Source organism: Ensifer canadensis, from assembly GCF_017488845.2.
Taxonomy (GTDB): Bacteria; Pseudomonadota; Alphaproteobacteria; order Rhizobiales; family Rhizobiaceae; genus Ensifer; species Ensifer canadensis.
This window is the reverse complement of record NZ_CP083371.1, coordinates 1,542,445-1,600,115: the sequence shown is the minus strand read 5'-3', so window position 1 is coordinate 1,600,115 and position 57,671 is coordinate 1,542,445. Positions and strand designations below refer to the sequence as shown.

Annotated in this window: 47 protein-coding genes (2 of these 47 only partly in view); 13 read left to right on the top strand and 34 right to left on the bottom strand. The window is 62.5% G+C overall.

Annotated features, from left to right (window positions below; genetic code table 11):
• Nucleotides 1–784 carry the 5' end (the start) of a peptidoglycan D,D-transpeptidase FtsI family protein gene (locus J3R84_RS27115; protein WP_203528802.1) on the bottom strand. It extends 956 nt beyond the left edge of the window, so the window shows 784 of its 1,740 coding nt (coding positions 1–784); the start codon lies at nt 782–784; its stop codon lies off the left edge, out of view.
• A gap of 1 nt (nt 785) precedes the next feature.
• Nucleotides 786–3,239 (bottom strand): penicillin-binding protein 1A, encoded by a 2,454-nt coding sequence (locus tag J3R84_RS27110; protein ID WP_203528804.1) that lies wholly within the window; start codon nt 3,237–3,239, stop codon nt 786–788.
• A gap of 448 nt (nt 3,240–3,687) precedes the next feature.
• Between J3R84_RS27110 and J3R84_RS27105 the strand changes: the two genes are divergently transcribed.
• Nucleotides 3,688–4,605 carry a LysR family transcriptional regulator gene (locus J3R84_RS27105; protein WP_057224036.1) on the top strand — a complete coding sequence of 306 codons (918 nt, stop codon included), beginning with the start codon at nt 3,688–3,690 and terminating at the stop codon, nt 4,603–4,605.
• A 208-nt stretch (nt 4,606–4,813) separates the two neighbouring features.
• Here J3R84_RS27105 and J3R84_RS27100 read toward each other — a convergent pair whose 3' ends face one another.
• The gene (locus J3R84_RS27100) at nt 4,814–5,656 is read right to left on the bottom strand and encodes a polysaccharide deacetylase family protein (RefSeq protein ID WP_203528806.1); all 843 of its coding nucleotides are present in this window, start codon (nt 5,654–5,656) and stop codon (nt 4,814–4,816) included.
• A 329-nt stretch (nt 5,657–5,985) separates the two neighbouring features.
• Here J3R84_RS27100 and bla point away from each other — a divergent pair, with 329 nt between their 5' ends.
• A complete protein-coding gene (gene bla, locus J3R84_RS27095) occupies nt 5,986–6,846 on the top strand; it encodes a subclass B3 metallo-beta-lactamase (RefSeq protein WP_225906407.1) in 861 nt (286 codons plus the stop codon).
• A gap of 53 nt (nt 6,847–6,899) precedes the next feature.
• Here bla and J3R84_RS27090 read toward each other — a convergent pair whose 3' ends face one another.
• Nucleotides 6,900–7,106 carry a hypothetical protein gene (locus tag J3R84_RS27090; protein ID WP_057207551.1) on the bottom strand — a complete coding sequence of 69 codons (207 nt, stop codon included), beginning with the start codon at nt 7,104–7,106 and terminating at the stop codon, nt 6,900–6,902.
• A 250-nt stretch (nt 7,107–7,356) separates the two neighbouring features.
• On the opposite strand from J3R84_RS27090, the gene J3R84_RS27085 reads away from it, so the two are divergent.
• The 3 genes from J3R84_RS27085 (at nt 7,357) to J3R84_RS27075 (ending at nt 12,562) form a co-directional block, all read left to right on the top strand.
• On the top strand, nt 7,357–8,241 hold the full coding sequence (locus tag J3R84_RS27085) for a helix-turn-helix domain-containing protein (RefSeq protein ID WP_057224044.1): 885 nt from the start codon (nt 7,357–7,359) through the stop codon (nt 8,239–8,241).
• A gap of 179 nt (nt 8,242–8,420) precedes the next feature.
• Nucleotides 8,421–10,631 (top strand): TonB-dependent siderophore receptor, encoded by a 2,211-nt coding sequence (locus J3R84_RS27080; protein ID WP_057213075.1) that lies wholly within the window; start codon nt 8,421–8,423, stop codon nt 10,629–10,631.
• A gap of 146 nt (nt 10,632–10,777) precedes the next feature.
• A complete protein-coding gene (locus tag J3R84_RS27075; RefSeq protein ID WP_025428378.1) occupies nt 10,778–12,562 on the top strand; it encodes a diguanylate cyclase in 1,785 nt (594 codons plus the stop codon).
• Nucleotides 12,563–12,657: 95 nt separating this feature from the next.
• Here J3R84_RS27075 and J3R84_RS27070 read toward each other — a convergent pair whose 3' ends face one another.
• The 7 genes from J3R84_RS27070 to J3R84_RS27040 all read right to left on the bottom strand — a co-directional run bounded on the left by J3R84_RS27070 (nt 12,658) and on the right by J3R84_RS27040 (nt 22,527).
• Nucleotides 12,658–13,317 (bottom strand): histidine phosphatase family protein, encoded by a 660-nt coding sequence (locus J3R84_RS27070; RefSeq protein WP_025428379.1) that lies wholly within the window; start codon nt 13,315–13,317, stop codon nt 12,658–12,660.
• 91 nt (nt 13,318–13,408) lie between these two features.
• A complete protein-coding gene (locus tag J3R84_RS27065; RefSeq protein WP_203528808.1) occupies nt 13,409–14,509 on the bottom strand; it encodes an ABC transporter ATP-binding protein in 1,101 nt (366 codons plus the stop codon).
• A gap of 18 nt (nt 14,510–14,527) precedes the next feature.
• Nucleotides 14,528–16,237, bottom strand: a complete 1,710-nt coding sequence (locus J3R84_RS27060) for an ABC transporter permease (protein WP_107027630.1) — start codon at nt 16,235–16,237, stop codon at nt 14,528–14,530.
• 217 nt (nt 16,238–16,454) lie between these two features.
• The gene (locus tag J3R84_RS27055) at nt 16,455–17,774 is read right to left on the bottom strand and encodes an ABC transporter substrate-binding protein (protein WP_057224052.1); all 1,320 of its coding nucleotides are present in this window, start codon (nt 17,772–17,774) and stop codon (nt 16,455–16,457) included.
• Between the two features lie 162 nt (nt 17,775–17,936).
• The gene (locus J3R84_RS27050; protein WP_025428383.1) at nt 17,937–19,277 is read right to left on the bottom strand and encodes a sigma-54-dependent transcriptional regulator; all 1,341 of its coding nucleotides are present in this window, start codon (nt 19,275–19,277) and stop codon (nt 17,937–17,939) included.
• Nucleotides 19,274–21,178: an ATP-binding protein gene (locus J3R84_RS27045; RefSeq protein WP_225906408.1), complete on the bottom strand. Its 1,905-nt coding sequence runs from the start codon at nt 21,176–21,178 to the stop codon at nt 19,274–19,276. The genes J3R84_RS27050 and J3R84_RS27045 overlap by 4 nt, the downstream gene beginning before the upstream one ends.
• A complete protein-coding gene (locus J3R84_RS27040; protein WP_128090502.1) occupies nt 21,178–22,527 on the bottom strand; it encodes an ABC transporter substrate-binding protein in 1,350 nt (449 codons plus the stop codon). The genes J3R84_RS27045 and J3R84_RS27040 overlap by 1 nt, the downstream gene beginning before the upstream one ends.
• A gap of 506 nt (nt 22,528–23,033) precedes the next feature.
• Here J3R84_RS27040 and J3R84_RS27035 point away from each other — a divergent pair.
• On the top strand, nt 23,034–24,848 hold the full coding sequence (locus tag J3R84_RS27035) for an ABC transporter ATP-binding protein (RefSeq protein WP_203528810.1): 1,815 nt from the start codon (nt 23,034–23,036) through the stop codon (nt 24,846–24,848).
• Nucleotides 24,849–24,979: 131 nt separating this feature from the next.
• On the opposite strand, the gene J3R84_RS27030 is transcribed toward J3R84_RS27035, so the two are convergent.
• The 4 genes from J3R84_RS27030 to J3R84_RS27015 all read right to left on the bottom strand — a co-directional run bounded on the left by J3R84_RS27030 (nt 24,980) and on the right by J3R84_RS27015 (nt 29,594).
• A complete protein-coding gene (locus tag J3R84_RS27030; protein ID WP_203528812.1) occupies nt 24,980–26,188 on the bottom strand; it encodes a TIGR03862 family flavoprotein in 1,209 nt (402 codons plus the stop codon).
• 82 nt (nt 26,189–26,270) lie between these two features.
• Nucleotides 26,271–27,344 (bottom strand): amino acid ABC transporter permease, encoded by a 1,074-nt coding sequence (locus tag J3R84_RS27025; protein ID WP_203528814.1) that lies wholly within the window; start codon nt 27,342–27,344, stop codon nt 26,271–26,273.
• Entirely contained in the window at nt 27,341–28,531 is a 1,191-nt protein-coding gene (locus tag J3R84_RS27020) for an amino acid ABC transporter permease (protein WP_203528815.1), read from the bottom strand. Before J3R84_RS27020 ends, J3R84_RS27025 begins: the two co-directional genes overlap by 4 nt.
• Nucleotides 28,532–28,550: 19 nt before the next feature.
• Complete coding sequence (locus J3R84_RS27015) at nt 28,551–29,594, bottom strand: amino acid ABC transporter substrate-binding protein (protein WP_038577778.1); 1,044 nt, start codon at nt 29,592–29,594, stop codon at nt 28,551–28,553.
• Nucleotides 29,595–30,007: 413 nt separating this feature from the next.
• On the opposite strand from J3R84_RS27015, the gene J3R84_RS27010 reads away from it, so the two are divergent.
• The 3 genes from J3R84_RS27010 (at nt 30,008) to J3R84_RS27000 (ending at nt 33,181) form a co-directional block, all read left to right on the top strand.
• Entirely contained in the window at nt 30,008–31,054 is a 1,047-nt protein-coding gene (locus J3R84_RS27010) for a DUF930 domain-containing protein (RefSeq protein ID WP_025428391.1), read from the top strand.
• Between the two features lie 179 nt (nt 31,055–31,233).
• A complete protein-coding gene (locus J3R84_RS27005) occupies nt 31,234–32,289 on the top strand; it encodes a DmpA family aminopeptidase (protein ID WP_203528817.1) in 1,056 nt (351 codons plus the stop codon).
• Between the two features lie 25 nt (nt 32,290–32,314).
• On the top strand, nt 32,315–33,181 hold the full coding sequence (locus J3R84_RS27000; RefSeq protein WP_025428393.1) for a D-amino-acid transaminase: 867 nt from the start codon (nt 32,315–32,317) through the stop codon (nt 33,179–33,181).
• Between the two features lie 77 nt (nt 33,182–33,258).
• Here the strand turns inward: J3R84_RS27000 and J3R84_RS26995 are convergent, their stop codons facing one another.
• The 7 genes from J3R84_RS26995 to J3R84_RS26965 form a co-directional block, all read right to left on the bottom strand.
• The gene (locus J3R84_RS26995) at nt 33,259–34,161 is read right to left on the bottom strand and encodes a LysR family transcriptional regulator (protein WP_025428394.1); all 903 of its coding nucleotides are present in this window, start codon (nt 34,159–34,161) and stop codon (nt 33,259–33,261) included.
• A gap of 87 nt (nt 34,162–34,248) precedes the next feature.
• Entirely contained in the window at nt 34,249–35,763 is a 1,515-nt protein-coding gene (locus tag J3R84_RS26990; RefSeq protein ID WP_203528819.1) for a serine hydrolase domain-containing protein, read from the bottom strand.
• A gap of 39 nt (nt 35,764–35,802) precedes the next feature.
• Complete coding sequence (locus J3R84_RS26985; RefSeq protein ID WP_025428396.1) at nt 35,803–36,543, bottom strand: ABC transporter ATP-binding protein; 741 nt, start codon at nt 36,541–36,543, stop codon at nt 35,803–35,805.
• A complete protein-coding gene (locus J3R84_RS26980) occupies nt 36,540–37,370 on the bottom strand; it encodes an ABC transporter ATP-binding protein (RefSeq protein WP_203528821.1) in 831 nt (276 codons plus the stop codon). The genes J3R84_RS26985 and J3R84_RS26980 overlap by 4 nt, the downstream gene beginning before the upstream one ends.
• 4 nt (nt 37,371–37,374) lie before the next feature.
• Nucleotides 37,375–38,277: a nickel transporter permease gene (nikC, locus tag J3R84_RS26975; protein WP_203528823.1), complete on the bottom strand. Its 903-nt coding sequence runs from the start codon at nt 38,275–38,277 to the stop codon at nt 37,375–37,377.
• Nucleotides 38,274–39,287, bottom strand: a complete 1,014-nt coding sequence (locus tag J3R84_RS26970; protein ID WP_025428399.1) for an ABC transporter permease — start codon at nt 39,285–39,287, stop codon at nt 38,274–38,276. The genes nikC and J3R84_RS26970 overlap by 4 nt, the downstream gene beginning before the upstream one ends.
• Complete coding sequence (locus J3R84_RS26965; RefSeq protein WP_025428400.1) at nt 39,284–40,882, bottom strand: ABC transporter substrate-binding protein; 1,599 nt, start codon at nt 40,880–40,882, stop codon at nt 39,284–39,286. Before J3R84_RS26965 ends, J3R84_RS26970 begins: the two co-directional genes overlap by 4 nt.
• Nucleotides 40,883–41,169: 287 nt before the next feature.
• Here J3R84_RS26965 and J3R84_RS26960 point away from each other — a divergent pair, with 287 nt between their 5' ends.
• Nucleotides 41,170–42,210 (top strand): dipeptidase, encoded by a 1,041-nt coding sequence (locus tag J3R84_RS26960; RefSeq protein WP_025428401.1) that lies wholly within the window; start codon nt 41,170–41,172, stop codon nt 42,208–42,210.
• 23 nt (nt 42,211–42,233) lie between these two features.
• On the opposite strand, the gene J3R84_RS26955 is transcribed toward J3R84_RS26960, so the two are convergent.
• The 9 genes from J3R84_RS26955 to J3R84_RS26915 all read right to left on the bottom strand — a co-directional run bounded on the left by J3R84_RS26955 (nt 42,234) and on the right by J3R84_RS26915 (nt 50,285).
• Nucleotides 42,234–43,295 (bottom strand): ABC transporter ATP-binding protein, encoded by a 1,062-nt coding sequence (locus tag J3R84_RS26955; RefSeq protein WP_025428402.1) that lies wholly within the window; start codon nt 43,293–43,295, stop codon nt 42,234–42,236.
• Nucleotides 43,296–43,315: 20 nt separating this feature from the next.
• Nucleotides 43,316–44,137, bottom strand: a complete 822-nt coding sequence (locus J3R84_RS26950; RefSeq protein ID WP_025428403.1) for a carbohydrate ABC transporter permease — start codon at nt 44,135–44,137, stop codon at nt 43,316–43,318.
• Nucleotides 44,134–45,021, bottom strand: coding sequence for a carbohydrate ABC transporter permease (locus tag J3R84_RS26945; protein WP_025428404.1), 888 nt, complete (start codon nt 45,019–45,021; stop codon nt 44,134–44,136). Before J3R84_RS26945 ends, J3R84_RS26950 begins: the two co-directional genes overlap by 4 nt.
• Before the next feature lie 137 nt (nt 45,022–45,158).
• Nucleotides 45,159–46,487 (bottom strand): extracellular solute-binding protein, encoded by a 1,329-nt coding sequence (locus J3R84_RS26940; protein ID WP_038577782.1) that lies wholly within the window; start codon nt 46,485–46,487, stop codon nt 45,159–45,161.
• A 13-nt stretch (nt 46,488–46,500) separates the two neighbouring features.
• Nucleotides 46,501–47,367 (bottom strand): ROK family protein, encoded by an 867-nt coding sequence (locus J3R84_RS26935; protein WP_225906409.1) that lies wholly within the window; start codon nt 47,365–47,367, stop codon nt 46,501–46,503.
• Entirely contained in the window at nt 47,364–48,050 is a 687-nt protein-coding gene (locus tag J3R84_RS26930; protein WP_038577785.1) for an N-acetylmannosamine-6-phosphate 2-epimerase, read from the bottom strand. Before J3R84_RS26930 ends, J3R84_RS26935 begins: the two co-directional genes overlap by 4 nt.
• A gap of 173 nt (nt 48,051–48,223) precedes the next feature.
• Nucleotides 48,224–48,970 carry a GntR family transcriptional regulator gene (locus J3R84_RS26925; protein WP_025428406.1) on the bottom strand — a complete coding sequence of 249 codons (747 nt, stop codon included), beginning with the start codon at nt 48,968–48,970 and terminating at the stop codon, nt 48,224–48,226.
• Nucleotides 48,971–49,099: 129 nt separating this feature from the next.
• The gene (locus J3R84_RS26920; protein ID WP_198956878.1) at nt 49,100–49,348 is read right to left on the bottom strand and encodes a DUF2798 domain-containing protein; all 249 of its coding nucleotides are present in this window, start codon (nt 49,346–49,348) and stop codon (nt 49,100–49,102) included.
• 25 nt (nt 49,349–49,373) lie between these two features.
• Nucleotides 49,374–50,285 carry an NmrA/HSCARG family protein gene (locus tag J3R84_RS26915; protein WP_025428407.1) on the bottom strand — a complete coding sequence of 304 codons (912 nt, stop codon included), beginning with the start codon at nt 50,283–50,285 and terminating at the stop codon, nt 49,374–49,376.
• Nucleotides 50,286–50,400: 115 nt separating this feature from the next.
• On the opposite strand from J3R84_RS26915, the gene J3R84_RS26910 reads away from it, so the two are divergent.
• Complete coding sequence (locus J3R84_RS26910) at nt 50,401–51,294, top strand: LysR family transcriptional regulator (protein WP_025428408.1); 894 nt, start codon at nt 50,401–50,403, stop codon at nt 51,292–51,294.
• Between the two features lie 23 nt (nt 51,295–51,317).
• On the opposite strand, the gene J3R84_RS26905 is transcribed toward J3R84_RS26910, so the two are convergent.
• On the bottom strand, nt 51,318–52,181 hold the full coding sequence (locus tag J3R84_RS26905) for a DMT family transporter (protein ID WP_025428409.1): 864 nt from the start codon (nt 52,179–52,181) through the stop codon (nt 51,318–51,320).
• Nucleotides 52,182–52,450: 269 nt separating this feature from the next.
• A complete protein-coding gene (locus J3R84_RS26900) occupies nt 52,451–53,518 on the bottom strand; it encodes an IS110 family RNA-guided transposase (protein ID WP_025428410.1) in 1,068 nt (355 codons plus the stop codon).
• 229 nt (nt 53,519–53,747) lie between these two features.
• On the opposite strand from J3R84_RS26900, the gene J3R84_RS26895 reads away from it, so the two are divergent.
• Together J3R84_RS26895 and J3R84_RS26890 are read left to right on the top strand one after the other, a co-directional pair.
• Nucleotides 53,748–55,145 (top strand): aminotransferase-like domain-containing protein, encoded by a 1,398-nt coding sequence (locus J3R84_RS26895; protein ID WP_057208892.1) that lies wholly within the window; start codon nt 53,748–53,750, stop codon nt 55,143–55,145.
• 383 nt (nt 55,146–55,528) lie between these two features.
• Entirely contained in the window at nt 55,529–56,572 is a 1,044-nt protein-coding gene (locus tag J3R84_RS26890; protein WP_203529277.1) for a glutamine synthetase beta-grasp domain-containing protein, read from the top strand.
• A gap of 200 nt (nt 56,573–56,772) precedes the next feature.
• Here the strand turns inward: J3R84_RS26890 and J3R84_RS26885 are convergent, their stop codons facing one another.
• A protein-coding gene (locus J3R84_RS26885; RefSeq protein ID WP_025428413.1) for an ABC transporter ATP-binding protein crosses the window boundary here: on the bottom strand, nt 56,773–57,671 show its 3' portion. 10 nt of this gene lie beyond the right edge of the window; 899 of the gene's 909 nt are visible here — the last part of the coding sequence; its start codon lies beyond the right edge, outside the window; the stop codon is at nt 56,773–56,775.

The window sequence follows — 57,671 nt, the reverse complement described above, 5'->3', positions numbered from 1 at the left end:
GGTTGATACGATCAGGCTTCAGCGCATCGGCGGGGGTGTTGGGGTCGAAATCCGGCGCGGAGGCAAGCGCCAGCAGTTCACCATTGGTGATATCGAGCACCAATCCGGCACCGGCCTTTGCCCCGAATTTCTCGATCGCCTTGGCAAGCTCGATCTGCAGCGCGTGCTGGATTCGGATGTCGAGCGTCAGCGTGACGGGCTGCAGGTTCTGATGGGAGAGGTCCATGCCGGTCTGGCGCAACACGTCCAGGCCCTGGCTCTCGATCCATTTTTCGATGCCGGCAATGCCGATATTGTCGATATCGACAGTGCCGAGCACGTGGGCGGCAAGCGAACCATTGGGGTAGACACGCCGCTTTTCCCGCTGGAAGCCGACGGCCGGAATGCCCGCGTCCCAGAGCGCCTGCTCCTCAGCCGGTGTCACCTGACGCTTGATCCACGCGAAGGGCGCCTTGCTTTTCAGCCGCTGGTGCAGTTCGCGAGCATCGAGATCGGGGAAGATGGCCGTCAGCTTTTCCACCGCCTCGTCGACGTCGACGATGAAGCGGGGCTCGGCATAGACACCGGAGCTTGGCACATCGATCGCCAGCAGATTGCCGTTGCGATCCAGGATCGAAGGGCGACCGACCGAGGGGCGCTTCGGCACATAGCCGGTGGTCTCGATTTCGGCCGTGCCGAGCTGGATCAGTCGCCCGAACATCGTTAGGAACACGACGATAAACACGGCTATCAGAAAGAGGATGCGCTTGCGGCGATCCGCGCGCGATTGAAGCCGTTGCACCATATCAGTAGAGCCCGCCGGTATTGCTGAGCAGCTTCTGCCGCAATTCAGGTGTTAGGCCCTGGTCGGCGCCGTTGGCCGGCAACTCGGCCATCTCCTTGTCGTCGATGACGGCGCAACCGCCGTCGCAGGGGCCGGTTCCCGGCTTGAAGGCTTCGAGGATGGCGCCTTGCGCGCCGTCCTGCGCGGGCCGCCCCGTCTTTCTGTCGACTGTCTGGAAGGACATGCCGGGCGGCGGATGAAAATCGGCCGCCGGTTTTCCCTGAAGTGCCACCTTCATGAAGTCGATGAAGATCGGTGCGGCGAGACCGCCACCGGTTTCGCCGTAACCCATCGGCTTCGGCGTGTCGTAGCCGAGGAAGACGCCGGTGACGATATTGGGGGTGAAACCCACGAACCAGACGTCCTTCTCGTCGTTGGTCGTTCCGGTCTTGCCGGCGATCGGGACACCCAGCGTGGCGACATTTCTGGCGGTGCCTCTTTCCACTACGCCACGCATCATCGAAGTGATCTGATAGGCCGTCATCGGGTCGAGCACATAGTCCCTGATGTCGACGAGATCAGGCTCTTCCTGGTTTTCCCAGGCAAGCGCATTGCAGTCCGCGCACTGGCGGCTGTCTTGCCGGTAGATCGTCCGGCCATATCGATCCTGAATACGGTCGATCATCGACGGGGTTATGGCCTTGCCGCCATTGGCGATGACGGCATAGGCGGAAACGAGCCGCAGCAACGTCGTTTCGCCGGCGCCCAGCGCCATCGGTAGGTAGGTGCGAAGCTCGTCGTAAATGCCGAAGCGCTTGCCGTAGTCGGCGACAAGGTCCATGCCCAGATGGCGAGCAAGGCGCACGGTCATCAGGTTGCGGCTGTTTTCCAGCCCCGTTCGCAGGGTCGAAGGACCGCTGAAGCGCCCATCATAGTTTTTCGGCCGCCATGTCTTGCCGGTGCCATCAGGGATGGCGATCGGCGCGTCCATGACGAGCGTGGTCGGCGCATAGCCGGTATCGAGTGCCGCGGCGTAGACGAACGGCTTGAACGACGAGCCGGGCTGGCGGTAGGCCTGGGTCGCGCGATTGAATTCGGATTGCGCGTAGGAAAAGCCGCCGGCGACCGCGAGCACCCGACCAGTGTTCGGGTCCATCGAGACCAGCGCTCCCTGCACCTGCGGCGGCTGGCGCAGGACATAGCCAGTCTCCTGCTTTTCGACATAGACGACGTCGCCCGGCTGCAACACGCCGTTGAGGGATGAGGCACAACGACGCTTGCCTTCGGCGAGCCGGCACAGAGCCCAGGCTGTGTCATCGCGGTCGATCATGGCCGTGTCTGCGGCCGCCGTCGCCGTTTCTGGTCCTGACGGTCTGAGGCCGAGTTCGACCTTGTCGTTGCTTGCGGAGAGGACGACGGCGAGCTGCCATTCCGGAACGTCCGAGAGCGGCTGACGTTTGGCGAGCGCCTGCTGCCACCCTTCAAGCGAAGGCAGGCGGGTGATCGGCCCCCGGTACCCCTTTGCCTGGTCGTAGCCAACCAGTCCCTTTCGCAACGCCCGCATGGCCGCTTGCTGCAGCCGCGGATCGAGTGTCGTGCGAACCGAGAGCCCGGCAGTGTAAAGCGCTGCCTCGCCATAGCGGGTGCCCAACTGGCGGCGCACCTCCTCGGTGAAGTAGTCCGCCTTGTCGGCGGATGTCTCCAGTCGTTTCGGCTTGATGCTGAGGGGCGAGGCGGTGGCTGCGGCTGCAACCTCTCTGTCGATGACGCCGTTGCGGCGCATCTGCTCTATGACCCAGTCGCGCCGGGTGACGGCTCGGTCAGGATGGCGATACGGGTCATAATTGTTCGGCGCTTTTGGTAGGGCGGCGAGATAGGCCGCTTCGGCCACCGTCAGTTGATCGACCGGCTTGTCGAAATAGGTAAGCGCTGCCTGCGCGATGCCATAGGCGCCGAGACCGAGATAGATGTCGTTGAGATAAAGTTCCAGGATCCGGTCCTTGGAATAGGTTTGGTCGATGCGGATCGAAAGGATCGCTTCGCGCAGCTTGCGCTCGACCGTTCGATCGGAGGACAGGAGAAAATTCTTGGCGATCTGCTGCGTGATCGTCGATCCGCCAATCATGCGCCGACCCGAGCCGTAGTTGGCGACATTCGACCAGAGCGCGGTGGCAAGACTCGTCAGGTCGATGCCCGGATGAAGGTAGAAGTTCTTGTCTTCGGCCGAAAGGAAAGCCTGCTTGACCCGGGCGGGAATGGCGCCGATCGGCAGGAACAGACGGCGTTCCCGGGCATATTGCGCAATCATGGCGCCGTCGCCGGCGTAAAGCCGGGTCGTGACCGCCGGCTCCCAGTTCGCCAGCGCCCGATGATCCGGCAGGTCTCGCGTCAGGGCCGCGGCGCAGAATGCCAGCCCGACGCCGAGAAGCGTTGCCAGATTGATCAAGGTTGCGAGCAGGTTTGCAATGAACTTCATGGCGGATGTCGGGGCTTTCGAATTTCGAAGGACATGGCTTCGCCATCCGATCCAAGGGAGCGGCTGACGCGCATCAGTTTGTGGCGTGAAGGCGGTGCGGGGCGGCGGATCGGGCCTAGAAGCCCGATGTTTCGCCTATCCCGTCGCGGCCGGTTCGTCGCCTCAGTTTCACCACCAAGGGCTGTGACATGCCGCCTTGGTCCGCTGCTGCGGCCGGAGCGGATGTGACGGTGCGAAACGTGTTGGGCGCGTGCCTATGGGGCGTTCAGTTGAGACGACACATGGTTGGGTCCTCCACGGGGAAGTATGTCTGAGGGCCGGATCCTCGATATGTTGGCGGTCTCGTCCTGGCGAAACAGGGTGCCGACGTGAGTTCACCGTAAAGAGGTTGCACCGCAGCGGCAAACCACGTTTATTTGCAGGACCCATTAGCTGAATTAGGGCATCCATGGTCAGGCCATATCTCCCACTCAATGCGCTGCGGGCCTTTGAGGCCTCCGCGCGACATCTGAGTTTTACCCGCGCGGCGATCGAACTGTGCGTGACGCAGGCGGCGGTCAGCCACCAGGTGAAGCTACTGGAAAGCCGTCTCAACGTGACGCTGTTCAAGCGGCTGCCGCGCGGTCTGATGATCACCGCCGAGGGCGAGGCGTTGCTGCCGGTACTCCAGGATTCCTTCGATCGCATGGCCGATATGCTCGAACGGTTCGAGGGCGGCCATCTGCGGGAGGTGCTGATGATCGGCGCCGTCGGCACCTTTGCCGTCGGCTGGCTGCTGCCACGCCTTGCGGATTTTCAGGAAAAATATCCCTTCATCGATGTCCGGTTGTCGACGAACAACAATCGTGTCGACATGGCCGCCGAGGGGCTCGACTACGCCATTCGTTTCGGCAGCGGTTCCTGGCACAACATCGAGGCGACGCGGCTGTTCGAGGCGCCGCTTTCAGTGCTGTGCGTTCCTGAGATTGCCGATACGCTGCGCCGTCCCGCCGATCTTCTGGGCCAGACGCTGCTCAGGTCCTATCGGGCGGACGAATGGGTGAACTGGTTTGCCGCTGCCGGCATCACCTATCCGGCGCCGCTGCTCAAGGGCGTCGTCTTCGATTCGTCGCTCGCCATGATGGAGGCAGCCGCCCAGGGCATCGGTGTTGCGCTTGCGCCGCCTTTGATGTTTTCCCGACTGCTGTCGAACGGCACAGTGCGGCAGCCCTTCGACGTCTATACCTCGATGGGGAGCTACTGGCTGACGCGGCTGCGGTCGCGCGCGCCGACACTGGCGATGTCCGCCTTCCACGATTGGCTGATGGCGGCGAAGGAGGATAGCGCCGCCCGATTGCATGAGCCGGAGGCGAGCAACTCGGCATAGGCTGCAATGCGTTGGCGGGGGAGTGCCGTCAGCGAAAGGGGATCTGCTGGGAGCAACTCGATACTGAAGGTCAACCTGCGACCGGTGTGCCGAGCTATTCGCCGTAGCTGACGATCCATTCCGGCGGCTCTCGTTCCAGGCTGCCGTCAACGCGCACGTTCCTGTCCTTCGCCCAGCGGTAACCCCACATCGGACCGAATTTCGTCGCCTAGGACAGCGGTCGCCGATAGGCGGCGTCGGCCTGCGCCTTTTCGAGCGTTGTGAAACTGTAGCCGCTCTCTTCGAACAGCGACAGGATCCCCTTCATCGCGTCGGCATTCAGCCGGTTGACATGCAAGAGCATGATTGCCGGCGGCTCGTAGCCAAGGACCTGCTCGTTGAGACCGGCGTAATAGGCGATCTGCTGTTGGGTGTGCATCAGATAGGCCGTCCTGATGCGGTGGGCGGCTTCCGTGTCGTTTTCGGCAAGCGCGCGCTCATAGGCGCGGTCGAAGACGTAATCGGAGGTATCGATGGTCGAGGCGGCGATCGTGTAGTCAAGCTTCGCCGCAAGCGCCGCGATCGCCTTCTGCTTTTCCGTTGTGTCGCCGGTGTGATTGTAGGGAAACCGTAGGAAACGCAGCTGCTTGCCCGCCGCCTTTAGCGTTCGCCTCGTCGTCTTCTCGCCATCGACGATCTCGCGCTCGATGCCGGCGATGTCGAGCGTGTTGGTGTCCGCGTGCGAGAAGGTATGGTTGCCGAGCGTCAGCCGCGGGCCGGTCCAATCCTTCAGGATATCTTTCGCAAACGGACCGATCGCGCGAACCTTGCTTTCCACGACAAAGCCGATAGCCGGCGCCTTGTGATCCCTGAGGGCGGCAAGAATGCGGGCATTCGCATCCTGGATGCTTTGAGGCGAAGGTTGATCTGTTCCGTCGGTGCCGGCATTGGCGTGGGGAAGATCATCGAATGTGATGGCGACGGATTTCTCCCGGGCGGTGCCGCTGGTTTCGGCATGGGCGTCGACCAGGAAGAAAACAAGCGCGAGCCAAGGCGTGAAGGCAAGCAGCATGAGGCGCCCGATCGCGCGGGCCCTTCGAACGCCTAGCCCTAACACTGCGTGCCGCAGGCGCCATGAAGCCTGGTTTCCATCATCATCGTCCCTCTTCTGCTAATCGAAATGAGATCGACCCTCGTACGCAAGGGTTGCATGAGCATTGCGTGGTCGGGATTTTCGGGCCAAGTGCCTGTGGCTGCTGGCCCCGACTGTCCAGGTTCATCGAAATGCAAATTATTCTAATGGCTGCCGCAAATTATCGTCGTTTGCCGACCCCGCCACGGCTCCTTAGGCAGGACGCGTCCGAGGTTCATGGAAACCAAATTCGAGATGCGGAGGCTTGTATGAGAAAGATGATGCGACGCGCGCTGGCGACGGTGGTCGCCACGGTATGCCTGGCGAGTGCGGCAATGGCTGATAACGCCGAATGGTCGCAGCCGACAAAGCCATTCCGCGTCGTCGGCAACATCTATTACGTCGGGACCAAGGGGCTGGCGGCCTACCTCATCACCTCAGGCAAGCAGGCCATTCTGCTCGACGGCACGTTGAAGGGCACCGCATCCCTTGTCGAGGACAATATCGCAGCACTCGGTTTCAAACGCTCCGACATCAAGATCATCGTCACGAGCCATGCGCATTACGATCATGTCGCTGGCGTTGCACAAATCAAGCGTGACAGCGGCGCCAAGCTCTATGCGATCGCGGCGGATCGCTGGGCACTGGAAAACGGCCTGCATGATGGTGAGACCACCTATAAGCGTGGAACCTTTCCGGCGGTGAAGGTCGATCATGTGCTTGACGACGGCGAAGTCGTGACGCTCGGAGACGTCAGCATGAAGGCGACGCTGACGCCCGGCCACACGCCGGGCTGCACCACCTGGTCAACGTCGGTGAGCGAGGCCGGGCGTGCGCTCAAGGTGGTCTTTCCCTGCAGCGTCACCGTCGCCGGCAACAAGCTCTTCGGCAACAAGCGCTATCCCGGGATCGTTGCCGACTTCGAGACCAGCTTCGACCGGCTGGGAGGCATGACGGCGGATGTGGTCCTGCCCGCTCATCCCGATATCGCCGACATTATCGGCCGCGCCGCGCGGCGGGATGCGGGCGAGGAAGATGCCTTCGTCGATCCGGCCTTGCTGGGCCAAATCGTCGAAAAGTCCCGTGCCGCCTTCAAGAAAGAGCTTGCACGGCAGAAGGCGAAAAAATGAGAGAAGGGCCGCGCTTGCCGTGGCCCTTTGCACATTGCGAACGAATCGGTCTCTTACTCGGCCATGAGACCGTCGAACACTTCGATCATGGCGTCGCTGATGGCCTTACCGAGTGCTGCTGCAGCAGCGGTCAGCGCCGTATCGTCCATGTCGCGTGCCGCCATGGCGAAAGACGCGCCTTCAGTCACGACGATTTCCTGTGCGCGCTGGATTGCCCAGAGGGCAAATTCGCTGCGGTCTGCGATTTCGACGGTGTCCATCGTAAGCTCCTGATCTGTTTGAGTGCAGCCTTATAGCCCTATCGGCCCTGCTGGGGATTGTCCGTGTGATCCTTTGGTGTGGAATCTCGAAAAAAATCATGCCACGCCGCAGTCTTTCACCCTCAGATCCGCTTGGTGCTGTTCTCTCCAAAAGCAATCGCCGGGGACTTCCGTTGCGGCTTAAAGATGAGTATTGGAGGAAGGAATAAAGTAGCCAAGACAGACCTTCCCGAAGACGGGCAACGCGATAATGACGTTTCAGCCGCGGATGCAGAACAAGATTGCCGGTTTCAAGATCCAGGGCGAGTTGCATCGCCGGGAATGGAACGGGATCATTGCCGACGTGTGGGATGTGGAATGCGACCCCCATGCCGGCGGCTACTACGTCTCGGATGATCCGCGGATGTTCATCGTTCTCGATGCGCGGGGTGGGAGCAGCTGCAACGTCAAGCTTTCCTCGCAGGCAAACGGCGCCGTCCAGAACTATCGGCAACAGGCGATCTCCTACATCCCCGCCGGCATGGAGATCTGGGCGGATGTGGTTGATGTCAAATACATCCGCCATCTCGATCTGCACTTCAACATCGACATCCTTAGCCGACGGCTGATGGAGGATCTCGACGCCGGCCAATGCGCCGTGCCACGGCTGATGTTCCACGACGAGCGGTTTCTCCAACTCGCCCGACTGATCGCTGCCGAATGCCTCAATCCGCAGCCACTACACGATCTCTACGGCGACGGGCTGACGCTGGCGCTGTTCATCGACCTGATGAAGCTCAATCGCAGCAGCGCACGCAAGCGCAGCCAGCTCGCGTCATGGCAGTTGCGTCGGGCGGTGGAATACATCGAGGAAAACAGCCTTCGCAACATCCGGCTCGAGGAACTGGCTGGTCTCGCCGGGCTTTCGCAGTCCCATTTCAGCCACGCCTTCAAGGCATCGACGGGCGTGGCGCCGCACCAGTGGCAGACTAACGCGCGCATCGAGCGGGCCAAGCATCTGCTTTTAAAGAATGAAGCGTCGCTGACCGCGATCGCTGCCGAAACCGGTTTTTCGGATCAGGCACATTTCACCCGCGTCTTCCGCAAGGCAGTCGGAACGACGCCGGCTCTTTGGAAAAGAAGCCGTCTCGCCTGAGCAAATGCCTTCAGCCTTGAACAGTTGCCCGCACACATTTGCCCAAGAGCGTTCAACTTTCAGGGTTCGAAACAAGCCCCGTCCTAATAGTTGAGATAAACGGTCATCTTATCAGCAGTCAGAAAGTCGGGCCGCACGTCGTGGGGATGGCGGGTCCGGCATCAAAGGGCGACGATACGATGCAGCGTGATGGTGAAAGTGTGCGTTTGAGAAAATTCCTTGCGAGTGGCGTTGCCGGTATCGCCTTGCTCGTGTCGACGGCGGCGGTCGCCCAGGACGGTATCGCCACGAAACTCGAAAAGATCGAGGTGCAGGCACAGGGCTTACGCGACGAGGCCACCGGCCCCGTTGACGGTTACGTCGCCAAGGCGACGACGACGGGCTCGAAGTCGGCCACGCCGATCAGCGAAATTCCCCAATCCGTCTCCGTCATCGGTCGCGATGAGCTCGACGACCGCGGCGTGGTCAACAAGGTCGATGAGGCCCTGCGCTACACGCCGGGTGTGACGACGGAGCCTTTCGGCACCGATGCGGATACGGATTGGTACTACATCCGCGGTTTCGACGCGACGCAGACCGGCGTGTTCCTCGATGGTCTGACGCTTTTCAGCTTTGGTTTCGGCGGTTTTCAAATCGACCCCTTCATGCTCGAGCGGGTCGAAGTGCTGAAGGGGCCCGCCTCGGCGCTCTACGGCGGCGCCAACGCAGGCGGTATCGTCAGCCTGATCAGCAAGCGGCCATTCGATGAACCGCTCTATTATACCGAGATCGGCATCAACAACTTTGGCAATGCCTTCACCGGCTTCGATGTCAACGACAAGCTGACGGACGATGGCACCATCCGGTATCGCGTCACCGGCAAGATGTCGGGCGGCGATACCTACACCGATTTCTCCAACGATCTGCGCGGCTTCGTCCTGCCGCAGATCACCTACGCGCCTGATGATGCGACAAGCCTGACGGTCTACGGTGTTCTACAGGGCCTCGACCAGGTGCACGTCGGCAACGGCTTCCTGCCTTATGTCGGCACGGTCGTCGATGCACCCTTCGGTAAGATCGACCGCGATGCATTTTATGGTGAGCCGGATCTGGATACGGGCACCTATGTCCAGCAGATGATCGGCTATGAATTCACGCACGAGTTTGAAGGCGGTTGGCAGTTTAGCCAGAACCTGCGGTACGGCCATCTCTACAAGCATGAGAACGGCCCATATACCTTCGGTTACTACGATCCGAGCCTGCCCTTCCCGTCGTCGACAGTGCCGGCCACCCCCGACAATCTCCTTTATCGTCTGGGGTTTGAGGCGACATCGAAGGTCGATACCTTCGCCGTCGACAACCGTGTCGAAGGAGAATTCGAAACCGGGGCACTGGATCATACGCTGCTCGTTGGCCTGGACTACAAGTACTACCGGCTGGACCATGTGCAGGCTTCGTCGGCCGCTACACCCATCAGCGCAACGGATCCGATCTATGGTGCGCCGCAGCCCGCAAACGCCACCTATATCAATCAGGTGGTTACGCAGCAGCAGCTGGGCGTTTATGCGCAGGATCAGATCAGGTTCGGTCAGGGCTGGCTCGTCACGCTCAATGGTCGCTACGATTACGTGGACACCAACACCAAAAACGGCCCGACCTTCTGGGCTCCGACGCAAAATAACGCCTTCAGCTACAACGAAGGCGCTTTCAGCGGCCGCGCTGGCCTTGCCTATGAGTTCGACAATGGCCTGACCCCATATGTCAGCGTCGCGACCTTCTTCAACCCGATCGTCGCGGTGACAGCAACAGGCAATACCAAGCCGCAGGAAGGTGAACAGTTCGAAGTCGGGGTCAAATACGAGCCGACGTTATTCGACGGCGTGTTGACGGCATCACTCTATCAGTTGACCAAGCGCAATGCTCTCGTGACCGACCCGTTGACGAGCATTTCCACCCAGACGGGTGAGGTGCGTTCCCGCGGCATCGAGTTTGAGGGCAAGGCCAATATCAACGAAGATTGGAAGCTGATCGCCGGTCTTGATTTCATGGATCTCGAGGTGACCGAAGACGCGAACACGGCGTTGGTGGGAAAGACGCCGTACCTTGTTCCCAACGCTCAGGCGTCGCTGTGGCTCGACTATACCGTGCCTTCAGGAGCGCTCGAGGGGGTCAGCCTTGGCGCCGGCGTCAGATACCAGGGGGAATCCTGGGCGGATGCGGAGAACACGCGCAAAGTGCCCTCGGCCGCATTGGTCGATGCGGCAATTCGCTACGAGAAGGACGATTGGGCGGCATCGCTCAACGTCTCCAATCTCTTCGACAAGGAATATGTGAAGGGGTGCCAGGGGCTTTCGGTGTGCGGCTACGGCGAAAGCCGCACGCTGACCCTGAAGCTCAGCAAGAAATGGTAACGACGGCATCACCGCTTTAGTTTGTATGTAAACGACGTCGGGACCGGCGGCAGCCGGTCCCGACGTCGTTTACATTCTGGCAAATGCGTCGCTCGCTGCGCTTTCCAATGTCGGCTATTCCGTCGCCATCGGCTATAGATCATCCCATGAGAATCAATGCGATTACAAACTGGGCCTACGGGGTCACGGTCCTTTTGACCGGACTTTCCGGTGTAGCGTTCATCCTGTCGACGAACAGCGCGATCGAGGAGCGGCAGGCGGCCGAGCAGCATCTTGTGCTCGACACGCTTGGCGAAGATCTTGCGCTCGGCGCTGAGGAACGGAGCGATGCTGCCCGTCTGTACGTGATGCGCGGCGACCTGCGCCATCTCGAACGCTTCCATGGCAGGGAAGAGGAAGAGCGCGCTCACGAGGCGGCGATCAAGAACGTGCGGGAGGTTGGGGCGTCACCGGCCGAGTTGGCGGCACTTCAGGAGGTCGAGCGCGAGGTAGAGGCCCTCGACAAGATCGAGGTTTCGGCGATCGCCGCCTACCAGGAGGGCGACCAGGCAAAAGCGCAACAAATGCTCTTCGGTCCGGAGCACGACCGTCTGCAGACGGCGTTGCTTGAAACGGTGGTCCGCTTCCGCGAACTGACCAAGGCCAGAACCGGCGCGGCACTGGAGCAGGCAAAGGAGCGAAGCGACTGGTTCGCCATCGCCGCCAAGACGATGCTCGCCATGACTGCGGCGCTCTTCCTCGGTGTCCTTTATTTCGTGCTCAAGCGGCGCGTGGCCATGCCGCTGGTGCGCATGACGGGCATCGTGACGCGGCTTGCCAAGCAGGATTACGACGTGGAAGTTCCGCTCGACCGCCGCCGCGACGAGATCGGCGAGATGAACGAGGCGATCCATATCTTTCGCACCAACGGGCTGGAGCGGGACCGGCTCGATGCAGAGCGCCGACTGGATCAGCAGACCAAGGACCTCATCCTGCAAATGATGCATCGGCTGCAGGCGTGCCAGATCCAGGAAGAACTGGCCGAGGTCGTAGCCCGGTTCGCACCGCAGATCTTCCCCAACCTTGCCGGTCATCTCTATGTGCTGAACGATAACCGCACGTCGCTGACGCGTGTCGGCACCTGGCTCGACCCGCAACATTCGGCCGATACTTTCCCTTCCAGTGCCTGCTGGGGGCTTCGCCGCGGCCGGCCGCATGTCAGCAATGGCGGGCAGGGCGATATTGCCTGCCAGCATCTGGACGAGAGCGATGTCGCTGGACTGTGCGTGCCGCTGACCGCTCAGGGCGATACGATCGGTCTGCTCTATTTCGAGGAACGCTCGCCCGAGCAGCCGGCCGTCGAGACGTCGCGGCTTTATCTCGAGCTGATCGCGGAAAATATCGGCCTGGCTGTGGCCAACCTACAGCTGCGCGAAAAACTGACCAACCTGGCGGTCCGCGACGCATTGACGGGGCTGCTCAACCGGCGCTGCCTCGACGAAGCGCTGAACAAGCAATTGCGGGAGCGGGCCGGCCGGCCGCTCGTTTGCCTCATGATCGACATTGATCACTTCAAACGCTTCAACGACGAGTTCGGCCACGACGCCGGCGATGTGGTGATGCAGTATGTTGCCCAGATCATGCTCGACGCGGCCGGCGAGCTGGGCGCGACCTATCGTTTCGGTGGCGAGGAGTTCACGATGCTGCTGCCCGAAATGAGCGAGGCGGCGGGCTTTGAATTCGCCGAGCGCCTGCGCGACAAGATCGGCACGACGCCGCTTTCTCACCGCGGACGCATCCTCGGCTCCGTGTCCGTGTCGATCGGTATTGCCTCGTCGCCACGCGAAGGCACGGTCGCGACGCTTCTGACGCGGGCCGATGCCGCCTTGCTCGACGCCAAGGCGCGGGGGCGGAACATGACGGTTTGCTCGTCAGGGCTGGTCGTCATCTAGCACTCTTCTGGAATAGCGCGTTTCCGGTTTGGACGGCTGCGGCATGATAGCGCGCGCAGCCGGGCCCGCTCGAGCCAACGTCGGACCGTCGCCGTTCAGATCCAGACGGTTCGGCCCTCGCCTTCGCAGCCGAGTGCGCGCAGAATGCTGAGCGGAATGCCGATCATGGTTTCATGGCCGGTCGAAAGCAGGAACGAGGCCGTTTGCGGTTCGCGGTAGGCGAGGATCTCTTCGCGGGACGCCTTGGTATAGATGCCGCGCAGGGCGCGCACGCAGCCGCTATGGGTCACCACCACGTGTGTATTCTCGTGGTCGAGGGTGGCGAGCCAGGCGAGCAGGCGGCCGTCGAGCGTGGTGCGGCTTTCGCCGCCGGGCATGGCGTAATCCCACGGTTCGGCGCTATGCGCCTCATATTCGTGCGCGAGATCCCTCTCGATCTCATCGTGCGCGCGCCCTTCCCAGGAGCCGTAGGCCCTTTCCACCAGTGCCTCGTCATGGGTGAATTGCTCGAAGGGAACAGACCATGTGTCGGCAAGGATCGACGCCGTCTGGCGCGCGCGCCCAAGCGGGCTAACCCAGAATTTGAGTTTCGTCTCGCCGGCAATTCTTTCCGCCAGCCGCAGCCCGACGGCGAGCGCCTGCCGGACACCGTTTGCCGTCAACGGCGTGTCCTTTCGGCCTTGCAGCCGACCGGCGACATTCCATTGGGTTTCGCCGTGGCGGATGAGGATGATGTTTGGCAAATGGGAGGTCATGACATGCTCGAAGTTCGACGGCGCGGCGCACCGACATGAAAAAAAGAAAGAAGGACACCCGCCGACCGACGGCCGGCGGGTGCCTGGTTGCTTACTCGGCAAGCCAAAGCGCCGAGGACGGCTTGAGGCCGAGTGTCGTCGTGGCTCCGGTCTCTAGCAGAGAGCCGCCGGAATGGAACGGTGCGTCGATCAGCACCGTGGCCGTTCCGACCTGCACGCCGTAGCGGACGGTGGCGCCCAGGAATTCGCGATGCGCGATCGTGCCGGTCAAGGCGACGGCACCCGGCTCCAGCGTGGCGAGCGTCGCATATTGCGGCCGGAAGACGAGCTTGGCGCCCGCCGGTACCGACGCCCCTGCCGGGATCGGGATCGTGCCGGCGCCTGCAACCTCGAACGTGCGCTGCGTGCCGGAACCCGAGACGGTGCCGTCAAGGATGTTGGCGGTGCCGAGGAAGTTGGCGACGAACAGGTTGGCGGGCTTCTCATAGAGGCCCATCGGCGTTCCCACCTGCTGGATGCGCCCTTCATTGAAGACGGCGATACGGTCGCAGACGGTGTTGGCCTCCTCCTGATCGTGGGTGACGAAGATCGTCGTCAACTTCAGCCGCTGCTGCAGGTCGCGCAGCTCCCGCCGGACTTCGACGCGCATCTTGGCGTCGAGGTTGGAGAGCGGCTCGTCGAGCAGAAGCACCTTCGGTTCGATTGCGATGGTGCGGGCAAGTGCGACGCGCTGCTGCTGTCCGCCGGAGAGCTGCGACGGGCGGCGATCGGCGAGATGTTTCAGCCCGACGAGTTCGAGTGCCGCCTGGACCCGGCGTTCGACCTCCGCGCGCGGCAGGCGACGCTCTTCCAGGCCGAAGGCAACATTGGCGGCCACCGTCATATGCGGCCAGAGCGCGTAGGACTGGAAGACCATGCCGATGTCCCGCTTCCACGGCGGCATGTCGAGCACGTCCTGGCCGCCGATGACGACCTTGCCCTGCCGGGCATTGTTGAAGCCGGCGATCAGCCTGAGAAGCGTGGTCTTGCCGCAGCCGGACGGGCCGAGAAAGGCGAAGAACTCGCCCGGTTGGATCTCCAGGTTGATATCCTTCAGCACGTGGAGCGCGCCGTAGTAGAGATTGACGTCGCTGATGCTGATCGCCTTGGCGGGGCTAACCGCGAGCGCTGCGCTGTTGATGTTGACAGTCATAGTGTTCCTCCCGAGTTTCTATTTCGTCATGCCGAGCGCCTTCTGGCGCCGCTCGATGACGTAGTGCGAGAGCAGGGTGCAGAGTGCGACCATGATGACGGCGATGACGCCGAGGGCTGCACCCGGGCCACGACCCGCCGGCGATTGCATGAAGACGTAGAGCCCGTAGGCGATCGGTGCGTCCGAGTTGCTCTGGATCAGCATCAGGGTTGCCGACAGTTCGACGGCGGCCGTCGAAAAGCTGGTGACGAAGCCGGCGAGCAGACCACCCGTCATCAAAGGCAGGACAATGCGCCGGATCGTTCGCTGCTTGGTGGCGCCGAGGTTTTCGGCGGCCTCCTCCAGCGATTCCGACACCTGCTGCAATGCGGCGTAGCAGGCTCTGAGCGCGTAGGGCAGACGACGGATGGCGAGTGCCAGCACCACCATGACCCAGAGCGTCGCAAGCGGCGTACCATCCGGCAGCGTGATGCCGTAGAAGGTGCGGAGGTAGCCGATGCCGAGCACGACGCCGGGGATGGCGAGTGCGGCGGTTGCCGCCCAGTCGAGCCAGCGACGGCCGACGACCTTGGTTCGCAGCACGAGATAGGCGATGGCGCCACCGATGACCACGTCGATCAGGCCGGCGAGGCTGGCGTAGATCAGCGTGTTCTTGATGTAGAGCGAGCTTTCGCCGAAGACGCGGCCGTAGTGCGCGACCGTATAGGCGTCCGGCAACGGGCTGAACGACCACACGGTTGCAAGCGACAGCAGAAGCAAGCCGATATGCGGCGACAGCACGAGCAGCAGGATCAGGCCGACGACGCCATAGGCTATGACGCTCTCACCGCGGCTCAGCTTGCGACGGGAAAGACCACCGCCGCCGCGCTGCGTCGTCGAATAGTCCTTGCCGCGCATAGCGATCGCTGACAGCCACATGGCGAAGATCGAGACGGTGATGAGGATGACCGAGATGACATAGCCCATCGGATCGGTGAGGCCGACCGAAGTGACGCGGAGGTAAGCCTGGGGCGCCAGCATGTCCTTGACGTTGAGAAGCAGCGGCGTTGCCAGGTCGTCGAAGACCTTGACGAAGACCAGCGAAGCGCCGGCGAGATAGCCGGGCATTGCCAGCGGGAAGACGACGCGGCGGAACAGCCGGAAGCCGGACGAGCCGAGGTTCTGGGCTGCTTCTTCCATCGAGCGGTCGATGTTGCGCAGGCTGGTCGACAGATTGATGAGGATGAAGGGGAAATAGTGCAGCGACTGCACGAAGATGACGCCGTTCAGGCCTTCCATGAAGGGAATGCGGATGCCGAACCAGTCATTCAGGATGAGGTTGACGGTGCCGTTGCGGCCGAACAGCAGCTGCATGGCGACCGCACCGACGAATGGCGGCATGATCAGCGGCACGAAGCCGAGCGTCTGGATGATCAGCGAGCCGCGGAAGTCGAAGCGCGTGGTCAAAACCGCGAGCGGCAGCGCGATGGCGCTTGCCCAGACCACCGACATGCCGGAGACGTAGACGGAGTTGAAGAACGACCGCCGGAACAGATCGGTGTTGAAGAAGTCGACAAAGTTGACGATCGTCAACGCGCCGGTGCCCTTTTCGGTGAAGGCGGTGTAGATCACCGTACCGGCCGGGATGACCAGGAAGATGGCGAGGAAAAGCGCGATCAGCGAGATCGCAAAGATCTGTCCGGGCTTGGCCGAAACGCGTCTTATGGGAATGGATTGAACGAGCGCCATGAGGCAGACTCCGGATTTTGGTCGACAAGCCTGACGCGCTTGCGGCGCCCCTGCGCCTCTGGATCGCTGGGGTCGCAGCAACGCTGTCGGCTGCTGCGCGGTTGCTTCATGATCGGTTCGGATCACTGAGAGCCGACCGGCAGGCGCGTCAGGCTTGGCGAAGGCATGGTTTTCGGGGATGGCCGCCCGCCGGGGCAGGCGGCTTTTTAAGCCGGCGTCAGTCGACGAGAGCCAGCGCTTCCTCGGCCTTGGCCTTGGCGGCGGCGTACTTCTCGGTCGCAAAGGCGGCCCATTTCTGCTCGAGTTCCGCCTGGCGGGCGGTCTTTTCCTCGCCGCCGGTGAAGGCGTCGCGGATCTGCTGGCTGGCAGCTTCGTCGGCAGTGATCGGCATGGCCGCGATCAGCGCGTGGGCTTCCGTCAGCAAAGCGCGTGCGGGAGCCTGTTCGTTGGCGGCAACTGCCTTTTCGGCTTCGTGGATCGCCTTGGTGGCGCCCTTGATGTTGTCGAGCTGGAACGAGATCAGCTGATCGTAGAGCGTGTCGACGACGTCGGTGCGCTTCTTCGAAACGTCGGAATCGAACGTGATCATCGACTGGAAGCGCGGATCCTTGTAGGGATTCGGGAAGCCTTCCGGTGCCTTTTCGTAGAGGGCCGGGTTGATCGGCAGACGACGGATCGCCGGTTCGAGCAGAACGGCCTGGCCCTTTTCCGAAAGCAGGTAGTTGACGAAGGCTTCAGCACCGGCCTGGTTCGGCGCATTGGCAACGATGCCGATATTGGCCGGAACGACCGTCGTGACCGACGGGTAGGCGAAGCTGACAGGGAAGCCGCTTGCCTGTGCCGAGAAGGCGAAGAAGTCGATGACGATGCCGATGCCGGTCTGGCCGGAGTTGACCGCGTCAGGAACGCCGAACGAACGCTCGGTGACCTGCTGCAGGTTGCCGCCGATACCCTTCAGCGTCGCCCAGCCCTTGTCCCAGCCTTCGCCCTGCAGGATCGTCTCGATCGTCAGGTGGGTCGTGCCCGAACGCGAGGGCGCAGCAATCGCGATGTGATCGTGGTATTCGGGCTTGGTCAGGTCGCTCCACTCGACCGGCTTCGGCAGATCGTTGGCTTCGAGATAGCGATCGTTCGACATAATGCCGTAACCGGAGGCGGCAAAGCCGAAGTAATAGCCGTCCTTGTCGTTGACGGGGTAGGAGCCGACCTTTTCAGGAAGGCCGGTGACCGAAGGCGTGAACTTGGCGAGCAGCTCGCGGCTCTTGAGGCTGTCGAATGCGTCCGGGGCCGATGCCCAGAACAGGTCGACCTGGTTGTTCACCTTGGTTTCATCGATGTATTTGACGCCCGAGCTCGTGCTCTTGTTCTGGACGTCGAGGGTGAAGCCGGGGTTGGCCGCTTCGAAGCCCGCCTTGAACGGATCGGTCACATCCTTGGAAAACGACGTGACGATCGTGACTTTCCCGCCGTCCTGGGCGTAAACCGTCACGACGAAGGCAGCCGACATCAGCATCGCCGCAGCAATGGTCTTCAACATATAGGTATCTCCTCCCAATAGGGACACCGCTTGTTTGGTGTCCGATCTATTGAGAGCAAGCACCGTGCCAGATTGAAAACCGCCGGAAATCAGCAGTTCTTTGTCGGCTGATGGGTAAAAAAGGTAACAACCTCGCAAAAGGACGGGGTCAAACCGGTAACATCAGCCGGCTTCGCCATCGCCCTGGGCGGCAATATCGAATTTGCGCATCTTGAGGTAGAGCGTCTTGCGGGAGATGCCGAGCGCATCGGCCGTCGCGCCGACGCGGCCGTCGTGCCTGGCGAGGCTGTCGAGAAGGATGGCGCGCTCGAGGCGGTCCATCTGCACCTCCAACGTCTCGCCGCCTGCCGCTGCCCGGTCGATATCGGAGCGGTCTTCAAGCCCGAGCACGAAGCGCTCCGCGACGTTGCGCAGTTCGCGAACGTTGCCCGGCCATGACCTGCCATTGAGTTCGGCCAGAAGTTCGGCGCTCACCCGCGGCGGGGTGCGGCCCTGTCGTTTGGCGGCGAGGCCGAGGAAATGCTGGAACAAGAGGCCGACGTCGCCCTTGCGTTGCGCCAGTGACGGCAGCTCCACACGGGCGATGTCGAGGCGGTAGGCAAGGTCTTCACGGAAATCGCCCTTTTTGGCCGCCGCATGCAGATCCGCCTTGGTCGCCGCCACGACGCGCATGTCAACCGGCAGCTCGACGTTGGAGCCGAGCCGTTCGATGACGCGCTCCTGCAGTACGCGCAGCAGCCGCACCTGGGCGGCAAGCGGCATCGATTCGATCTCGTCGAGAAACAGCGTACCACCGTCGGCATACTCGATCTTGCCGATGCGCTTCTCGCGCGCACCGGTAAAGGCCCCGGCCTCATGGCCGAAGAGTTCGGATTCCAGCATGGTTTCGGGAATGGCGCCGCAATTGACGGCGACGAAACGCCCCTTGCGCCCGCTGAAATCGTGCAGCGCGCGCGCCGTCACTTCCTTGCCTGTGCCGGTATCGCCGATGATGAGCGCGTCGGTTGTCGCGGCCGCGATGCGCTTGAGTTTCTCCCGCAGCGCAACCATCGGTCCGGAATGTCCGATCAGGCGCGTTTCCCAACCGTCGTCGTCCACCGACAGCCGCAGCCGCCGGTTTTCGAGAAGCAGGCGGCGATGGTCGCGGGCGCGGCGTACGGTTTCGATGAGATGCATCGGATCGGCGGGCTTCTCCAGAAAATCCCAGGCGCCGTCGCGCATGGCGCGAAGCGCCATCGGGATATCGCCGTGCCCGGACATCAGGATGATCGGGATCTCCTGGTCGATCTTGCGCACGGCGGCGACCAGATCGAAGCCATCGTGATCCGGCATGCGCACGTCGGAAACGATAACGGCGCGGCTGTCGGCGCGAAGGCCGGCGAGCGCCGATGTCACCGAGCCGTGCGGCGATACGCTGAGGTCTTCCAGTTCGAGCACCTGACAGCAGGCTTCAAGCACGCTGGCATCGTCGTCGATCAGGATGATATCCGGGTCCAACGTCATTCCGGGCCTTTCAAGGATACGAGGAATTGCGTGCCGTCCGCACTGGTTTCAAGGATCGATATCTCGCCACCGAAATCCTTGACGATGTTGTAGGAAATGGAGAGGCCAAGTCCGAGGCCGGAACCGACCGGCTTGGTGGTGAAGAAGGGATCGAAAACCGCGCCGACATCGGCAGCAGCAATACCGGTTCCGCTATCGCCGACGACAAGGCGGGCATCGGTACCGACCCTTTCGATCATTGCGTTTACCTGGCGAACGGGCCTGTCTTTAACGGCATCCAAGGCGTTGCCGATGAGATTGACCGCCACCTGTTCGAGCCGCACCGGTTCGGCCATGACAAGGACTGCGGCGCCTTCCGGCAGGCGCAGTTGTATTTCGACAGCCTCTTCCTCGAACCGATGTTCGAGCAGGCTGAGCGCGTCGCGGACCGCCGCGGTGAGATCGACGGGCCGCAGCTGCGCGTCGGGCCGGCGGGCAAAGCGACGGATATGGCTGATCTGGTCGGCCATGCGCCCCGTCAGTCCCTTCATCTTGTCGAGATTGAGCAATGCTTGATCGCCCTTGTCTCGCCCGATCAGAGTGGTGGCGCTATGGATATGCGCCCGAAGGGCTGCCAGCGGCTGGTTGAGCTCGTGGCCGATGCCGGCCGCCATCTGCCCGAGAGCCGCGAGCTTTGCCGACTGGATCAACTCGTCGCGCGTCTGGCGGAAAAGTACCAGCGCATGGGCGAGATCGCCGAGCTCGTCGGCCTCGGGTGCGGGGATCGCGGTTGCCGGACGCCCGCTGCTGATCGCGCCGGCGGCTGCCGAAAGAAGCCGGATGCGTGCGAGCAGATTGCGGTAGACGTAGAAGAAGCCGATCGCAGACGCGAGCAGCACCGAAAGAATGGCGATGGCGACGAGCAGGCTGCGCCCCGTTTCGATAGCCGCAGCGGCCCGTTGGGCGGCGGCGGCGGCGCTGGCCTCGATCGTCACGACTTCCGTTTCGATCCGGCGCCCCAGGTCCTCGACGAGGCGGCCGTTTTCGCCGGCAAGTTCGGAGAGCTTTGCCGCCTCGATCATTTCCGAGCGCTTGCGGTTGGGAATGCCCGTCAGAACGTCGGACTGGTCGAGAATGCGGCGTGCCAGTTGGCGAACGGTGATGCTATCAGGCCAGTTATCGAGGCTGGCGATGCGGCTGGCGAGTTCGTCGGCGCTGTCACCGAGGAAGGCATTGGTTTCCTGAATTTCCTCTTGCGTGGTGGCGTTGACGAGCCGGCCGATCAGCCCGGTTGCCAGGTTCGCTTGCGACACGGCCGTCAGCAGCGCCTCGCTCTTTTGCTGCTCAGCAAGTGCGGCCGCCCCGTTTCCGTTGCGCGTTTCGGCTTCGATGTTGAAGCGAATGTCGTCGACGAGCGGATCGGCCTCCTCGAGGAGATCGGCCTGGACCCACCGCAGTTCGTCGGTATCGGAGCGCATCGCTTCGCGAAGTGTAAAGCGCTTGCCGGCGGCAAGGTCGATCTTGTCGAGGTTTTCGCCGATCGCTTCCGCCAGCGGCAGCAGATCGGTCGCATCCGACTTTGTGCCGCTTTCCCCAAGCAGCGAGCGCAGTGTGGTCAGGCGCGCCGCGTAGCTGCTGCGGATCTCGTTGTACTCGGCACGTGTCTCAGCGCCTGCGAGAACCGTCGTCACCGAACCGATGTCGGCACCCGCCTTCGACAGTCTCGAGGCGAAGGCGAGTTGCGGCATCTGGTCTTCCGCGATCCGCGACAGTTCACCGGACAGACGCTCGTAGGAGAGCCAGCCGACAAGGCAGGCGCCGACGGCGAGGCCGACGATCGCGACGAAGGCAAGGACCAGGCGCGCGCCGATGCCGAAGCGCCAGCGGCGCATCCCGGCAGCAGGGTCTAACGATTGGCCCATCACTGCCGCCATGGCTGCAGATCTGTCGCCGGTCGCCCGACGGAGGAGAGCAGCATTTCGGCCGTCGCCAGGTTCCGCTCGATGGTGGCGCGCAGCCGCTGCGTCAGTGCGGTATGCGCCGGCGAGCGGGCAATGCTGCGCGGCCACTCGGCCTTCAGGGCTTCGTCGGTGTTTTCCACATCGCTGGCCGAAAGCGGCGGCGTGCCCAGCAGACGCCGGGCTCTCGCAAGCGTGCTGCGCTGCTGCGCGTCCTCGATTTCGATCGCTTCCAGATCCGTCACCCTTTTCCAGAGCCGGGCAAGCGTCGCCCGGCGGCGCACGATATAGTCGTCGAAGATCAGGTTGACGAGACCGTACCTTCGAGCAGACAACGCCGCGTCGAAACCGCCGTATTTCAACAGGCCGTCATCACTCTCTTGGGGCAGTAGTCCCTTGTTGAGCGCCGGGTTGAGAGGAATGCGGGCGACGGCGGGCAGCAACAGCACCTTCTGGCCGTCTTCAGACAGAACGAAATCGATGAAGCGCTCGGCGGCGGAAACATTGCGCGCCCGGGAGAGGATCGCGATGCTGGCCGGCACGAACACGGTATCGGGCGGCAGGATGAACACATTGCCGGCGTCGGCGAATTCTGGCGCATTGGCGAGGAAATCGATGGTGATGCCGATGCTGAAGCGCCTTTGGGCGACACCGGACGCAACGCCGAAACTGCGCGCGGTAACCGTCGATAGATTGCCGCCGAGCTGGGACAGCATCGCCCAGCCCTTTTCCCATCCATAGGTCTGCAGCAAGGCCTCGACGATCAGATGCGTCGTGCCCGACCGTGACGGCGTGGTGATGCCGATCTGGCCGGAATAGATGGGGTTCAGCAGGTCCTGCCAGTCCCGCGGCACCGGCAGCTTGTTCTGGGCGAGGTAGGACTGATTGTAGACGAAGCCGTAACCGGAGAGCGCAAAGCCGAGATAGTAACCCTCGGGATCGTTGACCGGGTAACCGAAGACTTTTTCAGCCGCGCCCGTGTGGCGCGGCGCAATCGGGCGCAGTTCGCCGCTGCGCTTCAAGAGTTCGAAAGCATCGGTCGCCGAGGCCCAGAATATGTCGGCCGGCACATCGGCTTTCTCCATGACGAAGCGCGTCGCGCTTGCCGTGTTGCGCTGAACGATCGACGTGCGGATATCGGGATTGGCCTTCTCGAACGCCCGGCGAAACGGCTCAAAAAAGGATGGCGGGTAGGAGGTGACAACCACCAGGTCCCGTTTTTCGGCTGCCTGCGCAGCGATCACGGGCATGCTGAGGCCGGCAAAAGCCAGCAGTTGCAATGCCGCAAGAATGACGAAACGGAACTTCAACACTGCATGCCACCACGACCAGCGCCTGCTTCTTCTTAAAAAAAAGCTGCCGCGGTCCCTCCCTCATTATCGCCATCCCGGCGGGTTGATCCCGCCATCGGCCGACGGTTTACTCTGCTACGAAGACCGTGTCGCCGTAAACCCCGGGGCGTCTTGTACACTGTTGCAAGCAAGCCGCACCGGTTGCACTTTGGCGGCATGGCTAGATTTCCTCGCTTGGCGGTTGCGGGCGATTCGCCTATAAGTCGATTTCCGGCAACAGATCAGGGAGGTTTCAGATGCCAGCTTATTCTTTCTCCCTACGGGGCGGCGTACAGTTCTGAACGAGACGCTGGGGGGCTTCGGGCTCTTTAGCAGTTGCAAGTCAGGACCTTTCTCGCTGACTTTGGTCTTCCCTCGATGCGGAAGCTACCAATCCATTGATGCCGATCGGAAAACAGTTTCCCTTTCTCGGCATGTTTCATTGACCTGAATTTTGAGGCCAATGCTCCAGGCATTGGGCAATCGTTATGGCTTTTACTCGTTTCGCCTTGCGCGGCGGTGCGTTCTGCAGCGTTCTCGGTTTCACCTGGGTTCATTGGAAGCGCCAGCCGCTTCGCCTTGCCTTCATCCTCGGTGCCGTCCTGTTTTCGACGCTCGCGGATGTCCTGACGCCACTTTACTCCGGTCGGCTGGTCGACGCGGTCGTGACCGGTGCTGCCTCCGACCAGGTGGCCTGGGACGCGGCCCTTGCGGCATTCTGGACGATGATGGCGCTGTCGCTCGGTGCCATCATTTTCCGGCATGTCACCTTCATGGGTGTCGTCGACCTGACGCTCAAGATGATGTCCGACATTGCCTCGGCGGCCTTCTTCCGCATCCAGCGCTTCTCGTCCGACTGGCATGCCAACAGCTTTGCCGGCTCGACGGTGCGCAAGGTGACGCGCGGCATGTGGGCGCTGGACCTGTTGAACGACACGCTGCTGATCGCGTTGTTTCCGTCGATCATCATGCTGGTCGGCTCGACCGCTTTGATGGCGTGGTACTGGCCGATGATGGGTGTCATCATCGGCGTGGGCTCGCTTGTCTTCATCGCTGCGACGGTCACGTTGTCGCTCGGCTACGTCGCGCCGATGGCACGCCTGGCCAACAGCTGGGATACCAAGCTCGGCGGTTCGCTTGCCGATGCCGTCAGCTGCAACAACGTTGTCAAAGGCTTCGGGGCCGAAAAGCGCGAGGATGCGCGGCTGGTCAAGGTGCTGGCCAAATGGCGGGACCGCACGGGCCGGACCTGGGTCCGCGGAACGGTGAACGGTACGACGCAGGGTGCCCTGCTGCTCGTTCTTAGGGCGGCGGTCATCGGCTTTGCACTGTTTCTCTGGTCGCGCGGGCAGGCAACAGCCGGTGATATCACCTTCGTGTTGACCTCCTTCTTCATCCTGCAGGGCTACCTGCGTGAAGTGGGCATGCACATCCGCAACCTGCAGCGGTCCGTCAACGATATGGAAGAGCTGGTCGACATCCACGCCCAGCCGCTCGGTATCGAAGATAAGGCCGAAGCAAAGCCGATCCGCATCACCGACGGTCGCATCGAATTCAACGATGTGACCTTCCACTACGGCGCCCATCGCAAGCCGCTCTATGATCGGTTCTCGGTGACGATCCCGGCGGGCCAGCGTGTCGGCCTTGTTGGACATTCCGGCTCGGGCAAGACGACCTTCGTCAAGCTGATCCAGCGCCTGCATGACCTGAAGTCCGGCCAGATCCGGATCGACGGTCAGGATATCGCCGGCGTTGCCCAGGCTTCGTTGCGCCAGCAGATCGCGATCGTCCAGCAGGAACCGATCCTGTTCCACCGCTCGCTTGCGGAGAACATCGCCTATGCCCGGCCGACGGCCACGCAAGCGGAGATCGAAAAAGCCGCAAGGCTTGCGAGCGCTCACGACTTCATCACGGGCCTGCCGAAAGGCTACGGCACGCTGGTGGGCGAACGCGGGGTCAAGCTGTCGGGCGGCGAACGCCAGCGCATCGCCATCGCCCGGGCCTTCCTGGCGGATGCACCGATCCTCATTCTGGACGAGGCGACGTCGAGCCTCGATTCGGAATCGGAAGTGCTGATCCAGCAGGCGATGGAGCGATTGATGCTGGGTCGCACCACCCTGGTGATCGCGCACCGGCTGTCGACCGTACGCGCGCTCGATCGGTTGCTGGTGTTCAGCCACGGCCGCATCGCCGAGGAGGGCACGCACGAGGCACTCATCCGCCTCGACGGCGGCATCTACCGCGGCTTGTTCGAGCGGCAGGCGCTGGAACTGACCAAGGGCCTGGTCCTCAACGACAGCTAAGGCCGGGCGCAAGCCGCAAATGCCGAAATGCAAGGACGCCGGTACCTGAGTGTGCCGGCGTCTTGCGTTTCTTTATCTGTTATCCCGCGTCGTCAGTGATACCGCTTTGCGGGGGGGGGGGCGACGCTTGCCTACCGTCGCAGCCATGCGTCGATGCCGCGTGCCGCAGCACGACCCGTGGCGAAACAGGCGGTCAGCAGATACCCGCCGGTCGGCGCTTCCCAATCGATCATCTCGCCGGCAACGAAAATCCCCGGCAGCGCGGTGAGCATGTAGGCGTCATCCATGGCGCTCCAACGCACGCCGCCCGCCGATGAAATCGCCTCGGCAATGGGACGGGGACGAAGGACGGCAATCGGCAGCGACTTGATGCGTTCGGCAAGCGCGTTCAGATCGGTGCGTGTGGCCTCGGGAACAATTTCGCGCAGCAAGGCCGATTTGACGCCCTCCAGGCCCGCACCTTTGCGCAGGCGATTGGAGACGCTCATCTTGCCGTCTTGGCGCGCCAAGTCCTTGGCCAGCCGTTCGACCGTTCGTCCCGGAGCAAGATCGATTGACAATGCCGCAGAGCGCTGCATCTCCAGACGGTCGCGCAAATGCGCCGCATGGGCATAGACGAGGCTGCCCTCAATACCGTGACGGGTGATGACGAATTCGCCGGGGGTCGTGCCTGCCTCTGAAGTCGCCGTCACCGATTTCAGCGCTTCGCCGGCAAAGCGCTCACGGAACGCATCGCTCCAGTCGACATCGAAGCCACAATTGGCTGGGCGGAAGTCGGTGACATCGACGCCGGCGTCTTTCAGAGCCGTCGTCCATCCGGCGTCCGACCCGAGGCGCGGGTAGCTTGCCCCGCCGAGTGCGAGAAGCGTGGCATCGCTGTGGACGGTCTTATGCCCATCCGGCGTGTCGAAGGTCAGTGTCTGACCGGCAAAGCCAGTCCATCGGTGCCGCGTCAGGATCCGCACGCCCTGCGCCTCAAGCCTCTTGATCCAGGCGCGCAGCAGCGGTGAGGCCTTCATCGCCTTCGGAAATACCCGGCCGGACGAGCCGACGAAGGTTTCGGTCCCGAGACCTTCCGCCCAGACGCGCACGTCCGCGGGCGTGAAAGCGTCGAGTGCCGGGCGCAACTGTTGCGACGCGGCGCCGAAGCGATCGGCAAAGCGCTCGAAATCCTCGGAATGGGTGATATTGAGGCCGGACTTGCCGGCAAGCAGAAACTTGCGCGCAACGGTCGGCATGCTGTCGTAGACCGTCACCGAATGGTTCTGCATAGACAGGATCTCTGCCGCCATCAGCCCGCTCGGCCCGCCGCCGATGATCGCGATTTCGCTTCGTTTCATGTGCCCGTCCGGCGTCCGATTCCGTTACGGGGACTCTTGGCCCGTCACGGCGCCTCGCGCAAGGCGGGGCGAAGGGCGCGCTTCAATGCCTGCTCGCGGCGTTCAGACGTTTCTCGAGCCAGATGCTGTAGCGCGAGCCGGCAAAGCAGATGATGAAATAGACCGCGGCGGCGAAGACATAGGCTTCGGTATAGAAGCCGAGCCAGGTCGGATCCGTGGCCGAGGTCCTTGCCGCATTCAGGAGGTCGTAGATGCCGATCACCGCCAAAAGCGACGTGTTGAGCACGATGCCGATCGAAAGATTGACGATCGCCGGGATGACGGCGCGCAGCGCCTGGGGAAGGACGACGAGGCGGATCGTCTGGACATAGCCCAGACCAAGGGAAAGTGCTGCCTCCCGCTGGCCCCACGGCACCACCTGTAGGCCGGCACGGATGACTTCGGCGAGATAGGCCGAGAAGAACAGCGTTACGCCGATCTGTGCGCGCAACAACTTGTCGATGGCGGCCCCGCTCGGCAGGGCGAGCGGAACGATCAGCATGGCGACATAGAGCACTGCGATCATCGGCACGCCGCGCAGCGTCTCGATAAAGGTGATCGCTAGCGTCCGGACGATCCCCATGCTCGATTGTCGGGCAAGAGCCAGCAGGAGCGCGATCGGGAATGCGAAGGCGAGGCCAGCGATCAAGACGACCAGCGTGATCGGCAGCCCGCCCCAATTGTTGGTCGACACCACTGGTGGCGTCAACGTTCCCGCCATCAAAAGCCAGCTCAAGACGAGTGCGGCGATCCAGAGCGGCACAAGCCGGAAACTCCAGAACCGCGGCAGGGCGGATAACACCAGCAGGGCGAGCACGGTTATAACCACAAGGGCAGGGCGCCATTGCAGCACGGGCGGAAAGAACGCGAAGAGGATGAAACGCAGCTTGGCGCCGATGAAAGCCCAGCAGGCGCCGACCCCGTCAACCGCACAATCTGTCGCGGTTCCCGTCCATACCGCATCGAAAATTGCCCAACGGAGGAAAGGTTGGAGAAACCAGACAAAGACGCCGAGGGTAGCGAGCGTGATGAGGCTGTTACCCCAACCGCCGAAGAGGCCGCTTCGCCAGCGATGCCAGTCCGGCGCAACAGGTGGTGGCAGTTCGATATGGCTCATCGCCGTGTCTCCCCGCGAAGGACAATGCGGCTGTTGTAGAAGTTCATCAGTGCCGACACCGAGAGGCTCAGGGTGAGATAGACGGCGGCGATGAAGCAGATCGCTTCCAGCGCCTGGCCGGTGGTGTTGGCGGTGGTGTTGGCGACGCTGACGATATCGGGATAGCCGATCGCCACCGCGAGGCTGGAATTCTTGGTGAGGTCGAGAAAGCTTGAGATCATCAACGGCGTGATGACACGCAACGCCTGCGGCAAGACGACGAGACGCATGATCTGCGCCGGCTTCAGGCCCAGCGCACGCGCCGCTTCCCATTGGCCCGATTTTACCGACTGGATGCCGCTCCGCACGATTTCGGAGATCGAGGCGGACGCGTTGACGACCAAGCCGATCAAGAGCGCGAAGAATTCCGGCGTCAGCGACAGGCCGCCCTTGATATTGAAGCCGCCCTTGGCTGGCAGATCGATGGTGGCAGCGAGGCCGAAAGAGGTGAGCGCGAGCGTGCAGACGACCAGCGAACCGAACACGGTCATGGTTGCCTTCGGCATATAGAAGGTCGCACCTGTCAGCAGGCGCCGGGCGAGCGACAGCGACGCGTAAGCCGTCAACAGGATGGCCGGCAGCCAGATCGCCCAGGAGAGGCCGTGTAGCGAAATGGACGGGACATAGACACCGCGATTGCTGAGATAGACGCTTTCCAGGAAGAGATAGGCGCCGCGCGGCGGCGGTAGCGCATGGATGATCGCGCTCCAGAGGAAGAGCTGCAGCAGCAGCGGCGTGTTGCGCAGCAGTTCGACATAGGCATGAACGAAGGTTGCCAGCAACAGGTTACCCGACAGCCGGGCGATGCCAAGGGCAACGCCAAGAAACGTGGCGAGCACACAGCCGACGACGGCGACCTTGACGGTGTTGGCTAGGCCCGCCGCAAGCGCGCGGGCGTAGGTGTCTCCCGCCGAATAGGGAAGCACGGTTTCGCCGATTTCGAAATTCGCCTGATGGAAGAGAAAGCCGAAACCCGGAGTGAGGCCCATGCGTTGCATGCTGTCGACGGTGTTGGAGCCGAAGAGCGCAAAGATCCCCAGCACGCCGATAAACAGGACGATCTGTTGAAAGGGCGAGGGGCCGAGCCAGGTGCGCAACCGCGAGGGAAGTCCGGGCCCTAGCGGGCCCGGTTGAAGAGTGGATGTCATCGCAGATACCGGCAAAGGCTCAACGGAACGGCGGCGAATAGAGTAGGCCGCCGGCGGTCCAGGGCTGGTTGTAGCCGCGATCGAAATTGAGCGGCGTGCCCTTGCCGACGTTGCGGTCGAAGATCTCGCCGTAGTTTCCGACCGCCTTGACGATGTTATAGGCGAACTTCGGGTCAAGCCCGATGGCTTCGCCGAGCGACGGATCAACGCCGAGGAAGCGCTTGATGCCCGGATCTTCGCTCGTAAGGAAACTGTCGACATTCTTCTGGGTGATGCCGAACTCTTCCGCCTGGATCGTGGCGTAGACGGTCCAGTTGACGATCTCCAGCCACTGGTCGTCGCCGGCGCGAATGGCCGGTGCGAGTGGTTCCTTCGACAGGCGCTCTGGCAGAAGGACATAGTCGTCCGGCTTGGAAAGCTGCGTGCGCTTGGCGGCAAGGTCGGTCGCATCCTGGGTCAGCGCATCGACGCGACCGGAATCGAGTGCCTTCAGGAATTCGCCGGTCTCTTCGATCGTCACAGGCGTAAAGGTCTTGCCGGTCTTGCGGAAGAAATCGGCGATGTTGAGTTCGCCGGTCGTGCCGCTCTGGACCCCGATCGTCGCTCCGTCGAGCTCCTCGCCCTTGCCGACACCAAGATCCTTGCGCACCAGCAGGCCCTGGCCGTCATAGAAGACCACCGGGCCGAAATGGAAGCCGAGCTTGAACGCTCTGGTCACTGTCTGGGTCACGCCGGAGAGCAGGATGTCGAATTCGCCCGATTGCAGGGCGGGGAGGCGCTGCTGCGGCGAGGAGTTGGTGAACTCGACTTTCTCGGTGTCGTTGAAGACGGTGACTGCGAGCGCGCGACCGAAATCGACGAAGAAACCCTGCCAGCGGCCGCTGCTATCCGGCGTGAAGAAGCCGGGCGTGGTGCCGACGCCCACCTTGATGAGCCCGCGTGCCTTGATCTTGTCGAGGGTCTCGCCCGCAAGGGCGGAGGAGGCGATCAGGGCTGCCGTCAGGGCCGCCGTGGCTGTAAATGCCTTTGTGAAAAATCTGCTGCCGATAGAATTTCGCTGCATGAAGAGGCTCCTGGCCATGGTGTTCGTCCGTCGCGCCGCCCGACAAATCCCGGGCCGCGACTGCCTTTATGTTTTAAATCTATAGAAAATATAGAATAGAGATGATTATGCGGAATATCTGCCATTTCGGGAAGAAATTTCTTGCCTTTCAGTGTCGGTGAAATGATTTCGATAGTTGCTGGGCCTTAACCTCGCAAAGACATTCGCACTGACTGGCTGTGTGCTCAGCTCATGATGGCCCCGCGCATTTTCTTCGGGTGACGGATGATTTTTCGTTCACCGCTGTGCGCATCTTGACCGGGCCAGGCTACGACCGGTCAAGTCTCCGGTTTGTGTGTGCTTTATTGCGGCCACTTGTTGAGATGTGCCGAAGCACCTAGCTTCCGCCCATGTGGTCCATTATCTCGTAAGCGATGCAGCTGTTTTCAGAAAAATGGTGGGAGAAGATCAGATGGGGCACGCCGACCTCGGTGGCTCTGCACCTGCTTGTCATCGCTCTGCTGCTGATCCAACTGCCGAAGGAAACGCCCAAACCGCAGGGCGAGCAGAGCATCAACGTCGAACTCGTCTCTCCACCGCAGCCCAAGCAGCAAGAGAAGCCCAAGCAGGAGGCTCAGCCGAAGAAGGAACAGCCGAAGCCACAACCGGCTCCCTCTCGTCAGCAGCCACAGGCCTTCGAGTCGGCTGCGGCCAAGATCAAGCAGGAGGCTAAAGCTGCTCAGCTTCCGCCCACTGCGAAGGCCGAGAAGAAGGATGTGGTGAACCAGCCGAAGAAGGCAGAGGCGGCCGACGCCGCCACGAAGAAGGTGGAGAAAGAGGAGGCGCAGGCGCAGAAGCAACCGGAGACGGAAAAGCCGACACCGCAGCAGCTTGCCGTCCTGTCGACCCCTGCCAACGGCGATAATAGTGCTGCTGAGAAGAAGCCGGCTGCCGAGGCGGATGAGAAGAAGCCGGCTGCCGAGGCGGATGCCGAGAAGGCGGTGTCCAAAGCCGATTCGGTGCCGGTGCGCAAACCTGCCGACGACAAGGAGAAAAGTGACGAGACGGAAGGCGAGGCCGAAGCGACGGCGAAGTTGCCGTCCGACCGGTTTGTCAAGGCCGAGGAGCTTTTTTCGGCGAAGTCGATCGCCGATCCGCGCGTTAAGCAGGCGATGGGCCAACTTCCGGTCAAGAAGCGTATCCTCCAACTCTGCAACATCGAAGCCCTGGAGCAGATCCGCCATCAGCGGCCGGAGGACTTTCCTGATATACTCGTGCCCTTCGGGCCATCTGGCGGGTTCATCGGCAAGGAGCAGATCGACGCAAGCGGCGGCGCCTATCGCAGCAAGGGCAATTGGTACGACGTCGACTTCAAATGCAAGGTCGATCTCGAGACGGTCGAGGTCACATCTTTCAGCTTCGCCATCGGCAACATCGTTCCGAAAACGGCTTGGAAGAGCCGCCGTCTGCCGCCCAACTGAGCCGATCTTCGAGCCGCCCGTGCTCTGCAACGCGAGACGTCCGGTCGTCTTGCGGACTTCTCATAGAACTATTCCATTTTTGCGATGCCGTTTTGTCGCAGGGCAGAGTAGCTTCCAGCCAAATAGGGCGACGGTCGTTTGCGGCGGATCGCCACTTGGCAAAATGGGGAAAAGGCTACATGTCGGCAAACACGCGCCAAAGGCTTCGCGACCTCGGATTCCGCCCAGGCGTATATGAAACCGGCTCGTTGAACGCGATTACCGACGTTGCCGGTGTAGCCGTTGGCCACGCGACTGTGGTCGAGGGCGACAGGATCCGCACGGGCGCGACTGCTATCCTTCCCCACCAGGGCAATCTGTTTCAGGACAAGGTGCCGGCGGCGCTGGCGGTCCTGAACGGCTTCGGCAAATTCGTAGGTTCGACCCAGATCGCCGAGTTGGGCGAGCTCGAAACGCCAGTTGTTCTGACCAATACGCTCGCAACCGGGCGGGCGATCGAGGCGATCAACCGTTTTACGCTGGCCCAGCCGGGCAACCAAAAGGTTGTGTCGCTCAACGCCGTCGTCGGAGAGACCAATGACTCCAGACTGAACGATATCCGCGCCGGCCGCCCGACGATCGATGAGATCGGCAAGGCAATTGCCGCGGCGGCGCCCGGTCCGGTCGAAGAGGGCGCCATCGGCGCCGGCACCGGCACGGTGGCCTTCGGTCTCAAGGGCGGGATCGGCACCAGTTCGCGCCGCGTCAAGGCGGCAGGCGAAACCTTCACAGTCGGCGTGCTGGTGCAGTCCAATTATGGCGGCCGGCTGCTGATTTGCGGGCATCCCTATGATGCGCCGTCGGGACATGATCGCGACGGCTCAATCGTCATCGTCGTCGCCACCGACGCGCCGTTGTCGGCGCGCAGCCTCGAACGGCTGGCCGAGCGCGCCTTTGGCGGCCTCTCCCGCACCGGTGCCGCCCTCAGCAATGGATCCGGCGACTATGCGCTGGCATTCTCCACCGCGGAAGCTGTCCGCCGGACGCGCGAGCGGCGCACAGCGATCTCCAGCTACCCCGACCTGCCGAACGACCTGATCTCGCCGCTGTTCGAGGCGACGATCGAGGCGACAGAAGAGGCGATCCTCAATTCGCTGGTCACGGCGCAATCCACAAGCGGTTTCAATGCGGCCACCGGCAAGGTGAGTTCGGTTGAGGCGATTTCGCTCGTCCGCCTCGCAGCCCTCAAAGCCTAATTCTCTTCCCTCAGACGGAGTTACCATGTCCAACCCGACCGGCCGTATCGTTTATCTGAACGGCGAGTTCGTTTCCGAGCACGCGGCGCATCTTTCGGTCTTCGACCGCGGTTTCCTGTTCGGCGACGGGATCTATGAAGTGACCGCCGTGCTCGAAGGCAAGCTTATCGACAGCGCGCTGCATATGGCGCGGCTCGAACGCTCCGCCCGCGAGATCGACGTGCCGCTTCCGGTCCCCGTTTCCGAGATCGTCGAGATCGAGCGCCGGTTGGTGCGCGAGAACAACCTCGTCGAGGGCGTGGTCTATCTGCAACTCACGCGCGGCGCCGAGGATCGCAACTTCCTGTTTTCAGGAGAGATCAAGCCGACGCTGCTGCTCTTCACCCAGGTCAAGACGCTCGAGCACGTCGCAGCGGTAGACAACGGTGTTTCCGTCAAATCGGTCGCCGACCAGCGCTGGGCGCGACGCGATATCAAGAGCGTATGTCTCTTGCCGCAGGTGATGGCGAAGCGCATCGCCAAGGCCGAAGGCTGCGACGAAGCCTGGATGATCGAGGACGGGTTGGTGACCGAAGGCGCGTCCTCCACCGCCTATATCGTTACCGACGACGGCAGGATCGTTACCCGCGGCAACAGCAGTGCGACGTTGCCCGGCTGCACGCGCCTTGCCGCGCTGGAACTGGCGCGCGAGCAGGGGCTTACGATCGAGGAGCGGCCGTTTTCGCTCGATGAGGCGCTGGGCGCCCGCGAGGCATGCCTGACGAGCGCGTCGAACTTCGTCGTCTCCGTGACGCGCATCGACGGAAAGCCTGTCGGCGACGGCGTGCCCGGACCGATGGTCAAGCGGCTGCGTGAACTCTATCTGGAAAATGCCCGCCGTACGGCGATCTAGCGGCCGATTAGCGGGAGGGGCAGTCGATGGGACAGGAGTGCGAAGCGAATCCTGACCGGAACCGCTTCATACCTTCCTCAAAGGGCAGCCGCTTCTTGCGACTGCCAGATACGGCCGACGACGGGGCGCCGGTTGTCCTTGGCGCGATAGAGCCGGATTTCGACGCTGATATCCCAACGGGGATCGGCGGCGCGCACCAGCGTGCCGGACGAAAGCTCTGCGGTCATCAGGCTTTCCGGCACCCAGGCAATGCCCCAGCCGGCCTGCGCCATCGCTTTCAGGCCGACGGACATGCTGCCCTCATGCACGCGCTGAAAGGGCGGCAGGTCGGCGCCGACCAGCTCTCCCAGCAATTGCCCGAAGAATGACGACTTCTCGTAGCTGATATGAGGGAAGGGCTTTGCACCGCCCTCCAGCAGGTGCGCGGCCGCTCCGGTTTCGATAGGCGCCGAAACCGGGATGATCTTTTCATGGCCGAGCAAGCGGTGTTCGAACGCCTGCGGGTCCAGGAGCAGCGGCACCTGGGTGTGGGCATAGGTCAGGAGGAAGTCGCACGAGCCATCGACCAGTGAGTTGAGGTTCTCCTCCATGCTGCCGGAGTCAGGGCGAAGCCGCGAGAAGACCGGGCCGGCCTTCCTGTTGATGCGGTTCATCCAGTCGGGAAAGAAGGTGAAGGAGAGCGTGTGGAGCGCGGTCACCTTGATCGTCTTGGCGTCCGAGCCCTCTTCCTTCTGCAGGTTGCGCCTGGATTGATAGAGGTGCTGAAGGGTCTCCTGCGCCACCGGAACGAATTTCAGGCCCGCCTCGGTCAACCGAGAGGGGTAGGTGGCGCGGTCGACAAGGCTCGCGCCGACCCAGGCTTCGAGCTGCTTGATCCGGCGGCTGAAGGCGGATTGGGTGACGTGCCGTTCGTCGGCCGCCTTCGAGAAATTGAGCGTGCTCGCCAGTGCCAGAAAGTCTTCGAGCCACTTGATTTCCAACGCATGCACTCCTGAAGAACGTCATTTCCCGCCTTGCAGCGGGAACCTGACCCCTTTTAGGCACAGTTCGACAGGCTTCAAGAAAAATCAGGGCCGACGGCGGTATTCCATCATCCGCGCGCGGTTGAGCACCAGTTCCACCCGGTTATCGTCGAGGGCATGCAGGCAGACACGCTTCGTCCAGGGGCCGTCATGCAGCGTGAACAGGAAGCGACCGTTGCCGAGCGCCGTCAGCGGCATGACGTTGCGCACCGGGCCAACACCCATAACCACCGCCCCGTCGCGGATCTCGAACTCTGCCCCTTCAGGGGACTGCCACGCTCCGGAGAGAGACGCCGGCACAACGTGCTGGCCCGCGACGGGCAGGAACCACCGCGCCGCATGGCCCGCCTCGCCGACAAGCGCCGATCCCTCCAGCCGCAGCCGCATCGGCGACGAGGCCGAGCGCGAGGAAACCCACCCGTCGCCGTCGTCGTAAAGCGTGTCGTCGGCATCGAGATAGGTGCAGACGCTGCCCTTGATCTCCAGCCACCAGGGACCTTGTTCGGTGATATAGAGGCCGTCGGGAATGCCGGCTGCCGGTGTTGGCAGCGGCAAGCCGGTCAGCGCCGCCATGCTTTCGAGCGCGATCTTGTTGCCGTTGGTGTCCTCACGGTTGGAGACGACGACGAAGCCCGAGCGGCTTTCGGGGTCGAGCAGGAAGTAAGTCTTGTAGCCGGGGTGTGAGCCGCCGTGGCCGACGAAGCTACGTTCACCGAGCGTCGACGAGCGCAGGCCAAGGCTGTAGCCGCTCGGCCGTCCGTCCGCCAGGAAACGGGTCGTCTGCAACCTTTCCAGCAAACCTTCGTAACGACCGTGCCCGCCCATCAATGCCTGCAACCAGGCAGTGAGCGCATTGGCGCTTCCTGTCAGGCTGCCGGAAGCGGAGATATGCAGGCCGGCGGCGGAAAGCTGCCAGCGCTCGCCAGAGTGCCAATAACCAGGCACCAGGCTCGCGACCGGATCGTTCCAGACGTCGGGCGCCTTGAAGGTGACGCCGAGCGGTCCGGCAACGTCGTTCTGGATGAAGTCGTCGAAGGCAAAGCCCTTGCGCTCCAGCGCGGCCTCGACGAGGCGATAACCGGTGTTGGAGTAGGAGACCTCGCTGCCGGCATCGAAATTCAGCCGCCGCAGACGCGCCAGAAACGCCAGAAGCGGTGCGGCCTGTGTGTCCGTGTAGACGGAGAGGCCGAGCAGGGACAGGCATTCGCGCGTATCCGGCAGGCCGCCGCTCATATCCAGCGCCTGGCCGACCGTCACGTCGGCAAGCGGCGAGACGAGTTCGGGCAGATGGTGCCCAAGCCGGTCGTCGAGCTTGATGATGTCGTCATGGCCAAGCACCATGGCACAGAAGAAATGCTTGGTGACCGAGGCATAGCGAACGACGCTTTCGGCCGAGAATGGCGCAAACGTTGCCAGGCTTTCGACGCCGCGCGCATGCGAAAAGCGGATGCCGCTATCGTCGAAACCGACGATGGCGCCGCCCGGTTCGTTCTCCGCCCACTGCTTGGCGAATCCTTCGGCTGTGGCGGATGCGGCGTGCCAATCGAAATGTGCCGGCATGTTTTCTTCCATTGTCCTAGTTGTCACCAAGGGGCGAAGTCAGGCCGGTTCTTCCAGCCCGACGCTCAGCATACGCAACTCCGTCGTATGGGCATGGTGTGTCTTGCCCGCTCGAAGGTCCTGCGCGCTCAGTTGCTCCACCATTTCGCCGTTCAGCATGACGCCGACCTGACCGCAGAGGTGGGCGATCACCGCCAGGTTGTGGCTGACGAGAATGTAGGTGAGATTTCGCGCTTCGCGAAGATCGGACAATAGGTTGAGGATCTCAGCCTGCACCGAAACGTCGAGCGCACTCGTCGGCTCGTCGAGCAGCAACACCTGCGGATCGGCAATCAGCGCCCGGGCGATCGCCACCCGCTGACGCTGGCCGCCGGACAGCTGGTGCGGAAACCGGAAGCGGGCCGCCTGCGGCAGCGCCACGTCGGACAGCGCCTGAACGATCCGCTTGTCGATATTGTCCATGCCGTGCACGAGCGGCAATTCGCTGAGAATGCGATCGATTGTCTGGCGTGGATGCAGCGAGCCATAAGGATCCTGGAACACCATCTGCACCCGGCGGAAGAAGGCGGGTGGGCGCTTCAGTGCCGCCGCTTCACCGCCAAAGGCGATGCGACCGGCCCAGCTTTCATTGAGCCCGGCCATCGCCCTGAGGATCGTGGATTTGCCCGAGCCACTTTCGCCGACGATGCCGAAGCTGTCGCCCTTCTTCACCGAAAACGAGACACCTTTGACGACTTCGCGGTCGCCGAATCTTATGCGGAGATTTTCAACGTCGATCATGCGGTGAGCCACGATGCATCGCGGTTGAGAACAGGCAACCGGTCCCTGGGATGCGTGAGGGAAGGCATGCAGTTGAGAAGCCCCTTGGTATAGGGGTGGCGGGCGTTCAGCAGCTCGGACGCCTTCAGCTCTTCCATCACGCGGCCGGAATACATCACCGCGACGCGGTCGCAGAAATGCGACACGAGCGGCAGGTCGTGGCTGATGAGAATGAGGCCCATGTTGCGCTCCGACACCAGCTCCTCGATCAGCCGCAGGATTTCTGCCTGCACGGTCGCATCGAGCGCGCTCGTCGGTTCGTCGGCAATCAGCAGCTCCGGATCGGGTGCCAGCATCATCGCGATCATCACCCGCTGGCCCATGCCGCCCGAGACTTCGTGCGGGTAGGCGGCGGCGACTTCGCGCGGATTGCGGATTTTAACCTGGTCGAGGAGATGGATCGCCGCCTCGAGCGCTTGCCTCTTGCTGCCGCCCTTGTGGGCACGCCAGGCTTCCGCCACCTGTCGGCCGATGTTCATCACCGGGTTGAGCGAATATTTCGGATCCTGCAGGATGAAGCCCGCCCGCTTGCCACGGATCTGGCGCATCTGCTTTTCCGAGGCAGAGAGCAAATCGATGCCGTCGAGGGAGAGCCGGTCGGCTGATATGGCGGCATTGGAGGGCAGCAGCTTCATCAGCGCCCGTGCCGTCAGGCTCTTGCCCGAGCCGCTCTCGCCGACGATGCCGAGTTTCTCTGCGCCGAGTGAAAGCGAGATGCCGCGCACCGCCTCGAAGCGCGAGGAGCGGTTCTCGAAGGCGATGCGGAGGTTCTTGATATCAACCAGCATGGTCTCAGTCCCCCTTCGGATCGAGCACGTCGCGCAATCCGTCGCCGAGAAAGTTGAAGGCGAGCGACACGAGGAAGATCGCGATGCCGGGAACGGTGGCGACCCACCACTGGTCGAAGATGAATCGCCTGGCGGTGGCAATCATCGCGCCCCACTCCGGTGACGGCGGCTGCGCGCCCATGCCGAGGAAGCCGAGGCTTGCAGCGGTGATGATGATCGAGCTCATGTCGAGCGTGATGCGCACGATCAGGCTCGGCACGCAGAGCGGCGCTGCATGGCGCATGATGATGCGCCATGGCGATGCACCGGTCAGCCGGCAGGCGGCGATGAAATCGCTGCGGCGCACGGTCATGGTTTCGGCGCGGGCGAGACGCGCATAGGGCGGCCAGGCTGTGAGCGCGATGGCGAGGATGGCGCTTTCGACGCCCGGCTTCAGCGCCGCGACGAAGGCAAGCGCGAGAATGAGCCTCGGGAAGGCGAGAAACACGTCGGTGACCCGCATCAGCACCGTATCGACGATGCCGCCGAAATAACCGGCAATGCAGCCGACAGCGAGCCCGATCGGCGCCACCAGAACGACCACGGAAACCACCATGCCGAGCGTCACGCGACCGCCGAAGAGGATGCGCGAGAAGATGTCGCGGCCGAGTTCGTCGGTGCCGAGCCAATGGGCAGCACTTGGGGCGGCAAGCCGGTTGGCCAGGTTCTGGATCGCCGGATCGTGCGGCGCCAGTACCGGCGCAAACACGGCAAGCAGCGAAAAGACGAGGATGATCGTCAGCCCGATCATCGCCAGCGGGTTGGACCTGAGCTTCAGCCAGATTCGATAGCGATGACCCCAGGAGGCCTGGGTGCGGGAGGCGGGCGTTTCATCCAGCGCCCAGTTTCGAAAGGTCGTAAGCATCATCGGACGCGGGGATCCAGTACACGATAGAGAAGGTCGGCGATGAGGTTGAGGCCGACATAGATGAGGCCGATCAAAAGGGTCGCTCCGACCACGGGGTTCATGTCGGCGTTCATCAGCGACACCGTCAGGTATTGGCCGAGGCCCGGCCAGCTGAACACGGTTTCGGTAACGACGGCGCCTTCGAGAAGTCCGGCATAGGTCAGCGCCAAGACTGTCACCAGTTGCACGGCTACCGTCGGGAAGGCGTGGCTCCAGATGACGGTCGATGCGGAGAGACCCTTGGCGCGCGCGGTGATGACGAACTCGCCCTTCAGCGCATCGACCATGAAGGCTCGGGTCATGCGGGTGATGTAGGCCATGCTGAAATAGGCGAGAATGCAGACCGGCTGCGCCATGTGCGCCACGGCGTCACGGAAAGCATCCCAGTCGCCGGCGATCAGTGTATCGATCGTCAACAGGCCGGTGACCGGATCGATCATGCCGTCGAAGATCACGTCCTGGCGGCCGGGTCCCGGTGCCACGCCAAGCGTCGCGTAGAAGATCAACAGCGAGATCAGCGACAGCATGAACACCGGAACGGAATGACCGGCGAGGCAGACGACGCGGATCGCCTGATCGACGAACTTGCCCTGCCGGACGGCCGCCCAGACGCCGAGCGGAATGCCGATTGCCGCCGACAGCAGCAGCGCCGCCGTCGCCAGCTCCAGCGTAGCCGGGAAGAACCGGGCGATATCGGTCGCAACCGGGTTGCGTGTCAGGATCGACATGCCGAGATCACCGTGCAGCAATTGCCAGAGATAACGGAAGAACTGCACGATCAGCGGCTGGTCGAGCCCCATTTCGATGCGCGCGCGGGTGATCACCGCCTCGGAGGCGTTGTCGCCGACCGCGGCAATCACCGGGTCGACGGGCATGACGCGGCCGATCATGAAGGTGACGATCGTCAGGCCGAGCAGCGTCAGGAAGACGCTGCTCAACGTGGCGGAAAAGCTTCGGATACGCTTGTTCAAGCCTTGGACGCCTCTGCATAGGAATGGGAGTCCGACAGCGTGCCGAGCCGGATGCCGGCAACAGACTTGCGGCAGGCGGCCGTGGTCGTCGTCTGCAGCATGAAGATGAAGGGGCTGTGCTCCATATGGGCGCGCTGCAGCTCCTCGTAGAGCGCGATGCGCTTTGCCGGATCCTGCTCGTCGCGGGCGGCCTCGGCCTTCTTTGCCATCTCGGCGTCCTGCCAGGATGAGCGCCACAGGAAGGGGCGCGACTTGGCATCATCCGAATTGTCGGGGTTGATGTTGAAGACGTCGGCATTGGCGTGCGGGTCGAAGTAGTCCGATCCCCAGGCCGAGAGCGCCATCTGGTGCTCACGGGCGCGCATCTTGGTCAGCACCTGGCGGTTCTCGGCCGCCTGGAGCTGCACGCGGATGCCGATTTCGGCAAGGTTTGCCTGGATCGCCTGCGCCAGATCCGGATAGGGCTGTGCCGAATAATGATCCATCACGATGTCGAAACCGCCTTCGAGGCCCGCCTCGGCCATCAGCGCCTTGGCCCTGGCCACATCCTTCGTAAACGGCGTATCGTTGACGACGCCCGGATAGCCCTCGGGCAGGAAGCTCTGGTGGATCTTGTGGGTGAGGGGCACGATGTTTTCCTGCATGCCCTTGTAGTCAAGTGCGTGCTTGATCGCCTGCCAGACTTCAGGCTTTGCGAGGTTGGCCTGCTTCTGGTTGAGCGAGATCAGCACGAGCGAGGCGACGCCCTTGCGAACCAGCGCGTAGTTCTCGTCGCCCTGCAGGGTGCGCAGCTGTTCGGAGCTGAGGTTGCGGGCGATGTCGGCGTCGCCCTTCTGCAGCATCAGCAGCTGCGACGACGGGTCGGCAACGTGGCGTAGGATGATGCGCTTGATATTGCCCTTGTAGGGGCCGTTCGGATTGACCGTCAGCGCGACGCTCTCGCTCGGCTTCCAGGACTGCAGCGCGAACTCGCCCGAACCGGCGGTGTTCTTCTGCAGCCAGGCGTTGCCGAGGTCGCCGTCGACTTCGTTTTCGAGCGCGGCCTTCTTCTCGACGATGCTGCCGACATTGGCCGAGAGGCAGTAGAGCAGGAAGGAGAGCGATGCCGGCTCCTCGAGCGTCAGGCGTAGGGTCGAAGCATCGACGGCGACGATGCGCTCTTCGACATTCTCCGGCGTGAAGCCGAACTGGGCGATGATGAAGGCCGGGCCTTTGTTCATCTTGATGGCGCGCTGCAGCGAGAAGGCCGCATCTTCTGACGTAACCGGCGCGCCGCTGGCAAAGGTTGCGCCTGCGCGAAGCTTGAAGGTGAACCCCTTGCTGTCGGCATCGGTTTCCCAGGATTCAGCCAGGATCGGGTCGACCTTGTTGGCATCATCAAGGTTGGGATGAACGAGCTTCTGGTAGATATTGCCGCAGATTTCGCTGCCGACTGCCTCGAAGCTCTCATGCGGATCGAGGCTGGTCATGTTGTCGAGCTGCTGAGCGACAACCAGAATGTCCTTCGGCGTTTCGGCGAAGGCCGGAACCAGGCTGACATAGGACAGAAACGGCACGGCAGCGCCGCCGATCAACAGGTTGCGTCTGGAAATCATCGGAAATATCCCCTTCTCGGACTTAACGTCATGCGAACGGCCGTCGTGAGGTTTTCGCAGTTCACCTCACCGCCAACCGTGTTCCCTTGTTAGTGGCCGGATTAAGCACAACATGGCTTGGTGCTACCAATTCCGATTTCGGCAGGGCCTATGCATGGTTTGCATTTGCGCCGATGGACGGATTTCCCCTAGGGCTGTCAGATGATTATGTTCGCGCGCGACGGCCAGTTTGAGTCGTGCGCAGTCGGCCGCCGTGGGCGGCAAACAAGTTGAAAGGCGGTCCCCAATTGGCAACACAGGCGAAAATTCCGGTCTTCGATGGACATAACGATGTGTTGTCCCGCTTGTGGCACTCGCAGCAGGCAGACGCCGAGGCCCGCTTCGTTGACGGCGGCGGCAGCGGTCATATCGATCTCGTCAAGGCGGAAAAAGGTGGGCTCGCCGGTGGTCTTTGCGCTGTCTATGTCGCGTCGCCCAGCATGCAGAAGGATGCCAATGGCGATTTCGCAACGCCGGATCAGCAGGATGCGCTGAAGAGCACGCTCGGCATGGCAAGCCTGCTCATGCGGCTTGAGCGGCGAGCGAGCGGCCGTCTGAAGATCTGCCGGTCGGCAGCCGATATCCGCCAGGCCATCGCCGACGGTGTGTTCGCCTCGGTGCTCCACGTCGAAGGTGTCGAAGCCTTCGCCGCCGATCTCGATGCGCTTTACGTGCTGCACGCCGCCGGCCTGCGCACGCTCGGGCCTGTCTGGAGCCGGCCGAACATCTTTGCCTATGGTGTGCCGTTCCGTTTCCCGTCGTCGCCGGATATCGGTCCCGGCCTGACGGAAAGCGGCAAGGATCTGATCCGGGCGTGCAACGAGCTCAGGGTCATGGTCGACCTGTCGCACATGAACGAGCAGGGATTCTGGGACATTGCCGCTCTGTCCAATGCGCCGCTGGTCGCCTCGCATTCCAACGTGCATGCGCTTTGCCCGCACAGCCGCAACCTCACGGATCGCCAACTCGACGCCATCAAGGATACCAGCGGCCTTGCCGGCATCAATTTCGGCGTGTTGTTCTTGCGGTCTGATGGCATCAAGAACCCGGACACCAGCCTCGAGCTTTTGGCCGATCACATCGACTACATCGCCAACCGCATCGGCATCGATCATGTCGCGCTCGGCTCCGACTTTGACGGCACCACGATCCCCGCGGCGATGCGCGACGCGGCCGACCTGCAGCAACTGGTCGACGTGCTCCGCAAGCGAGGTTACGACGAGGCGACGCTCGCCAAGGTTTGCCACGGCAACTGGATCCGGGTGCTGGAAACGACCTGGGGCGCGTAAGATAGGGCGCGCAGCGAGCCTTATCAGTTCGCTGCGATTGCTGCTCCTGCCTCGTCGAACAGCGACGATCTCGCCGCATCAATACTGATGCCCACGGTCTCGCCGATGCGATAGGGCGTATCGGCGGGGGCGCTGACGTTGATCAACCCGAGTTTGCCGGCGCGCACGAAGACGCTGGTGTTGCCGCCAAGATATTCGCTGACCTCGACGGTGCCCCGGCAATGGCCGCTTTCGGGCGAAACCAGAGACAGATGTTCGGGCCGGGCGCCCAGATGCGCTGGCGCTGCAGCGCCGGATACTCGCAGCTGAATGCTGCCTTCGCCGGATAGGTCGAGCCCGCTAGCGCCGGGCTGGCAGGCCAGAAGGTTCATCTTCGGACTGCCGATGAACTGGGCGACAAACAGATTGGCGGGCGTCTGGTAGAGCGCCTGCGGGCTGCCCTGCTGCATGATGCGTCCGTCCTTCATCACCACGATCCTGTCGGCAAGTGTCATCGCCTCCACCTGATCGTGGGTGACGTAGATCATCGTCGCGCCGAGGGTGCGGTGCAGCTTGGCGATTTCGAGCCGCATGTCGACGCGTAGCGCCGCATCGAGATTGGAGAGCGGCTCGTCGAAGAGGAAACCGACGGGTTCGCGAACGATCGCTCGGCCGATCGCGACGCGCTGGCGCTGGCCGCCGGACAATTCCTTCGGGTAACGCTCGAGCAGGTGGGTGAGCTTCAAGGTCTCGGCGGCCGCCTCGACCTTGGCCTTGATCCGCCCAGTGGGCAGCTTTGCCAGCTTGAGGCCGAACCCCATGTTGCGGCGGACCGTCATGTGCGGGTAGAGCGCGTAGGACTGGAACACCATAGCGAGCTTGCGCTCGACCGGGGAGGCCGCAGTCACGTCGCGGCCGTCGATGAAGAGCTGGCCGGAGGTGGTCTCCTCCAGCCCGGCGATCATGCGCAGCAGTGTGGACTTACCGCAGCCGGAAGGGCCGACGATGACGACGAATTCGCCGTCGGCGATGTCGAGGTCGAGTTCGCGGATGATCTCCAGGTTGCCGTATTGCTTGCCGGCCTTTTTAAGTGAAATCGTAGCCATGGTTGTCTCCGAAATAAAGGTCAGCCCTTGACCGCGCCTGCTGTCATCGAGCCGCTGATCTGGCGATACATGATGAGGCCGAGCAGGACCGGGGGAAGCGCGCCGACGATCATCACGGCAGACGCCACGCCCCATTGCACGCCGCCGCCGCTGGCGGCGAAGAAGAACGAGGCGCCGACGGTGATTGGTACGGCCTTGGACGTCGTCAGCATCAGGCCGAACAGGAACTCGTTCCAGGCGGTGATGAAGCCGAAGATCAGGCTGGTGACGATGGCAGGGCGGCAGACAGGGGCGATCACCTTGAAGAGGATCTGCGTCCGGCTGGCGCCATCCATGAGCGCGGCCTCGTCGAGCTCGGCCGGCAGGTCACGGATGGCGTTGACGAGGATAACGAGCGCCAGCGGCAGGTTGACGATGGTCAGGATCAGCCCGAGGCCGAGACGGGTGTCGAGCAGCGCCAGCCACTGGAACATCATATAGAGCGGGATCGCGAAGATGATGAGCGGAACGGCGCGCAGGTTGACGATGAACGGCAGCAGCGTCCGCTCGCCGAGCCGGCCGCGGGCAATCGCGTAAGCCGCGGGAAGGGCGAGCGCCACCGCCAGCAACGTGCCGATCAAGGCGACCGAGAGGCTGTTGAACAGATAGAGGAAGATGTTCAACCGGTCCGTCACCTGGAAGACCGCGAGATAGTTGTCGAGCGTTGGCGACTGCACCCAAAGGCCGGGATTGGTCGACAGCTCTCTGGTGCTCTTGAACGAGGTCGAAAGGGTCACCAGGATCGGAAAGTTCATGGCGAATGCGGCGATCGCAAATACCAGCCAGCGAAGTGCTGTCATCATCGGGCCGCTCCCTTCCGCCGGCTGGCAATGAAATTGAGGCCGTAGAGGACGGCAAAGGAGACGACGAACAGGATCACCGAGGCGGCGACCGCCTTGCCGATGGCACCCTGCTTGAAGAACGCCTCGTAGATGTAGATCGACAGCGATGCCGTCGAGCCGCCGGGGCCGCTGCCGGTCAGGACATAGACGTTGTCGAAGACGCGGAAGCCGTCGATGAAACGGATGAGCAAGGCCACGACGATCGTCGGCAGCATCAAGGGCAATTCGATGTACCAGAGCCGATGATGACTCTTGGCGCCGTCCATGGCCGAAGCTTCGGCGATCTCGGAGGGGATCGCCTGGTAGGCCATGTAGAACAGCAGCAGCGCGAACGGCGTCCACTGCAGCGTCTCGACGACCACGAGCGTCCAGAAGGCTGAGCCGGGGCCGAGAAACGACAGGCTCGCGCCAAAATAGGTCCAGAGATAATAGGGCACGGGGCCGACGAACTCGTGTAGGACGAGCCGATACATCAGGCCGACCAGCGCCGGCGCTACCATCAGCGGCAGCATCAGGATCGCCATCAGCCAGCTGCGCCGCTCGATCAGCGGCGACAGGAATATGGCGAGGAAAAGCCCGAGTGTGCATTCGAGTGCGGCCGTCAGAAGACCAAAGCGGAACGAGAACCAGCTTGCCTGCCAGAAGGCGCTATCGCTCCACACGGCGGCGAAATTCTTGAAGCCGGACAATTCGGGCTGGCGCAACGTCTCGAACGAGACGTCGGAGACCGAATAGATCAGGTTGACGATCGCGGGAAAGCCGAGAAAGACAAGGAGGAACAGCACCACGGGCGTGGCGAGTAACCTGAATTCCTGGACAAGGGGGCGTTGCGAGGCTTTCGTCATCGGACCGATCTGTGTCTACCTGTCTTAGGGTGTCGGCGGCTCACGGAGAGACAGTTCCCGGCGGGCGCCTGTCACTCCTTAACTACCGGTCTTGCCGAAGGGCACCGGCGACAGTCACCCGCCGCCGGTGCTTTCGCTTATTTCAGCAGTTCGGCCATGCCCTTTTCGGTATTGGCGAGCGCATCGTCGATCGATTGCTGGCCGGACCAGTAACCGGTGAACTCCTTGGCCTGCAGTTCATAGACCGACAGCGCCTTGGCCGAGGTGCCGCCGTTCATGACGTAACCGTACTTGCCGGCGAATTCGCCGAGCTTGACCAGATCCGGCCGTGCTTCCGCGACTTCGGCGACCACCTCGGGTGTCAACGCCGGTGCGCCGTTGTTCCTGGCATAGATCAGCGCCGCTTCTTTCGAAGACAGCCATTTCAGGAACAGGGCCGCCCCTTCCTTGTTCTCGGCGTTCTTGTTGAGACCGAAGCCGAGGCCGTGGATATGGGTGAAGCGCCCTTCCGGACCGGCGGGAGGGGCTACGGTATCGGTGACCTCGGCCACAGTGGGTGACTTTTCCTTACTGGTCAGATCGCCGGCGGCGGCGTTCCATTGCAGCATGGCCGCCACCTGACCGGAAGCAAAGGCCGCGTTCGCTTCCGCAAACTCGTAGGAGAGCGAGTCGCGCGGGGTTGCGCCGTTGTCGTAGAGCAGCTTGTAGATTTCCAGGCCCTTGCGATAGGCGTCGGAATTGACGGTGATCTTGCCGCTGTCGTCCATCCAGTTGGCGCCGTAGGCACGCGGCACCGACTGCCAGATCATGATGTTGAACAGCAGGTTCTTGAGCTGCAGCACGGTGCCGTAGCGCGTCGGGCTGTCCGGATTGACGGCTTGCGTGAAGTAAAGCGCCGTTGCGGCATAGTCGTCCCAGGTCCATTCGTCCGGAGCCTTCGGCTCCAGCTTCTTGCCCAGGTATTTCTCCGAGATCTCCGCATATTTCGCCTTTGCCGCATCGTCCTTCATCAGGGCGTCGATGAGGTCCTTGCGGAAGTACATGAAATGCAGCGACAGGTCGGTCGGCACGCCGTACTGCTTGCCTTCATACTGCATCGTCGAAAGCACCGAGTCGCCATAGACGGCCTTGGCCTCTTCAGACAGTACGACCGGCTCCATGAACGGCGCGTAGCGGCCGATCGAGTAGGTGGCGAGCAGGTTGAGGTCGAATGCCTTGGAGCCGGCGGCAAGGTCGGCCTGCAGCTTGTCCCAGAAGCCCTCACGGTTGAAGAACAGCAGCTCGACCTTGTCCTTGTCGGCAACGTCGGGCTTTGCGTTGTAGGTGTCAGCGGCGGCGCGCAGCGCCACTTCCTCCGGGCCGCCGGGCCAGCCGAGCACGGTGACTTCTGCCAGTGTCGGGCTTGCCAGAAGGCCGGCGATACTGGCTGCGAGCAGCGCTCCTCGTTTCATGGTCGCAAGTGTCATCTTTGGTTCTCCCTCAAAGTTGTTGTTGACGCTCTGCAAGATCTGCGATTCCGACCACGCCAGCGTTCTCCCCGAGTTCGGCGGCGTGGATCGATGGCTTGAGGCGCGGCGGAAGGTCGCCCAGCGCGCGCTCGATGGATGTCAGGTAGCCCGGCGCCAGCCCAATGCCGCCGCCGATGACGATTCGCTTCGGATCGAGCGCGAGTTGAATATTGCGGCACAGCAAAGCCGTTTGGCGTGCCGAGGCCTCGACGATCCGGCGCGCCCACTCCTGCCCGGCGTCGGCCGCTGCAAAGACCTCGCGGGCGGTGGCATCCTTTTGATGGACGCTGGCCTCCCCGGCTATCCAATGGCCGGAAACCTGGTCTTCGAGCGTATGGTGCGTCGCCTCATCAAGGCGGAACTGGCCAAAGTGCCCGGCAAGGCCCCCGAGCAGACGGCCGTTGACGACGATGCCGCCACCAATGCCTGTTGAAACCGTGAGGAAAACCATGTCCTCGCGCCGGCCGGCGCCGAAGCTGAACTCGCCCCAGGCCGCCGCCTGGGCGTCGTTGGCGGCAAGGACGGGCGAGCCCGAAAGTGCCCCGACCACGTCGGTCAGCGGGAAGCGATCGGGGATATCGAGCGTGTTGCGGTTGAGCGCCGACCAATGGCCATCGTCGACGATGCCGGTAACGGCGACGCCGACCTTGTCGTAGCGACCGTTCCACATGGCGATGGCGTCGAACAAAGCCTGCAGCCATTCGGCCGGATCGCCGCCGCGGGGTGTCGCCATCTTGTGCGTTTCGAGAACGGTCCGGTCGCGCACCAGCGCCGCCAGCATCTTCGTGCCGCCAAGGTCGATGGAGAGGGTGGCCTGCGCCTGCGCCATCACATTCATGCCCCGCTCGATGCCAGGGTTTCGTCGAGCGCTGTGCGGAACCAGGAGGTCACGTGTTCCGGCCGGGTAATGGCGGAGCCGACAACGACGGTGAAGGCGCCGACCCGCAGCGCTTGCGACGCCTGTTCCGGGGTGCGGACGCAGCCTTCCGCAACGACGAAGGGTGTGAGCCTGCGCATGGCGGCAATGAGCGCGAAGTCCGGTTCGGTCGGCTCCACCGGTCCGGTGTAGCCGGCGAGTGTCGAGCCGACGATTTCGGCGCCTTCGCGCAAGGCCTGCGCCGCGTCGCTGCTGACAGAGCAATCGGCCATGGCGATCTTTCCTGTTGCCTGGATGCGCTCGATCAGGCGCCTGGTCTCGACCGGGCGCGTCCGTTGCGTGGCGTCATAGGCGATGATATCCGCGCCCGCCGCGGCCAATGCGTCTACATCCTCGATCAGCGGCGTGATGCGAACAGGCGAGGTCGTCAGGTCGCGCTTGACGAGGCCGATGATCGGCCGGTCGGTCGCCTGGCGAACGGCGCGGACGTAGTCGGCAGATTCGATCCGGAGCGCCGCCGCACCGCCATTAAGCGCCGCCAAGGCGAAGCCGACGACCATCGCCGCGTTGTCCATGACGCCGCCTTTGACCGGCTGGCAGGAAACGATCAATCCGTTCTTCAGGCTTTGGATCTCGAATGTCACGCCGGCTCCTCTGGCGCGGGTAACGACCTTTGGCGATATCAGCCGCTCCCCGCACGCATTTGCTACTCGGCCGCATCATGGCTTTGAGGCTGTGTCAGCCCGTACCGTTGCGACCCGATCAGGCCATTACGGTAACAGGGCAAGACCAGATTGCAACAGGAATTAAACTGGTATTATCGCATCAATTCGATGACGAAGTCGTAGACGTCGCCGCGATATTTGGTCTGGGTAAACTCGACGATCTGGCCGTCGGCGAGGAAGCAGCGGCGCTCCATGATCAAAAGGCTGGTGCCTTCGGGTGTCGCGAGCAGGCGGCGTTCTTCCTCGCTCGCCGGCTTTGCCTGCATGCGCTGCAGCGCCCGGACGGGAAGGGCGCCATGGGCGGCCAGATACTCGTAGAGCGAGGCGCCGATCGCCTCAGGCTGCGGCACGAAACGGGCGGGGAGTGCCGCGGTCTCGATGGCAATCGGGGTGTTGTCGGCGGTGCGCAGCCGCCGCAGGCGAACGATCTTTTCGCTGACGGGAATGCCGAGCGCCATCATCTCTGCCGGCGACGGGCGGCTGATCTCCCGCGAAATCCAGACGCATCCGGGTTCGAGCCCGCGCGACCGCATATCCTCCGAAAAGCTTGTCATCGTCGCCAGCGATTTTTCGACACGCGAAGAGACGACGGTCTTTGCGCCCTGGCGCCGATCCAATAGCCCTTCGGCGACCAGGCCCTCAATGGCTTTTCTCACTGTCACGCGCGATATCGCCAGACCCTCGCTCAGGTCCCGCTCGCTCGGAATGACTGCACCATGCCGTATGACGGAGGCGCCGATCGCCGCCTTGATCGCTTCGCCGAGCCGGCGGTAGAGCGGCTCGCCGCTCTCGCCGGACATGGTCTGCAACAGAAAATCGAGAGTTGCCTGATCGCTCATGGAGACACCTGCTTGAGATGCCTCCTTATGCAATATTTTTGCCCGGTGTTAAACTGGTATTGTACTGGGGGCCGAATTTTACGGCTTTTACCAAGCCGGTGCACGGCTCGACCGTTTATCAAGCCAGACTCAACGTCTGGCCTGCGGTGCCTGCACGATCGCCGCGACGATGAGGCGTACCAGTGGCAGCACGAGCAGCAGGCTTGGAAACGCCACCAGCCACGAAATGCCCCAGGCCTTCATCCACAGGGAGAACAGATCGGCTCTGAAGCCGGCATTGGCCGTGGTCGAGACGGCCGAGACGAGGCAGGACATCAGCACCGACAGCACCAGTGGCATGGCGACGGCGTTATAGCGCGGAGGAAGTTTCTTCGGCATTTGGGTCATGCTCCGGTTTCAAGGTTCAGGCGTGGGGCTGAAGGCGGGGATTGGCGCCGGCCGCCAGCTCTTCGATGAAGGACTGCAGGCTCCGGGGTTCCCGCCCAAGAGCGGCCCTGAGCGACAGGCTGTTGCCGCCAAGGCCGACGGCTGCGTAGTGCTCATAAACCTTGGCGAGCAGGCCTAGCTGGTGCTCGGTGTATTTTGCCCGCGCCGGAGCGGCCCATTCGTGGAAGCCGATCTCACCGGCCGCGATCGGCCGGCCAAGCGCCTTTGCCATCATCTCGGCGATCTCTTCCCTGTTGTGGCGACCATCGGCGCAGAGCTCGAGGCTGGCGTAGGCGAGCCGGTCCTCGGTCAGCGCGATTGCCGCCACCTCGGCGACGTCACGATAGTCGACGCGTGCCACACGCGCGGTCTTCGGAAAGGGTTCGGAAAAGACGCCCTGTTCGACGACGGTCGGCCAGGCTGAGCGGATGTTCTGCATGAAGTTTGCCGGGTGCAGGATGGTGTATTCGAGATTGGACGAATAGAGCGCATCCTCGACCGGTATCTTGGCAGCATGGTTCTTCAGCCGCGTGTTCGTCGGCTGGATGACCGAGGAGAAGACGAATTTTCGCACACCCGCACGGACCGACGCGTCGACCATCGCGATGCCCATCGCCGTTTCGTCCGGCGCGAAAGCCGGTCCGAGATGAAAGACGCCGTCGACGCCCTGCAGTGCGATGTCGAGGCTGTCGCGATCTCTAAGGTCGCCGACCGCAACCTGTCGGGCGCCAAGTGATTGCGCCAGGCCGATATTGGACTGATCCCTGATCAGGGCGCGCAAGACGGCGCCGCGGCGGACCAGTTCGGGCATGACAAGCCCGGCAAACCGGCCGGTTGCCCCGACGACAAGTATCCTATTTCCGGTCGCTTTCTTGCCTCTCGCTGTCATGCGATTTCGCCTTCCTGTGCTCGTCACTTCAATGTGAACGCAGATTATCGTTCGGCAAAAATTTGGACAATCATCCAAAAATGTGATTTATTCTCTACAAAAGCGGGATAATGGAATGAGCCGTATCGAAGACCTGGAAGTGTTCGTCGCCGTGGTGGAACTCGGCAGCCTGACGGCGGCGGCCAGCCGTCTTGCGCGGCCGTTGCAAACCGTCAGCCGTGCGCTTGCCGCTCTTGAAGACGATATTGGCGTGGAACTCATCCACCGCACGACGCGCCGCTCGACGCCGAGCGAGGCTGGCGAAATCTTCTATCGCCGGATCAAACCTGCCGTCGATGAAATCCGCGAAGCCAGGCTTGAGGCGGCACAGCGACGGATGGAGCCTTCAGGCGTGCTGCGGATCGGCGCGCCAGCGCTGTTTGCCCCGCGCTTCCTGATGCCGATCGTCGCCGAGTACATGCGGAAACATCGAAAGGTCGAGGTCGAACTCGACCTTTCCGATGCGTTCGTCGACCTCGCAGACGGCGGGCTCGACATGGTGGTGCGGATTGGAGACCTTGCTGACTCCGGTCTGATGGGAAAGCGATTGGGCGCGCTGCGCCGTGTGGTTTTCGGCACGCCGTCCTATTTCGCCGACCATGGCCGGCCGATGCATCCAAATGAACTCAAGCAGCACAATTGTGTCGTTCGTTCAGGTGGCGACCGGCCCGGCGCGTGGATGTTCTCGATCGACGGCAAGCCGCGTGAGGTCAAAGTAGCCGGCCCGTTGCGGGTAAACGCCATGACGGCAATCTATGCCGCCGTCTGCGAGGGGCTCGGTCTTGGCTACTCTCCGCTCTGGCAGATCGAGCACTTGATCGCCGAGGGTCGGGTCGAGATTGTACTTCAAGAGTTCGAGCCTGCGCCCGTTCCGATCCACGTGCTGTGGCGCGAGGGCAGGGTGCCGACGGCAAAGGTCCGGACATTTATCGACCTCCTCAGCAAACGGCTCAAACTCGATCATCTCTGACGGAGGCTGCGCGCACCTGCCGTCTACTTCGCGAACTTCTTTGCGCCGGCTACGCACAGCACGATGGCGCCGGTGACAGCCAGCATAGCCCAGCTAACCGGCTCGTGGAGAAGCGCTGCAGCAAGCGTGAGGCCGAAGAACGGTTGAAGCAGCTGCAACTGTCCGACGCCGGCGACGCCGCCAAGCGCGAGTCCGCGATACCAGAAGACGAAGCCGATCAGCATGCTGAAGACCGAGACATAGGCAAGCCCGGTCCAGGCCGCGCCATTCACCATCTCGAAGGACGGCGGGTTCGTGAAGAGGCCGATACCGATCATGACCGGCAGCGACAGTACCAGCGCCCAGCAGATCACTTGCCAGCCGCCGAGCTTGCGCGACAGGCTTGCTCCCTCGGCATAACCAAGACCGCAGACGATGATTGCGGCAAGCATCAGGAGGTCGCCGACCGGCGAGGCCGAAAAGCCCTGCGTGAGCGCGAAACCGGCAACCAGTGCACTGCCGAGGCAGGAAAACAGCCAGAAGGCCGGATGCGGTCGCTCGCCGCCGCGAAGCACGCCGAAGACTGCGGTCGCCAAGGGCAACAATCCGACGAAGACGATCGAATGGGCCGATGTCACATGCTCAAGCGCCAGCGCGGTCAGCAGCGGAAAACCGAGTACGACGCCGAAGGCAACGATCGCCAACGAGAAGAGATCGGCACGTGTCGGCTTGGGTTGGCGAAAGACAAGGAGCAGGCAGAGCGCAAGTGCACCGGCGATGGCCGCGCGCGCGACCGTCAGGAACACCGGGTCGAAGTCCATGACGGCAGCGCGTGTGGCCGGCAGCGAGCCGCTGAAAATCAACACACCCAGAAAGCCGTTTATCCAGCCGGTCGTCGTTCTGTCCATTGTCGTCTCCAATGAAAGAACACAAGGGGCGAAACGCCTTCGATTGGCGGCTTTTCCTTGGGTTCGGTTGGTTATTGATCGGCATTTTCGCCGATCGGCTAAATCTCTTCCTTCCGCGCGACAGGCATCTGCCGTTCGGTTCTTGAACCAGTCTCCAATGCGTGACCCTGATGCCGTGCTGGCTTCGGTCACAGAGTGGCGTTCGGCTCCCGGCTTCCCATTCTCCTTGAGGAGCGCAGCCCAGTCCTGCCGGGCTCGCTAGACGACAATCAGGACAGCCGGGATATCGTCGACGCGCCTTCCGTGGTGCTGGTGCCGCGCGGCTCGTAAGCGCGCTGGTCACGCAGGATCTGGAAGGCGATCGTCAAAAGCTTGCGCGCGATCGCCACACGCGCCTTGTTGGTTCCTCTGATCTTCAGATGCTCGTACTGGTCATGAAGTTGCGCATCGCTGGCGATGGCGGGGGTGACGGCTTCGACGAAAGCCCAGCGCAGCCACTTGTTGCCCTGCTTGATGATCTTGCCGTGAAAGGTCTTGCCGCCGGAGGAATAGGTCGAGGGCACCAGTCCGGCATAGGCGGCGAGCTTCTTCGGATTGCGAAAGCGGGATACATCGTCAATCTCCGCGTCGATCAGCCGGGCGAAGAACTCGCCGATGCCGGGGATCGTCTTCAACAGCTTGACGTTGGCATTGGCCTTGGTCATCGCCCGGATCGTTGCTTCCGACTGCTTGATCCGCACGTCAATGTCGCCGATGAAGGCGAGGCCACGGTCGATCTGGATGCGGTCGATCTCCGAGACGTTGACTTGCGCCAGCTGGACGCGGCCGGCCTTGCCAAACAGATCCCCGAGCTTCTTCAGCTGTGCCGTCTGCTCCGGATAGCGATCAAACACCGTGACAATGCGGTTCTTCGTCATCGTGCGCAGCCGCACGTAAAACATCCGCTCGCGCAGGGCGACGCGCAGGTCTCTTGCTCGTTCGCTGGGCGCCCAGGCCTCCGGCACCAGGTCGGCCCTGAGCAGATGCGCGAGCACCGTCGCATCGATCTTGTCGGTCTTGATCTTGGCGTCGGCAATCGCCTTGACCTTCAAGGGATGGGCGAGAACGACATCATCGCAAATGTCGTCGAGCCAGTCGTACATCACCATCCAGTTGCGCGTCGCCTCGACCACAGCATGCGAGTTCTCGCGGTAGCGTTCCAGAAACCCACCGAGCGACTGGCGATCGTTCTTCACCCGACCCGATCTGAGCGTCTTGCCGCTGCTGTCCTGCACCACCAGATGACTATAGGATTTGTGGTAGTCGACGCCGATATGGTAATCATAAGAGGCAGTCATGCTTCCAACTCCCTTGTTGAGATCTTCGAAACCCCAATAAGGTAAGCCGAAAGGCCGGAAGCGTGACTGTCCCTCGATCATCACCTGCATCTCAATGGTCCGTTCTCTCCTGGGAGGCGGCTGCTTTCATGCCACCTCCTTTCCACCTGTATCGGCTGGGGGCGATGGTTCTTCCAGAGACAATGCGGTACAGTTACGCCAAACTGTCCTGTGCGAAGGTCCAATACAGATGGCGTTTCAACAAACGGAGATCGGTGGCGAAACCTTGCTCGACGGGGTCATGGGCACGATCCGGCAGCGCATTGCCAGCCGGTCGTTGACGCCGGGCGCCAAGCTTCCGTCCATTCGGGCGCTTGCGACAACGATGCGGGTTTCCAAATCGACGGTTGTCGAGGCTTACGAGCGTCTGGCGGCCGAAGGCGTGATCCGGTCGCGGCCCGGCTCCGGCTTTTTCGTGTCTGCCCCCCTGGCGCCGTTGTCGCTCACGGAAGTCGGACCGCGGCTCGACCGCGCAGTCGACCCTCTCTGGGTTTCGCGTCAGGCGCTTGAAACGGACGCCCACGTTCTGAAGCCCGGTTGCGGCTGGTTGCCGGCGTCCTGGATGCCGGAGGCAGCGCTCAGGCGGGCGCTGCGCTCGCTCGCGCGCACGGATGCCGCGAGCCTGACGGATTACGGCACGCCGCTCGGCTTGCGACCGCTGCGGCAGTTGCTGTCGCGAAGGCTGGCCGAGCATGGTGTCGAGGCATCGCCCGATCAGATCATCCTGACCGAGTCAGGCACCCAGGCGATCGATCTTCTCTGTCGGTTCCTGCTCGAACCGGGCGATACCGTCATCGTCGACGATCCATGCTACTTCAATTTCCAGGCGCTGTTGCGGGCGCATCGCGTCAATGTCGTCAGCGTGCCCTATACGCCTGTTGGTCCCGATCTCGATCGCTTCGCCGAGGCGCTGGAGGCCTACCGTCCTCGCCTCTACATCACCAATTCCGCCGTGCACAATCCGACCGGCGCCACGCTTTCTCCCGTGATTGCCCACCGCCTGTTGCGACTTGTCGAGCAGGCAGGGTTGACTGTTGTCGAGGACGACATCTTCGCCGATTTCGAGCATGTGCCGGCGTCACGGCTTGCCGCCTTCGATGGGCTCGACCGTGTGGTGCAGATCGGCAGCTTTTCCAAGACGCTCTCCGCCTCGGTGCGCTGCGGCTATATCGCCGCCCCCCGAGGCTGGATCGAGGGGCTGACCGATCTCAAGATCGCGACCACTTTCGGCGGCCCGAGCCTTGCAGCCGAACTGGTGCTGACCCTTTTGCGCGATGGCAGCTACCGAAAGCACATGGAGGCGCTGCGGCTGCGGCTGACGCGGACGATGACCGAGACGGTAGCGCGCCTGGCCACGGTCGGGATCACGCCCTGGATCGAGCCGCAGGCCGGCATGTTCCTCTGGTGTCGGCTCCCGGAAGGTCTTGATGCCTCGGAGCTGGCCCAGAAGGCGCTGGCTCACGATATTGTCCTCGCCCCCGGCAATGCTTTCAGCCATTCGGGTTCGGCGGCAGGATTTCTGCGCTTCAACGTCGCCCAATCGATTGATGAGCGGCTCTATCGCGTGCTGGCTGAGATTGCTCGATAACCACTCATATCCATAGCGGCCGATTTGAGCGAGCCGCGAGACGGTGCTTGTTCTTCGAGCAACCCTTTTGACGCAGGTTGTTGTCGACCGCGCGGCCGCGCCGCTTCTATTCGCCGGTGTTTACGGCACTCCGCCGGGCCTATGCCTCAAACCGCGGCGTTCAATGCCTATTTTATGTGCAATCCGCTTCATCCTTAGTCTTGGCGCGTCTTTCGCTCCATCGCCGCGAGTGGCGTGGGCATTGATTTTTCGATCTTTGGCGGCGCAAACGCAAACTGGCACGATTAATGCTTTCTTGTGAGTACCGGTTGTTGGGCAGCTGAATTGGGTTGCCGGGCCGCTTCGGAACTTAGCCAGATCATGGCGCCATGTGAGAGAACGCAATGACAAAGTATAAGCTCGAGTACATTTGGCTCGATGGGTACACACCGGCCCCGAACCTCCGCGGAAAAACCTTGATCAAGGAATTCGATGCATTCCCGAAGCTGGATGAGCTTCCTTTCTGGGGCTTCGACGGAAGCTCGACGATGCAGGCGGAAGGCAAGAGCTCGGACTGTGTCCTGAAGCCTGTCGCCGTCTATCCCGACAGCGAGCGTAAGAACGGCGTTCTGGTGCTCTGCGAAGTCATGATGCCCGACGGCAAGACGCCGCATCCGTCCAACACCCGCGCAACCGTCATGGAAGACGATAGCGCCTGGTTCGGCTTCGAGCAGGAATACTTCTTCTACAGGAACGGCCGCCCGCTCGGCTTCCCGGAAACCGGCTTCCCGGCACCGCAGGGCCCGTACTACACCGGTGTCGGCTACAGCAATGTCGGCGATATCGCCCGCCAGATCGTCGAAGAACATCTCGACATCTGCCTGGCGGCCGGCATCAACCACGAAGGCATCAATGCCGAAGTGGCTAAGGGCCAATGGGAGTTCCAGGTCTTCGGCAAGGGTTCCAAGAAGGCCGCCGACGAAATCTGGCTGGCGCGCTACCTGCTGCAGCGCCTGACTGAAAAGTACGGCATCGATATCGAGTATCACTGCAAGCCGCTCGGCGACACCGACTGGAACGGCTCGGGCATGCATGCCAACTTCTCGACCGCCTTCATGCGCGACGTCGGTGGCAAGGACTACTTCGAAAACCTGATGTCGGCTTTCGAGGACGCCCGCGCGGATCACATCGCCGTCTACGGACCCGACAACCATATGCGCCTGACCGGCAAGCACGAGACGCAGTCGATCCACCAGTTCAGCTACGGCGTGGCTGACCGCGGCGCTTCGATCCGCGTCCCGCACAGCTTCGTCAACAACAACTACCGCGGCTACCTCGAAGATCGCCGCCCGAACTCGCAAGGCGACCCCTACCAGATCGCTTCGCAGATCCTGAAGACGATCTCGACGGTTCCGACCGATGTCGAAAACCAGATGAAGGCGGCCTGAGCATGTGTCATGGCGTGCTGTAGCGGCACGCCATGCACGCTCTGTCTCCAAGCATATGCAATCGCTAACGGTTGCAAAGACAAAACGCCCCGCTTTCGAGCGGGGCGTTTTGTCTTTTGCTGTCCTGGGAGGATAGCTTCGGGGAGGGTGGGTGCCGGCGGCAATGCCGGCGGCGGCAATGCCGGCGGCGGCGCCGCGGTTCAGGCGGTGCGAACGAAGTGGTCCGTATCCACTTCGACGATGCGGTCCTGCGTCATCGCGGATTTGCGCCGGATCTCTTCGACATCCTCCGGACGCAGCCGAACGCTCGGGTCGTCGAAGCGGATATCCGGGTCAGGCACGGCAGAGAGCAGCAGCTTGGTGTAGGGGTGAGCGGGGTTGTCGATCACCTTGCCGACATTGCCCCATTCGACGATCTGGCCGGCATACATGACGGCGATATCCTCGGCGACATAACGGGCGGTGGCGATGTCGTGGGTGATGTAGAGCAGACCGAGCTTCATCTGCTGCTTCATCTCGCTCAAGAGATTGAGCACGCCGAGGCGAACAGAGACGTCGAGCATCGACGTCGGCTCGTCGGCGACGATCACTTCCGGCTTGGCGGCAAGCGCGCGGGCGATATTGACGCGCTGGCGCTGGCCGCCGGAAAGCTCGTGCGGATATTTGGGCGCGACGAGGTCGGGGTCGAGTTTCACCTGTTGCAGCAGCGCACGAACCGTCGCGTCGATCTCGGAACGCTTGATATCCGGGCGGTGCAGCAGCAGCGGCCGCTTCAAATGATAGGCGATGGTATGAGCCGGGTTGAGCGAGGCGAACGGGTCCTGGAAGATCATCTGCACCGCGCGTCGGTAGAGGACCGTCTCGGCCGGGCTGGCGCCGTCGACCGGCTCGCCCCTGAAGAGGATCTTTCCCTCCGTCGGCATATATTCGCGCATCGCCATACGGGCGCAGGTGGTCTTGCCGCTGCCTGACTCGCCGACGAGGGCGAGTGCGCGGCCTGCATGCAGCGAAAACGAGATCGAGCGGGCCGCATGGACTGCGCCCGGACCGTGGCCGAATGTCTTGGTGACCCTGTCAAGCGCAAGGATCGGGGTTGGCT

What these genes read in the sequence shown, in the direction of transcription:
- J3R84_RS26955 (WP_025428402.1), bottom strand. Translation starts at nt 43,295, where the DNA reads ATGGCTACGATTTCACTTAAAAAGGCCGGCAAGCAATACGGCAACCTG.
- J3R84_RS27070 (WP_025428379.1), bottom strand. Translation starts at nt 13,317, where the DNA reads ATGACCTCCCATTTGCCAAACATCATCCTCATCCGCCACGGCGAAACC.
- J3R84_RS27015 (WP_038577778.1), bottom strand. Translation starts at nt 29,594, where the DNA reads ATGCAGCGAAATTCTATCGGCAGCAGATTTTTCACAAAGGCATTTACA.
- J3R84_RS27060 (WP_107027630.1), bottom strand. Translation starts at nt 16,237, where the DNA reads ATGGCGCTCGTTCAATCCATTCCCATAAGACGCGTTTCGGCCAAGCCC.
- bla (WP_225906407.1), top strand. Translation starts at nt 5,986, where the DNA reads ATGAGAAAGATGATGCGACGCGCGCTGGCGACGGTGGTCGCCACGGTA.
- J3R84_RS26910 (WP_025428408.1), top strand. Translation starts at nt 50,401, where the DNA reads ATGAGCCGTATCGAAGACCTGGAAGTGTTCGTCGCCGTGGTGGAACTC.
- J3R84_RS26900 (WP_025428410.1), bottom strand. Translation starts at nt 53,518, where the DNA reads ATGACTGCCTCTTATGATTACCATATCGGCGTCGACTACCACAAATCC.
- J3R84_RS27050 (WP_025428383.1), bottom strand. Translation starts at nt 19,277, where the DNA reads ATGACGTTGGACCCGGATATCATCCTGATCGACGACGATGCCAGCGTG.
- J3R84_RS27035 (WP_203528810.1), top strand. Translation starts at nt 23,034, where the DNA reads ATGGCTTTTACTCGTTTCGCCTTGCGCGGCGGTGCGTTCTGCAGCGTT.
- J3R84_RS27110 (WP_203528804.1), bottom strand. Translation starts at nt 3,239, where the DNA reads ATGAAGTTCATTGCAAACCTGCTCGCAACCTTGATCAATCTGGCAACG.
- J3R84_RS26890 (WP_203529277.1), top strand. Translation starts at nt 55,529, where the DNA reads ATGACAAAGTATAAGCTCGAGTACATTTGGCTCGATGGGTACACACCG.
- J3R84_RS26920 (WP_198956878.1), bottom strand. Translation starts at nt 49,348, where the DNA reads ATGCCGAAGAAACTTCCTCCGCGCTATAACGCCGTCGCCATGCCACTG.
- J3R84_RS27025 (WP_203528814.1), bottom strand. Translation starts at nt 27,344, where the DNA reads ATGAGCCATATCGAACTGCCACCACCTGTTGCGCCGGACTGGCATCGC.
- J3R84_RS27045 (WP_225906408.1), bottom strand. Translation starts at nt 21,178, where the DNA reads ATGGGCCAATCGTTAGACCCTGCTGCCGGGATGCGCCGCTGGCGCTTC.
- J3R84_RS27000 (WP_025428393.1), top strand. Translation starts at nt 32,315, where the DNA reads ATGTCCAACCCGACCGGCCGTATCGTTTATCTGAACGGCGAGTTCGTT.
- J3R84_RS27055 (WP_057224052.1), bottom strand. Translation starts at nt 17,774, where the DNA reads ATGTTGAAGACCATTGCTGCGGCGATGCTGATGTCGGCTGCCTTCGTC.
- J3R84_RS27010 (WP_025428391.1), top strand. Translation starts at nt 30,008, where the DNA reads ATGCAGCTGTTTTCAGAAAAATGGTGGGAGAAGATCAGATGGGGCACG.
- nikC (WP_203528823.1), bottom strand. Translation starts at nt 38,277, where the DNA reads ATGATGCTTACGACCTTTCGAAACTGGGCGCTGGATGAAACGCCCGCC.
- J3R84_RS26940 (WP_038577782.1), bottom strand. Translation starts at nt 46,487, where the DNA reads ATGACACTTGCGACCATGAAACGAGGAGCGCTGCTCGCAGCCAGTATC.
- J3R84_RS27020 (WP_203528815.1), bottom strand. Translation starts at nt 28,531, where the DNA reads ATGACATCCACTCTTCAACCGGGCCCGCTAGGGCCCGGACTTCCCTCG.
- J3R84_RS27080 (WP_057213075.1), top strand. Translation starts at nt 8,421, where the DNA reads ATGCAGCGTGATGGTGAAAGTGTGCGTTTGAGAAAATTCCTTGCGAGT.
- J3R84_RS26895 (WP_057208892.1), top strand. Translation starts at nt 53,748, where the DNA reads ATGGCGTTTCAACAAACGGAGATCGGTGGCGAAACCTTGCTCGACGGG.
- J3R84_RS26915 (WP_025428407.1), bottom strand. Translation starts at nt 50,285, where the DNA reads ATGACAGCGAGAGGCAAGAAAGCGACCGGAAATAGGATACTTGTCGTC.
- J3R84_RS26935 (WP_225906409.1), bottom strand. Translation starts at nt 47,367, where the DNA reads ATGAATGTGATGGCGCAGGCGCAGGCCACCCTCTCCATCGACCTTGGC.
- J3R84_RS27100 (WP_203528806.1), bottom strand. Translation starts at nt 5,656, where the DNA reads ATGCTGCTTGCCTTCACGCCTTGGCTCGCGCTTGTTTTCTTCCTGGTC.
- J3R84_RS27085 (WP_057224044.1), top strand. Translation starts at nt 7,357, where the DNA reads ATGACGTTTCAGCCGCGGATGCAGAACAAGATTGCCGGTTTCAAGATC.
- J3R84_RS27030 (WP_203528812.1), bottom strand. Translation starts at nt 26,188, where the DNA reads ATGAAACGAAGCGAAATCGCGATCATCGGCGGCGGGCCGAGCGGGCTG.
- J3R84_RS26980 (WP_203528821.1), bottom strand. Translation starts at nt 37,370, where the DNA reads ATGCTGGTTGATATCAAGAACCTCCGCATCGCCTTCGAGAACCGCTCC.
- J3R84_RS26990 (WP_203528819.1), bottom strand. Translation starts at nt 35,763, where the DNA reads ATGCCGGCACATTTCGATTGGCACGCCGCATCCGCCACAGCCGAAGGA.
- J3R84_RS27065 (WP_203528808.1), bottom strand. Translation starts at nt 14,509, where the DNA reads ATGACTGTCAACATCAACAGCGCAGCGCTCGCGGTTAGCCCCGCCAAG.
- J3R84_RS26905 (WP_025428409.1), bottom strand. Translation starts at nt 52,181, where the DNA reads ATGGACAGAACGACGACCGGCTGGATAAACGGCTTTCTGGGTGTGTTG.
- J3R84_RS27005 (WP_203528817.1), top strand. Translation starts at nt 31,234, where the DNA reads ATGTCGGCAAACACGCGCCAAAGGCTTCGCGACCTCGGATTCCGCCCA.
- J3R84_RS26950 (WP_025428403.1), bottom strand. Translation starts at nt 44,137, where the DNA reads ATGATGACAGCACTTCGCTGGCTGGTATTTGCGATCGCCGCATTCGCC.
- J3R84_RS26985 (WP_025428396.1), bottom strand. Translation starts at nt 36,543, where the DNA reads ATGATCGACGTTGAAAATCTCCGCATAAGATTCGGCGACCGCGAAGTC.
- J3R84_RS26965 (WP_025428400.1), bottom strand. Translation starts at nt 40,882, where the DNA reads ATGATTTCCAGACGCAACCTGTTGATCGGCGGCGCTGCCGTGCCGTTT.
- J3R84_RS27105 (WP_057224036.1), top strand. Translation starts at nt 3,688, where the DNA reads ATGGTCAGGCCATATCTCCCACTCAATGCGCTGCGGGCCTTTGAGGCC.
- J3R84_RS27090 (WP_057207551.1), bottom strand. Translation starts at nt 7,106, where the DNA reads ATGGACACCGTCGAAATCGCAGACCGCAGCGAATTTGCCCTCTGGGCA.
- J3R84_RS26925 (WP_025428406.1), bottom strand. Translation starts at nt 48,970, where the DNA reads ATGAGCGATCAGGCAACTCTCGATTTTCTGTTGCAGACCATGTCCGGC.
- J3R84_RS26945 (WP_025428404.1), bottom strand. Translation starts at nt 45,021, where the DNA reads ATGACGAAAGCCTCGCAACGCCCCCTTGTCCAGGAATTCAGGTTACTC.
- J3R84_RS27075 (WP_025428378.1), top strand. Translation starts at nt 10,778, where the DNA reads ATGAGAATCAATGCGATTACAAACTGGGCCTACGGGGTCACGGTCCTT.